63 protein-coding genes, 1 tRNA gene, 1 pseudogene and 1 other annotated feature (1 of these 66 only partly in view) are annotated in these 54,814 nt (G+C 63.5%); of the genes and pseudogenes, 40 read left to right on the top strand and 25 right to left on the bottom strand.

The features are described 5' to 3' along the window. Positions 1 to 30 precede the first annotated feature (30 nt). From V473_RS15445 to V473_RS15415, 7 genes are all read right to left on the bottom strand, one after another. On the bottom strand, positions 31 to 1,392 hold the full coding sequence (locus tag V473_RS15445; RefSeq protein WP_066606789.1) for a methyl-accepting chemotaxis protein: 1,362 nt from the start codon (positions 1,390 to 1,392) through the stop codon (positions 31 to 33). 96 nt (positions 1,393 to 1,488) lie between these two features. Next, the gene (locus tag V473_RS15440; protein ID WP_066606782.1) at positions 1,489 to 2,406 is read right to left on the bottom strand and encodes an EamA family transporter; all 918 of its coding nucleotides are present in this window, start codon (positions 2,404 to 2,406) and stop codon (positions 1,489 to 1,491) included. 30 nt (positions 2,407 to 2,436) lie between these two features. Then, positions 2,437 to 3,489: a DUF3667 domain-containing protein gene (locus tag V473_RS15435; RefSeq protein ID WP_066606781.1), complete on the bottom strand. Its 1,053-nt coding sequence runs from the start codon at positions 3,487 to 3,489 to the stop codon at positions 2,437 to 2,439. 57 nt (positions 3,490 to 3,546) lie between these two features. Then, positions 3,547 to 3,783: a hypothetical protein gene (locus V473_RS15430; protein WP_066606780.1), complete on the bottom strand. Its 237-nt coding sequence runs from the start codon at positions 3,781 to 3,783 to the stop codon at positions 3,547 to 3,549. Positions 3,784 to 3,923: 140 nt separating this feature from the next. Next, positions 3,924 to 5,444: a fumarate hydratase gene (locus V473_RS15425; RefSeq protein WP_066606777.1), complete on the bottom strand. Its 1,521-nt coding sequence runs from the start codon at positions 5,442 to 5,444 to the stop codon at positions 3,924 to 3,926. A gap of 134 nt (positions 5,445 to 5,578) precedes the next feature. Further along, positions 5,579 to 6,259, bottom strand: coding sequence for an acyltransferase (locus tag V473_RS15420; RefSeq protein WP_066606774.1), 681 nt, complete (start codon positions 6,257 to 6,259; stop codon positions 5,579 to 5,581). A 112-nt stretch (positions 6,260 to 6,371) separates the two neighbouring features. Then, a complete protein-coding gene (locus V473_RS15415; protein WP_066607493.1) occupies positions 6,372 to 7,010 on the bottom strand; it encodes a glutathione S-transferase family protein in 639 nt (212 codons plus the stop codon). A gap of 500 nt (positions 7,011 to 7,510) precedes the next feature. Between V473_RS15415 and V473_RS15410 the strand changes: the two genes are divergently transcribed. Next, positions 7,511 to 9,451 (top strand): ribonucleoside-diphosphate reductase subunit alpha, encoded by a 1,941-nt coding sequence (locus V473_RS15410; RefSeq protein ID WP_408021512.1) that lies wholly within the window; start codon positions 7,511 to 7,513, stop codon positions 9,449 to 9,451. A 46-nt stretch (positions 9,452 to 9,497) separates the two neighbouring features. Here the strand turns inward: V473_RS15410 and V473_RS15405 are convergent, their stop codons facing one another. Beyond that, complete coding sequence (locus tag V473_RS15405) at positions 9,498 to 9,743, bottom strand: DUF2171 domain-containing protein (protein ID WP_066606771.1); 246 nt, start codon at positions 9,741 to 9,743, stop codon at positions 9,498 to 9,500. A 102-nt stretch (positions 9,744 to 9,845) separates the two neighbouring features. Between V473_RS15405 and V473_RS15400 the strand changes: the two genes are divergently transcribed. The 4 genes from V473_RS15400 (at position 9,846) to V473_RS15385 (ending at position 12,438) form a co-directional block, all read left to right on the top strand. Beyond that, positions 9,846 to 10,898 carry a ribonucleotide-diphosphate reductase subunit beta gene (locus tag V473_RS15400; protein ID WP_066606765.1) on the top strand — a complete coding sequence of 351 codons (1,053 nt, stop codon included), beginning with the start codon at positions 9,846 to 9,848 and terminating at the stop codon, positions 10,896 to 10,898. Positions 10,899 to 11,035: 137 nt separating this feature from the next. Further along, a complete protein-coding gene (locus V473_RS15395; protein ID WP_066606763.1) occupies positions 11,036 to 11,302 on the top strand; it encodes a hypothetical protein in 267 nt (88 codons plus the stop codon). Continuing rightward, entirely contained in the window at positions 11,299 to 11,529 is a 231-nt protein-coding gene (locus tag V473_RS15390) for a hypothetical protein (protein ID WP_244884436.1), read from the top strand. The genes V473_RS15395 and V473_RS15390 overlap by 4 nt, the downstream gene beginning before the upstream one ends. 342 nt (positions 11,530 to 11,871) lie before the next feature. After that, a complete protein-coding gene (locus V473_RS15385; protein ID WP_082679175.1) occupies positions 11,872 to 12,438 on the top strand; it encodes a glycine zipper 2TM domain-containing protein in 567 nt (188 codons plus the stop codon). Between the two features lie 7 nt (positions 12,439 to 12,445). Here the strand turns inward: V473_RS15385 and V473_RS15380 are convergent, their stop codons facing one another. Both V473_RS15380 and V473_RS15375 read right to left on the bottom strand, forming a co-directional pair. Then, a complete protein-coding gene (locus V473_RS15380) occupies positions 12,446 to 12,967 on the bottom strand; it encodes a thermonuclease family protein (protein WP_148648420.1) in 522 nt (173 codons plus the stop codon). 176 nt (positions 12,968 to 13,143) lie between these two features. Next, on the bottom strand, positions 13,144 to 13,440 hold the full coding sequence (locus V473_RS15375) for a hypothetical protein (protein ID WP_066606756.1): 297 nt from the start codon (positions 13,438 to 13,440) through the stop codon (positions 13,144 to 13,146). Between the two features lie 140 nt (positions 13,441 to 13,580). Between V473_RS15375 and V473_RS15370 the strand changes: the two genes are divergently transcribed. The 5 genes from V473_RS15370 to V473_RS15350 all read left to right on the top strand — a co-directional run bounded on the left by V473_RS15370 (position 13,581) and on the right by V473_RS15350 (position 16,597). Beyond that, entirely contained in the window at positions 13,581 to 13,961 is a 381-nt protein-coding gene (locus V473_RS15370) for a RidA family protein (protein WP_066606754.1), read from the top strand. Between the two features lie 15 nt (positions 13,962 to 13,976). Then, positions 13,977 to 14,333, top strand: a complete 357-nt coding sequence (locus V473_RS15365; RefSeq protein ID WP_066606752.1) for an ArsC family reductase — start codon at positions 13,977 to 13,979, stop codon at positions 14,331 to 14,333. After that, positions 14,330 to 15,370, top strand: coding sequence for a glycerophosphodiester phosphodiesterase (locus V473_RS15360; protein WP_066606746.1), 1,041 nt, complete (start codon positions 14,330 to 14,332; stop codon positions 15,368 to 15,370). Before V473_RS15365 ends, V473_RS15360 begins: the two co-directional genes overlap by 4 nt. Before the next feature lie 103 nt (positions 15,371 to 15,473). After that, complete coding sequence (locus tag V473_RS15355) at positions 15,474 to 15,899, top strand: RrF2 family transcriptional regulator (RefSeq protein ID WP_066606744.1); 426 nt, start codon at positions 15,474 to 15,476, stop codon at positions 15,897 to 15,899. Between the two features lie 38 nt (positions 15,900 to 15,937). Further along, positions 15,938 to 16,597 (top strand): MBL fold metallo-hydrolase, encoded by a 660-nt coding sequence (locus V473_RS15350; protein WP_066606741.1) that lies wholly within the window; start codon positions 15,938 to 15,940, stop codon positions 16,595 to 16,597. On the opposite strand, the gene V473_RS15345 is transcribed toward V473_RS15350, so the two are convergent. After that, positions 16,598 to 17,029 carry an MAPEG family protein gene (locus V473_RS15345; RefSeq protein ID WP_066606739.1) on the bottom strand — a complete coding sequence of 144 codons (432 nt, stop codon included), beginning with the start codon at positions 17,027 to 17,029 and terminating at the stop codon, positions 16,598 to 16,600. A 218-nt stretch (positions 17,030 to 17,247) separates the two neighbouring features. On the opposite strand from V473_RS15345, the gene rpmF reads away from it, so the two are divergent. The 5 genes from rpmF (at position 17,248) to V473_RS15320 (ending at position 20,313) form a co-directional block, all read left to right on the top strand. Further along, positions 17,248 to 17,427: a 50S ribosomal protein L32 gene (gene rpmF, locus V473_RS15340; protein WP_066606737.1), complete on the top strand. Its 180-nt coding sequence runs from the start codon at positions 17,248 to 17,250 to the stop codon at positions 17,425 to 17,427. Between the two features lie 34 nt (positions 17,428 to 17,461). Beyond that, positions 17,462 to 18,520, top strand: coding sequence for a phosphate acyltransferase PlsX (gene plsX / locus V473_RS15335; RefSeq protein ID WP_082679154.1), 1,059 nt, complete (start codon positions 17,462 to 17,464; stop codon positions 18,518 to 18,520). Then, entirely contained in the window at positions 18,517 to 19,485 is a 969-nt protein-coding gene (locus V473_RS15330; protein ID WP_066606729.1) for a beta-ketoacyl-ACP synthase III, read from the top strand. The genes plsX and V473_RS15330 overlap by 4 nt, the downstream gene beginning before the upstream one ends. Before the next feature lie 107 nt (positions 19,486 to 19,592). After that, positions 19,593 to 19,889, top strand: coding sequence for an integration host factor subunit alpha (gene ihfA, locus V473_RS15325; protein ID WP_066606727.1), 297 nt, complete (start codon positions 19,593 to 19,595; stop codon positions 19,887 to 19,889). Positions 19,890 to 19,971: 82 nt separating this feature from the next. Then, entirely contained in the window at positions 19,972 to 20,313 is a 342-nt protein-coding gene (locus tag V473_RS15320; RefSeq protein WP_066606724.1) for a MerR family transcriptional regulator, read from the top strand. Positions 20,314 to 20,319: 6 nt separating this feature from the next. Here V473_RS15320 and V473_RS15315 read toward each other — a convergent pair whose 3' ends face one another. The 3 genes from V473_RS15315 to V473_RS15305 are packed head-to-tail and all read right to left on the bottom strand — an operon-like array spanning position 20,320 to position 21,944. After that, complete coding sequence (locus tag V473_RS15315) at positions 20,320 to 20,721, bottom strand: hypothetical protein (RefSeq protein WP_066606719.1); 402 nt, start codon at positions 20,719 to 20,721, stop codon at positions 20,320 to 20,322. 50 nt (positions 20,722 to 20,771) lie between these two features. Then, positions 20,772 to 21,506, bottom strand: a complete 735-nt coding sequence (gene gloB, locus V473_RS15310) for a hydroxyacylglutathione hydrolase (RefSeq protein WP_066606716.1) — start codon at positions 21,504 to 21,506, stop codon at positions 20,772 to 20,774. Between the two features lie 3 nt (positions 21,507 to 21,509). Further along, positions 21,510 to 21,944: a VOC family protein gene (locus tag V473_RS15305; protein WP_066606713.1), complete on the bottom strand. Its 435-nt coding sequence runs from the start codon at positions 21,942 to 21,944 to the stop codon at positions 21,510 to 21,512. Between the two features lie 104 nt (positions 21,945 to 22,048). Between V473_RS15305 and V473_RS15300 the strand changes: the two genes are divergently transcribed. Continuing rightward, a complete protein-coding gene (locus tag V473_RS15300; protein ID WP_066606710.1) occupies positions 22,049 to 22,756 on the top strand; it encodes an SIMPL domain-containing protein in 708 nt (235 codons plus the stop codon). A gap of 9 nt (positions 22,757 to 22,765) precedes the next feature. Here the strand turns inward: V473_RS15300 and V473_RS15295 are convergent, their stop codons facing one another. The 3 genes from V473_RS15295 to V473_RS15285 form a co-directional block, all read right to left on the bottom strand. After that, a complete protein-coding gene (locus V473_RS15295; RefSeq protein ID WP_242496129.1) occupies positions 22,766 to 23,011 on the bottom strand; it encodes a hypothetical protein in 246 nt (81 codons plus the stop codon). An 88-nt stretch (positions 23,012 to 23,099) separates the two neighbouring features. Further along, entirely contained in the window at positions 23,100 to 23,969 is an 870-nt protein-coding gene (locus V473_RS15290; protein ID WP_066606708.1) for a tetratricopeptide repeat protein, read from the bottom strand. Further along, positions 23,969 to 24,742, bottom strand: a complete 774-nt coding sequence (locus tag V473_RS15285) for an alpha/beta fold hydrolase (RefSeq protein ID WP_066606706.1) — start codon at positions 24,740 to 24,742, stop codon at positions 23,969 to 23,971. Before V473_RS15285 ends, V473_RS15290 begins: the two co-directional genes overlap by 1 nt. 122 nt (positions 24,743 to 24,864) lie before the next feature. On the opposite strand from V473_RS15285, the gene V473_RS15280 reads away from it, so the two are divergent. The 7 genes and pseudogenes from V473_RS15280 (at position 24,865) to V473_RS24160 (ending at position 30,832) form a co-directional block, all read left to right on the top strand. Then, positions 24,865 to 24,951, top strand: a tRNA-Leu gene (locus V473_RS15280). A 176-nt stretch (positions 24,952 to 25,127) separates the two neighbouring features. After that, positions 25,128 to 25,430, top strand: a complete 303-nt coding sequence (locus V473_RS24435) for a type II toxin-antitoxin system Phd/YefM family antitoxin (RefSeq protein ID WP_244884435.1) — start codon at positions 25,128 to 25,130, stop codon at positions 25,428 to 25,430. Further along, on the top strand, positions 25,427 to 27,001 hold the full coding sequence (locus V473_RS15270; RefSeq protein WP_066606702.1) for a type I restriction-modification system subunit M: 1,575 nt from the start codon (positions 25,427 to 25,429) through the stop codon (positions 26,999 to 27,001). The genes V473_RS24435 and V473_RS15270 overlap by 4 nt, the downstream gene beginning before the upstream one ends. Next, positions 26,998 to 27,801, top strand: coding sequence for a RhuM family protein (rhuM, locus tag V473_RS15265; protein WP_082679153.1), 804 nt, complete (start codon positions 26,998 to 27,000; stop codon positions 27,799 to 27,801). The genes V473_RS15270 and rhuM overlap by 4 nt, the downstream gene beginning before the upstream one ends. Positions 27,802 to 27,812: 11 nt before the next feature. Beyond that, the gene (locus V473_RS15260; RefSeq protein ID WP_201785530.1) at positions 27,813 to 29,990 is read left to right on the top strand and encodes a type I restriction endonuclease subunit R; all 2,178 of its coding nucleotides are present in this window, start codon (positions 27,813 to 27,815) and stop codon (positions 29,988 to 29,990) included. A 300-nt stretch (positions 29,991 to 30,290) separates the two neighbouring features. Beyond that, a pseudogene (locus V473_RS24630) lies at positions 30,291 to 30,518 on the top strand (DUF6538 domain-containing protein); the annotation flags it as partial. A 26-nt stretch (positions 30,519 to 30,544) separates the two neighbouring features. After that, the gene (locus V473_RS24160; protein WP_129926735.1) at positions 30,545 to 30,832 is read left to right on the top strand and encodes a hypothetical protein; all 288 of its coding nucleotides are present in this window, start codon (positions 30,545 to 30,547) and stop codon (positions 30,830 to 30,832) included. A gap of 257 nt (positions 30,833 to 31,089) precedes the next feature. Here V473_RS24160 and V473_RS15245 read toward each other — a convergent pair whose 3' ends face one another. Both V473_RS15245 and V473_RS15240 read right to left on the bottom strand, forming a co-directional pair. After that, a complete protein-coding gene (locus V473_RS15245; protein WP_066607473.1) occupies positions 31,090 to 32,667 on the bottom strand; it encodes a peptide chain release factor 3 in 1,578 nt (525 codons plus the stop codon). A gap of 456 nt (positions 32,668 to 33,123) precedes the next feature. Then, a complete protein-coding gene (locus V473_RS15240) occupies positions 33,124 to 34,014 on the bottom strand; it encodes an aldose 1-epimerase family protein (RefSeq protein WP_244884432.1) in 891 nt (296 codons plus the stop codon). 124 nt (positions 34,015 to 34,138) lie between these two features. On the opposite strand from V473_RS15240, the gene V473_RS15235 reads away from it, so the two are divergent. The 3 genes from V473_RS15235 (at position 34,139) to V473_RS15225 (ending at position 35,758) form a co-directional block, all read left to right on the top strand. Further along, positions 34,139 to 34,675 (top strand): hypothetical protein, encoded by a 537-nt coding sequence (locus tag V473_RS15235; RefSeq protein ID WP_148648419.1) that lies wholly within the window; start codon positions 34,139 to 34,141, stop codon positions 34,673 to 34,675. A gap of 104 nt (positions 34,676 to 34,779) precedes the next feature. Further along, the gene (locus V473_RS15230) at positions 34,780 to 35,205 is read left to right on the top strand and encodes a SufE family protein (protein ID WP_066606691.1); all 426 of its coding nucleotides are present in this window, start codon (positions 34,780 to 34,782) and stop codon (positions 35,203 to 35,205) included. A 58-nt stretch (positions 35,206 to 35,263) separates the two neighbouring features. Further along, complete coding sequence (locus tag V473_RS15225) at positions 35,264 to 35,758, top strand: hypothetical protein (protein ID WP_066606688.1); 495 nt, start codon at positions 35,264 to 35,266, stop codon at positions 35,756 to 35,758. Positions 35,759 to 35,879: 121 nt separating this feature from the next. Here V473_RS15225 and ggt read toward each other — a convergent pair whose 3' ends face one another. Together ggt and V473_RS15215 are read right to left on the bottom strand one after the other, a co-directional pair. Continuing rightward, positions 35,880 to 37,580, bottom strand: a complete 1,701-nt coding sequence (ggt, locus tag V473_RS15220; RefSeq protein WP_066606686.1) for a gamma-glutamyltransferase — start codon at positions 37,578 to 37,580, stop codon at positions 35,880 to 35,882. Positions 37,581 to 37,906: 326 nt separating this feature from the next. Then, positions 37,907 to 38,962: a quinone-dependent dihydroorotate dehydrogenase gene (locus V473_RS15215; protein ID WP_066606684.1), complete on the bottom strand. Its 1,056-nt coding sequence runs from the start codon at positions 38,960 to 38,962 to the stop codon at positions 37,907 to 37,909. Positions 38,963 to 39,314: 352 nt separating this feature from the next. Here V473_RS15215 and V473_RS15210 point away from each other — a divergent pair, with 352 nt between their 5' ends. The 11 genes from V473_RS15210 to V473_RS24150 all read left to right on the top strand — a co-directional run bounded on the left by V473_RS15210 (position 39,315) and on the right by V473_RS24150 (position 47,572). After that, a complete protein-coding gene (locus tag V473_RS15210) occupies positions 39,315 to 40,256 on the top strand; it encodes a helix-turn-helix domain-containing protein (protein ID WP_066606682.1) in 942 nt (313 codons plus the stop codon). Between the two features lie 212 nt (positions 40,257 to 40,468). Next, the gene (locus V473_RS15205) at positions 40,469 to 40,879 is read left to right on the top strand and encodes an RrF2 family transcriptional regulator (RefSeq protein WP_066606680.1); all 411 of its coding nucleotides are present in this window, start codon (positions 40,469 to 40,471) and stop codon (positions 40,877 to 40,879) included. Further along, entirely contained in the window at positions 40,876 to 42,375 is a 1,500-nt protein-coding gene (gene sufB, locus V473_RS15200) for a Fe-S cluster assembly protein SufB (RefSeq protein ID WP_066606678.1), read from the top strand. The genes V473_RS15205 and sufB overlap by 4 nt, the downstream gene beginning before the upstream one ends. 39 nt (positions 42,376 to 42,414) lie before the next feature. Then, a complete protein-coding gene (locus V473_RS15195; RefSeq protein ID WP_066606675.1) occupies positions 42,415 to 42,870 on the top strand; it encodes a hypothetical protein in 456 nt (151 codons plus the stop codon). Positions 42,871 to 42,873: 3 nt separating this feature from the next. Next, entirely contained in the window at positions 42,874 to 43,620 is a 747-nt protein-coding gene (sufC, locus tag V473_RS15190; RefSeq protein WP_066606672.1) for a Fe-S cluster assembly ATPase SufC, read from the top strand. After that, a complete protein-coding gene (locus tag V473_RS15185; protein ID WP_066606669.1) occupies positions 43,617 to 44,369 on the top strand; it encodes a SufD family Fe-S cluster assembly protein in 753 nt (250 codons plus the stop codon). Before sufC ends, V473_RS15185 begins: the two co-directional genes overlap by 4 nt. Then, positions 44,366 to 45,577: a cysteine desulfurase gene (locus tag V473_RS15180; RefSeq protein WP_066606667.1), complete on the top strand. Its 1,212-nt coding sequence runs from the start codon at positions 44,366 to 44,368 to the stop codon at positions 45,575 to 45,577. The genes V473_RS15185 and V473_RS15180 overlap by 4 nt, the downstream gene beginning before the upstream one ends. After that, positions 45,570 to 46,031 carry an SUF system Fe-S cluster assembly protein gene (locus V473_RS15175; RefSeq protein ID WP_066606661.1) on the top strand — a complete coding sequence of 154 codons (462 nt, stop codon included), beginning with the start codon at positions 45,570 to 45,572 and terminating at the stop codon, positions 46,029 to 46,031. Before V473_RS15180 ends, V473_RS15175 begins: the two co-directional genes overlap by 8 nt. Positions 46,032 to 46,139: 108 nt before the next feature. Beyond that, the gene (locus V473_RS15170) at positions 46,140 to 46,502 is read left to right on the top strand and encodes a HesB/IscA family protein (RefSeq protein WP_066606657.1); all 363 of its coding nucleotides are present in this window, start codon (positions 46,140 to 46,142) and stop codon (positions 46,500 to 46,502) included. Positions 46,503 to 46,548: 46 nt separating this feature from the next. Beyond that, a complete protein-coding gene (locus V473_RS15165) occupies positions 46,549 to 47,343 on the top strand; it encodes a Rossmann-fold NAD(P)-binding domain-containing protein (RefSeq protein ID WP_066606651.1) in 795 nt (264 codons plus the stop codon). Positions 47,344 to 47,419: 76 nt separating this feature from the next. Then, a complete protein-coding gene (locus V473_RS24150) occupies positions 47,420 to 47,572 on the top strand; it encodes a hypothetical protein (protein WP_165363621.1) in 153 nt (50 codons plus the stop codon). Here the strand turns inward: V473_RS24150 and V473_RS15160 are convergent. After that, the gene (locus tag V473_RS15160) at positions 47,569 to 48,465 is read right to left on the bottom strand and encodes a DMT family transporter (RefSeq protein WP_066606647.1); all 897 of its coding nucleotides are present in this window, start codon (positions 48,463 to 48,465) and stop codon (positions 47,569 to 47,571) included. The two genes, V473_RS24150 and V473_RS15160, sit on opposite strands and share 4 nt — an antisense overlap. Then, positions 48,458 to 49,477 carry a threonine aldolase family protein gene (locus V473_RS15155; RefSeq protein WP_066606644.1) on the bottom strand — a complete coding sequence of 340 codons (1,020 nt, stop codon included), beginning with the start codon at positions 49,475 to 49,477 and terminating at the stop codon, positions 48,458 to 48,460. The genes V473_RS15160 and V473_RS15155 overlap by 8 nt, the downstream gene beginning before the upstream one ends. Positions 49,478 to 49,634: 157 nt before the next feature. Between V473_RS15155 and V473_RS15150 the strand changes: the two genes are divergently transcribed. From V473_RS15150 to V473_RS15140, 3 genes are all read left to right on the top strand, one after another. Continuing rightward, the gene (locus tag V473_RS15150) at positions 49,635 to 50,726 is read left to right on the top strand and encodes a branched-chain amino acid aminotransferase (protein WP_066606641.1); all 1,092 of its coding nucleotides are present in this window, start codon (positions 49,635 to 49,637) and stop codon (positions 50,724 to 50,726) included. Positions 50,727 to 50,859: 133 nt separating this feature from the next. Further along, complete coding sequence (locus tag V473_RS15145; RefSeq protein ID WP_066606638.1) at positions 50,860 to 52,068, top strand: FAD-dependent monooxygenase; 1,209 nt, start codon at positions 50,860 to 50,862, stop codon at positions 52,066 to 52,068. Positions 52,069 to 52,150: 82 nt separating this feature from the next. After that, positions 52,151 to 52,206 (top strand) — a sequence feature (sul1 is cis-regulatory element that is thought to sense ions involved in sulfur or methionine metabolism; They are found in Alphaproteobacteria). A gap of 67 nt (positions 52,207 to 52,273) precedes the next feature. Then, positions 52,274 to 53,755 carry a SulP family inorganic anion transporter gene (locus V473_RS15140; protein ID WP_066606635.1) on the top strand — a complete coding sequence of 494 codons (1,482 nt, stop codon included), beginning with the start codon at positions 52,274 to 52,276 and terminating at the stop codon, positions 53,753 to 53,755. A 25-nt stretch (positions 53,756 to 53,780) separates the two neighbouring features. Here V473_RS15140 and V473_RS15135 read toward each other — a convergent pair whose 3' ends face one another. Beyond that, entirely contained in the window at positions 53,781 to 54,293 is a 513-nt protein-coding gene (locus V473_RS15135; protein WP_066606633.1) for a cytochrome b, read from the bottom strand. Between the two features lie 96 nt (positions 54,294 to 54,389). Beyond that, positions 54,390 to 54,814 carry the end of an acetate--CoA ligase gene (gene acs, locus V473_RS15130; protein ID WP_066607468.1) on the bottom strand. 1,519 nt of this gene lie beyond the right edge of the window, so 425 of the gene's 1,944 nt are visible here — the last part of the coding sequence; its start codon lies beyond the right edge, outside the window — the gene reads right to left on this strand; the stop codon is at positions 54,390 to 54,392.

Raw genomic sequence — 54,814 nt, 5'->3', positions numbered from 1 at the left:
GCGCCGTTGCTCGACTGACCTGTCGTTGCTTCAGCTCTGATCCTGATAGGCCATTTGCAATATGCCCCAGTGGCGACCCTTCACATGGATGGATGCGATCACCTGTTTCAGCAGGATGACGTCGCCCTGCGCGGTCAGGCGGCGATAGGCCTTGATGCAGAAGGGTTTGGTGATCTTCGCCTGCTCGCGCGTGTCGGGAAAGTCGAAGATCACGCCCTGGCGCGCATGTTCCAGATTCCAGCTGTCGTCGCCGGGGCGCTGCCGCTGCGCGCGTTCCGGCATGGCGACCGCGCCATAGGCGTTGCGGTCGGTGAAGGTCATGCCGAACAGGCCGGGGAAGGTGCGGGCCTTTTCCTGCGCGGTGCGCGCGGCGGGCAGCATCGCCTCCTGCACCGGGTGGGTGAAGAGCGGCGGATTGGTGCCGGTGATGGGCGCATAATAGTCGCTGAAGATCGCCGCCTCGCTGACCGCGCCCGCGTCGATCGCGCGCTCGATCGCGCGACCGACCTGCTGCGCGCTCTCCAGGCTGAAACGGATATAGGGCGAATCGGGAATATCGACGCCGCTTTCGGCCAGATATTGCAGCAATTCGTTGGTGTCGTCGCTGGCGGTGGAGACGCGGCCCGACAGGCGCTGCAGCCCGTCGGCATTGTCGGTAGACGTGCTGGCGAGCGCGGCCAGCCCGCCGCGAATCTCACCGGCTGATCCCACCATCGACGCGATTCGTTCGGCCACCGCCTCGCTATTGTTCGACAGCCCCTGCATCAGCGTGCCCAGCCGATCGACCAGCGCCTCGATATTCTTGGTGTCGTTGAGCGCGGTGCGCGCGGTCTGCGCGCCATGTGTGATGCTGGCCAACATGCCGCCTGCTTCACCGGTCAGCGCCGCGATCGACTGCTCGATCGTATGGGTCGCCGCCGCCGTTTCCTGCGCCAGTTTCTTCACTTCTGACGCGACCACGGCGAAGCCGCGCCCCGCGTCGCCGGCGCGCGCCGCCTCGATCGTGGCGTTGAGCGCGAGAAGATTGGTCTGGCTGGCGATGCCGCTGATGACGCTGGTGACATGCGCTACGGTCTTGAGCGCCTCGCCAAAGCCGTCCAGCCGCGCATGGATGAGGCTCACCTGGTCGATCAGGCCAACGAAATTATGATTGGCTGTTGAAAGCTGCCGCCCCGAATCGTCGATGATGCCGCGGGCGGCCACTGCCTGCACGCGGGCTTCCTGCCCGGCCATCGCGACGCTGTCGCCGTCGCGCGACAATTGCGCGGCCGCGCCGCTGATCGCCTCGATCGTGCGCGCCTGGTGCGTCACCCGATCGGCCAGTTCGCTGATGTCCGCCTGCAAATCAAGCGTGCGGATGCCCAAATCGCCAGACAATTTGGCGACCTTCATCACCGCTCTGGCGACGTTCTCGGAGTGCGCTTCTTTTCCCACATAAACAGGGCTAACAGCCCATGGTAAAGGAAAGCTTAGCGATGCGGCGCGCGTTCAAAGCGCGCCCATCAACGCCAGCGCCACGCCGACGACGACCAGCAGCAGCCCGGCCGCCTCGCTTCCCCGCATCCGCTCCTTCAGGTAGAAATGGCCGAACGCCATAGTGAAGGCGACCTCGACCTGACCCACGATCCGCACCAGCGCCACCGGCGCGGTGGCGAAGCCCGCGAACCAGCAGGCGCTGCCCAGCGCGGACAGCAATCCGACCTGTCCCGACACCCGCCAGCTTGCAAGCACCCGCCGCATCTCGCCCGGCTCGCGCGCCATCAGCCAGGCGCCCTGCATCAGCGTCTGGACCAGCACCGTGGCGACCAGCACCAGCAGCGCGGCGAGAATGCGGTCGTCCCCGCCCACCGCCTGCGTCGCCCGGCGGATGCCGATCGCGGTCAGCGCGAAGAAAAGTCCCGACGCCATGCCCGCCTTCGCTGCCGGTTGCCCCAGCGCGCGCAGGAAATCGCCCGGCCCCATGCGCTTGCCCCCGGCGGACAGCAGCATCACGCCGGTCACGCCGCAGCCGATCCCGGCCCAGGCCAGTGGATGCAGCCGTTCGCCCAGCAGCAGGAAAGACAGGATGGCCCCCTGAACCGCCTCCGTCTTGGAATAAGCGGTGCCGACCACGAAATTGCGATGCTTGAACGCGGCGATCAGCAAATTGGTGGCGACGATCTGCGCCAGCCCGCCGCCGACGCAGAAGAGCAGGAATGTCGGCGCTATAGCGGGCAGCGATGCGGGGACGAGCAGGGCATAGCCGCCGAGCAGCAACAAGGTGAAAGGGATGCCGTAGAGATAGCGGACCAGCCCCGCCGCATTGATCGACAGGCTGTGGCTGACGCGCCGCTGGATCGCTGTGCGCCAAGCCTGCACGGCCCCGGCGATCAGCGTTGCGGGCAACCAGATCGGGGATGTGATCATGCCCGCCCTATACAGGGTGGACACAGCCCGTCACCCCATCATCACGAGGAAGGTGAAGAAGAGCGACAGCGACACGCAGGCAAAGCCGTAAAGCAGAGGCAGCCGCCAGAGCGCCCCCATCCGCGAGAGCGCATAGGCGTCCTTGAACTGGCGATACATATGCCAGATGGCGAAGAGCAGCAGCGCCAGCGTCACCAGCCCGCTGGTCGCATGGACCGTCGTCAGGACCATCGACAGCGAAAAGAGCAGCGACATGAAGGCGATCGAATAGGTGATATAGATCGCATGATCGTACATTTTGTAGCGGCGGTTGAAGGGGAAGAGCAGCCAGATGAAGGGCAGCGAAATCAGGATCAGCGCCCAGGAAAATTTATAGGCGTTGGCCTTGAGCTTGTAATAAGCGAATTCGGGATTCTTGGCCGCCGCGCTGATGGCCGTGCCGACGGTCTGCGCCACGCCGCCATTTACGCCTTCGCCCCTCAGAGCGTCGGTCAGGCCGCTCGCCATGGTCAGGCCCTGCCGCTCCTCGCGCGCTTCAACCAGATTTTCGGTCAGCGCCGCCTTGCGTGCCGCCGACAGGCCTGGCGCCGCCAGCTTGGCCTCGATCTTGGCGATCTGCGCGTCGGCTTTGGCCTCTTCCTGCTTCAGTTCGGCGATCTCGCCCTTGTCCATCTGCACCATTTTCCCGGCTTCCGGGCCATGGCTGGTGAGCGAGAAGATCGCGTACATCAGGAAAGCGGAAAACAGGAACAGGGCGAAGGGCGACACGAATTTCGCACGCTCGCCGTGAATATAGCGCCGCGTCAGATGACCCGGCCGCAGCGCCAGTTCAGGCAGGGTGGTCCATATCTTGCCCTCGAAATGCAGCACGCCATGGGCCAGATCATGGCCGATCGCGCCGAAGCTGCGATGCAGATGCGCCGCCTGACCGCATTGCGCGCAATAATTGCCGTTGATCGCCGCCCCGCAATTGAGGCACCCGCCATGGCCGGCGTCATGCGCTTCGCCATGGCCCGGCTCGACCGCGCGCGCCAGCATCCCCCCAGTGATCGCGTCACCCGCCGCTTCGATTTCCCCTGTCATGGATCGGGAGACTATCAGCGGTGTATGACGGATGCCAGACGGCTTGATCGGCTGGTATCAGCTCGGCTTCGCGCCGGGCGGCAATGCGTGGGGGAAACCCTTTCGCCCCATGGTCCAGTTCGCTTCCATCCGCACCAGCGGATTGGGCGCGCACCAGATTTCGCCCGAATCGGTCAGGCCGGTCACCCAGATCAGATTATGTTCCTGCCCATAATCGATGACGGCCAGGGCATAGCCTTTTCCCTTGCCCTCGACATGGACGGGCAGGGGCGGATCGAGTTGGGTAAAGGACATGGGCGCTGCTCCGGCGGTATGAGGCTGCCGGTGACAATGCGGGATGAGGGGGCGAGTTCCGGTGTCGGCAGGGGACTTGATCGGGGTTAGCGTGATTCTTCAAACCCTCCCCATCTGGCGACGGAGAGGGTTGATGAGGGTCACGCGCCTTCGAGCAGTTTCTCGCGCTTGATCTTCTCCTGCCAGACCAGCGGGGCAAGGTGATGGACATTCTGTCCTTCGCTGTCGACCGCCACTGTCACCGGCATGTCCTGCACGTCGAACTCGTAGATCGCCTCCATGCCCAGATCTTCAAAGCCCACGACCCTGGCGCCCTTGATCGCGCGCGCGACCAGATAGGCCGCGCCGCCGACCGCCATCAGATAGGCGCTTTTATGCTTGGCGATCGCCGCGGTCGCCGCCACGCCGCGCTCGGCCTTGCCGACGCAACTGAGCAGGCCCTGTTCCAGCATCATGTCCATGAAGCTGTCCATGCGGGTCGCGGTGGTGGGACCGGCCGGGCCGACCACTTCGTCGCCGACCGGATCGACCGGGCCGACATAATAGATCACGCGGCCCTTGAAATCGACCGGCAGGCTCTCGCCCTTGGCCAGCATGTCCTTGATCCGCTTGTGCGCGGCGTCGCGCCCGGTCAGCATCTTGCCGTTGAGCAACAGCCGGTCGCCATGCTTCCAGCTTTGCACGATTTCCGGCGTCAGGGCGTTCAGATCGACGCTGATCGCTTCCTTGCTCGGTGCCCAGTTCACGTCGGGCCATTCGGAAATCTTCGGCGCTTCCAGATAGGCCGGGCCGGACCCGTCGAGCGTGAAATGCGCGTGGCGCGTCGCGGCGCAATTGGGGATCATCGCCACGGGCTTGCCCGCCGCATGGCAGGGATAGTCATGGATTTTGACGTCGAGGATGGTGGAAAGCCCGCCCAGACCCTGCGCGCCGATGCCCAGAGCATTGACCTTGTCGAAAATCTCGATCCGCATCTCTTCGATCTTGTTCTGCGGCCCGCGGAGCTTCAATTCGCCCATGTCGATGGGCTCCATCAGGCTTTCCTTGGCCAGCGCCACCGCCTTTTCCGCGGTGCCGCCGATGCCGATGCCCAACATGCCGGGCGGGCACCAGCCTGCGCCCATCTGCGGGATCATCTCCAGCACCCAATCGACGATCGAATCGCTGGGGTTCATCATCTTGAACTTGGTCTTATTCTCCGACCCGCCGCCCTTGGCCGCAACGTCGATGACGACCTTGTTGCCCGGCACCATTTCGACGTTCAGCACGCAGGGCGTGTTGTCCTTGGTGTTCTGCCGCGCAAAGGCGGGATCGCGCAGGATCGACGCGCGCAGGCGGTTTTCCGGGTTCAGATAGGCCTTGCGCACGCCGTCATCGACGATCTCCTGCATCGAACGGCTGTTATCGTCCAGCCGGCAGTCCATGCCCCATTTGATAAAGACGTTGACGATGCCGGTGTCCTGGCAGATCGGGCGATGCCCTTCCGCGCACATGCGGCTGTTGGTCAGGATCTGGGCGATGGCGTCCTTGGCCGCCGGATTGGCTTCGGCGTCATAGGCTTTGCCCAGCGCGCGGATATAATCCATCGGATGATAATAGCTGATGAACTGGAGCGCGTCGGCCACGCTCTCGATCAGGTCGGCGGTTTTGATGAGCGTCATCTACCCTGGTCCTTATCTGCGGCCCGCCTCTGCACAGCGGGTCCATGCAGGCGCGGCTATAGGCATTTGGCCGTTCAAGTCCAGAAGGCGCCGAATCTGGAGGATGCCGGAGATTCCACTACCGCGCGACCCGATCAGCCGCGCGCCGCATCCAGCAGTCGCCGGAACCATCCGGCCCGACGCGGCGCAGGATCGACCTCTTCCGTTTCGACGTCTACCGGCAGCAGCCGGAAATCCCAGCTCGTGCCGGTGCGCACGACGCGTGCGGGCACCCCGGCCGCCACGCATTGCGCCGGCACGGACTTGCTCACCAACGCACGCGCGGCGATGACGCTGCCCGCGCCGATGCTGCATCCCTTCAGGATCGCGGCGCCATCCCCCACCCAGACCCGATCGCCTATTTGGACGTTTCCACCCGGATTGATGCGCCGCCCGCTGGCGACGTCAACCACCGAATGCATGTCGCTGACCGTGATCCATGTGCCGCCCGCGAACAGGGACCCGTTGCCGATGCTGATGTCGAAGGACTCATGGCACTGCATGTTGCAGGTCCAGGTAAAGCCGGTCAGGTCGCCGATCGACACGGTGGAGTCGCGGACAGTGTGGATGGTGATCGCCCCCAGCCGGCAACCATTGCCGATGCGAACGGCGCAGCCGTCGCCTATCGTCAGGTTGATCTGCGCGGCGTAGCAGTCCGCGCCGATCTCGATCGACCCGCCCTTGCCCGTGAAGGTGACGACGCCGCCTTGGTTGGCAAGGAAATCTTCGGGAATGCGGACATCATTATCTGGCGCATTGCGGATCTGGACGGGCATGGGCGAATAGTCTCTGCGTTAACGGTTTGGACCGTCCGTCTGTGCGGCCGCCCTTGTGGGCGACGCTGTAGTCGCGATTCGGGCACCTCGTCCATCCCCGCCCTTTCTCTGCTCATGCGAAGGGGAAGAGGCGCCACCATGGCTCTTTCTCTTCCAGCACGCGGGCAAAGCTGGGTCGCGCCTCCAGCCGCGCCAGATAGGCGGCGAGCACCGGAAAATCCGTACCCAGCGGCACGATCTTGTCGGCATAAAAGATCGCCGGGGCGGCGGCGCAGTCGGCCAGGGTGAAGGCGTCGCCCACCGCCCAGCGCCGCCCGGCCATCCGCTCCTCGATCAGCGCATAGGCCTTGGACAGCAGATCGTGCGCCTGCGCCACGCCCAGCGAATCGCGCTGCGCTTCCGGCCGCAGCCGGTCGGCCACGATCGCCTGCATCGGCGCCATGACATAATTGTCGAACAACCGATCCATCAACCGCACCTCCAGCGCGGCATCGGGATCGGCGGGGATGGGGCGGAAGGTGCCGGCCTCATGCTGGGCGAGATATTCGATGATGATGCTCGCTTCACCGATTGTGGCGTCGCGCGCCGGATCACGCAGCAGCGGAAATTTGCCGATCGGCCACAGCGTCATCCATTCCTGCGCGACGTCCGCTTCCTCCAGAGTCCGGGCGGCAAAGGGTGCGCCATTTTCGTAGAACGCGATCAGAACTTTCCAGCAATAGGAGGAGAGGGGGTGATAATAGAGAATCATCGGGCGTTCTCCGTATAACAGCAATATCTGCACATTTGGCAGCAGCCGGGCATGGCGCGCCCCGTCCATGGCGGGCGGCGCTGACGATCGATCGTCACAACCGTTTAGACCTCGGTCTGAATTTGGCTGACAAGCGAAATTTATTTTTCGGCCTGCATATCCCCCTTGCCTTTTTTGGGGGCAAGGCAAGTCCATGCGTCGCCTGCGCGCCTGACAGCGAAATGGCTTCCGTTGGCGATGCGCCGAGTCTTTCAATTGTCATTTACCCTCTTGCGCCTGCAACGGGCTATGGCACTATCTGTGGTATCGGGTTAACGGGGGTCACCCAACAGATTGTGATTGCGTCGCTGGTGAAATTTCCAGCGCGGGGGGATTCCTGCCCCTGCAATCGCTCGGTTGGGCCTTTTCCGTCCCCGGCGCGGTACGGTTCATGCTAGGATGCGCGGCTTGTCGCGACCCGCTTGACCGAATCGAACGGAACAGGAACATCGGGGGCTCGCATGGATTTTCGAGATAGTGGACAAGGTGCTGGCGACGTGGCGACTGTGATGGACGATCTTTTGGACGATATGAAGGCGCAGGCCTCAGCGGCGCCGGTGGAAGCGCGGGCCGAGCCGGAGGTGCTGACCTCCTCGACCGTGCAGGCGCGGCGCTTCCCCGTCGTAACCGATTCGTCGCGCGACGCGCTGCTGACGGAGTTCGGCAAGGATACGCTGAACGACCGCTATCTGTTGCCCGGCGAATCCTATCAGGATCTCTTCGCTCGCGTGGCGGCCGCCTATTCGGACGACGCCGCCCACGCCCAGCGCGTCTATGACTATATTTCGCGCCTCTGGTTCATGCCCGCGACGCCGGTCCTGTCGAACGGCGGCACTGGCCGTGGCCTGCCGATCAGCTGCTATCTCAACAGCGTGGACGACAGCCTGGAAGGCATCGTCAACACCTGGAACGAGAATGTCTGGCTCGCCTCGCGCGGCGGCGGTATCGGCACCTATTGGGGCAATGTCCGCGGCATCGGCGAACCGGTCGGCCTCAACGGCAAGACCAGCGGCATCATTCCCTTCGTCCGGGTGATGGATTCGCTGACCCTGGCGATCAGCCAGGGGTCGCTGCGCCGTGGTTCGGCCGCCTGCTATCTCGACGTCTCCCATCCGGAGATCGAGGAGTTCCTGGAAATCCGCAAGACGTCGGGCGATTTCAACCGTAAGGCGCTCAACCTCCACCATGGCGTCCTGCTGACCGACGAGTTTATGGAAGCGGTGCGCGACGGCGCGGACTTCCATCTGCGCAGCCCCAAGGATCAGTCGATCCGCGGCACGGTCAACGCCCGCGCCCTGTTCCAGAAGCTGGTCGAAGTACGGCTGGCCACCGGCGAGCCCTATATCGTGTTCAACGACACGGTGAACCGCATGATGCCCAAACATCATCGCGATCTGGGCCTCAAAGTATCGACCTCCAACCTCTGCTCGGAAATCACGCTGCCCACCGGCCGCGACCATCTGGGCAATGATCGCACGGCGGTCTGCTGCCTGTCGTCGATGAACCTGGAAACCTGGGACGAATGGAAGGATCATCCGACCTTTGCCGAGGATATCATGCGCTTCCTCGACAATGTGTTGCAGGATTATATCGACCGCGCCCCGCCCGAAATGGCGCGCGCCAAATATAGCGCGATGCGCGAACGCTCGGTCGGCCTGGGCGTCATGGGCTTCCACAGCTTCCTCCAGGCGCGTGGGCTTCCCTTCGAAGGCGCGATGGCCAAGTCGTGGAACCTGCGCATCTTCAAGCATATCAACGCCCAGGTGAACGAAGCGTCGATGATGCTGGCGCAGGAGCGGGGTCCGTGCCCCGACGCCGCCGATCAGGGCGTGATGGAACGCTTTTCCTGCAAGATGGCGATCGCGCCGACCGCGTCGATTTCCATCATCTGCGGCGGCACGTCGGCCTGTATCGAACCGATCCCGGCGAACATCTACACCCACAAGACGCTGTCGGGCAGCTTCTCGATCAAGAATCCCTATCTGGAAAAGCTGCTGGTCGCCAAGGCGAAGGACAGCAGCGCGGTGTGGAACTCGATCCTGGAAAAGGGCGGCTCGGTCCAGCATCTCGACTTCCTGAGCCAGGAAGAAAAGGACACGTTCAAGACCAGCTTCGAGATCGACCAGCGCTGGCTGCTCGAACTGGCCGCCGACCGCACGCCCTATATCGACCAGGCGCAGTCGCTGAACCTGTTCATCCCGGCTGATGTGGAAAAATGGGATCTGCTCATGCTCCACTTCCGCGCCTGGGAACTGGGCATCAAGTCGCTCTACTATCTGCGGTCGAAATCGGTCCAGCGCGCGGGCTTCGCCGGCGGCGTGGAGGCCGACAATACGATCGACGCACCCAAGTTCGAAATCGGCGAGACCACCGACTATGATGAGTGCCTCGCCTGTCAATAAGGGTTTGACGCCGGGCGCGACGGCCTATGCCGCCGCGCCCGCGCATTCAGGCTTCTTCTTCGAACGTCACCGCGACGTCGGCATTGGCGGAAAGCCGCACCGTGCCGTCATCCTCGACTGCCGCGATCAGGCCCTGGCTGATATAATGATGATGCCCCTTATGGCTGCCTTCCCCGCTGTCCTTCTTGGTCAGCTTGATCCGGTCACCGTCCATATGGTCGACGGTGCCGACATGGACGCCATCGGCGCCGATCACTTCGGCATGTTCCTGAATGCTGCTGAGGTCGACCATGATATTTCTCCTGTGCGGGGGGTAGCGACGTCTCAACGTCCCGTCCCCGCCCGGGTTGCAACCGCCCTTCATTCGTAACGATTTCGCCCGGAGTTCCGTCCCATGCCCCTTCTTCAAGCCTCCAAGGTGTACAAGCCCTTCGAATATCCCTGGGCCTATGAATATTGGAAGCGCCAGCAACAGCTGCACTGGCTGCCCGAAGAAGTGCCCTTGGGTGAGGATTGCCGCGACTGGGCGCAGAAGCTGTCCGACCATGAGCGCAACCTGCTGACGCAGATTTTCCGCTTCTTCACCCAGGCCGACGTGGAGGTGCAGGATTGCTACCACGAAAAATATGGCCGCGTGTTCAAGCCGACCGAGGTCAAGATGATGCTGACCGCGTTTAGCAACATGGAAACCGTCCACATCGCCGCTTACTCGCATCTGCTCGACACGATCGGGATGCCCGAAAGCGAATATAGCGCTTTCATGCAGTATAAGGAGATGAAGGACAAACACGACTATCTGCAGCAGTTCGGCGTCGACACGGACGAGGATATCGCCCGCACGCTCGCCATGTTCGGCGGCTTTACCGAAGGGCTGCAGCTCTTCGCCTCCTTCGCGATGCTGATGAACTTCCCGCGCTTCAACAAGATGAAGGGCATGGGGCAGATCGTCACCTGGTCGATCCGCGACGAAACGCTCCATTGCGAAGGCATCATCAAGCTGTTCCACGCCTTCTGCGCGGAACGCAACTGCCTGACCCCGGCGGTCAAGGACGACATCATGGACATGTGCCAGAAGACGGTGCGGATCGAGGACGCCTTCGTCGATCTGGTCTTCGAAATGGGGCCGGTGCCCGGCATGACGCCCAAGGACATCAAGAAATATGTCCGCTACATCGCCGACTGGCGCCTGGGCCAGCTGGGCCTCAAGCCCATCTACATGATCGACGAGCATCCGCTGCCCTGGCTCGCCCCGCTGTTGAACGGCGTCGAGCACGCGAACTTCTTCGAAACCCGCGCGACCGAATATTCGAAGGGCGCGACGCGCGGCCAGTGGAATGACGTCTGGGACGCCTTCGACCGCCGCCAGAAGGTCAAGGGCAGCGACGCGGCCAACACCGACGAAAGCGACCCGGACATGTTCAAGGCGGCGGGCATCGCGGCGGAGTGACAATGATCGAAGGTGGCGCCGATGCGATGGCGCCACCTTTACGCTTCCAATATGCCTCTGACGGCGGGACCGGCGTTTTGCGTCCATAACGGACCCATCTTCCGCCAAAATGGCGAAATCCGCTTTATGCTCGCCCCATGACCGAGCCAGCCCCGCCCCCTCACACGTCCCGCCGCCACAGCTATATCTGCAATGTCTGCGGCAGCGACCATGTCACGCGCGATGCCTGGGCGGCGTGGGACATGGCGGCGCAGCAATGGGTGCTGGAGGTCGTCTTCGACCAGTGCTGGTGTCATCGCTGCATGAGCGCCACGCGGCTCGACCGGGTCGTGCTGACCAGCCCGATCACCTTTGCCGCCCCCGATCCGGCCCCGATCCCACAAAGGACCGCGTCGCCGGGGTGAAGCTTCCTCAACCCCGCTCGCTTATCCTGCGCGCCATGTTCTTCGGCGTCCGCCTCCGCTCGCTCTTCACCAGCCGCTGGTTCGCGCTGCTCTGGGCGCTGCTGGTGATCCTGACCGCCATCCAGTTTGTCGGCTCCGGCGACGACAGTCCCGGCGCGCAGGACGACAACGCTGCCGCCGACGGCCTCACCAACGACCAGCGCGCCGCCCTCGCCAACGCGCTCTGACGCCGTTGGCGCTCTGGGCGCATCCGGCCGATCCCGTCCGCGCTGTCCTACATGCCGCCGCTACGCTATGCTCTGCCCGTTCCTTCGCATCGTCAGGCCGCATCCCGCCGCGCGAGGGGGAAATCGTCCTGCAAAAAACTTGCCATGATCGACAGGCATGAAGTTCCGGATGCCCGCGTCGCCGCTTTTCGTCCCTGTCTCCGGACTGAACGATGCGTTTTGTTCCGTTCATGCAACATCCCCTAATCTCACGGGTTCTACCGCCACGATACCCAGAGGGAAGGAGTCCCACCCGTGAGATTTTCGTTGCACAAGGCCATCGCCGCCTTGTCGCTTGGCGCGATGGCGCTGACCGGCATCGCCGCCACCCCGGCCTTCGCCCAGCCCGGCCATAATAATCGCGAACATCGCCAGGAGCGGCGCGAAGATCGTCGTGAATTTCGCCAGGAAAAGCGCGAGGATCGCCGCGACTTCAAGCAGGATCGCCGCGCCGACCGCCGTGATTTCCGCCAGGATCGTCGGGCCGACCGCCGCGATTGGCGCCAGGATCGCCGCGCGGACAATCGTCGCGCCGACTATCGCCGTCCCGGCCGCCCGGTCTACAGCTATGACTGGAACCGTCCCGATCCGCGCTATGGTCGTTCCTATCGGCCCGACCGCTATTATCGCACCGGCTACGCCCCGATCCGGGTCGATCGCCGCACTCGCATCTACCGCGGCTATGACGACCGCTATTATTGCCGCCGGTCGGACGGCACCACCGGCCTGATCGTCGGCGCGGCGCTGGGCGGCCTGCTCGGCAGCCAGATCGACCGCGGCCAGTCCAACGTCGCGGGCATCCTGATCGGCGGCGGCGCCGGCGCGCTGCTGGGCCGCGAAATCGACCGCGGCGGCGTCAACTGCCGCTAAGTCGGCACTAGCACCAGGGGTGGCGGCTGCCATCCCAGCGTCGGGCCAGTCCTTCGGCGACCAGTTGGTCGCCGATCGACTGGCCTCCGCGCGTCACGATCCGCAGGGCGCGACCATAGCGGTCGCTGTCGCGATCGCCGCTTTCCAGCGAAAAGGCACCGTCATTCATCAGCGCCTGCAACCGCTGCGTCGCGCGCGCGCCCAATTCGCCTTCCGCTGCGCAGCGCGGCCCATGAGTTTCGGGCGTATCGATGTCGGCGATGCGATATTTGTCGCCGCGGAACCAGAATGTGTCGCCATCGACCACGCAGTTGGTCCCGCCGCCGCTATGGCAGAAGCTGAAATCGGCCCGCAGGCCGTCGGCCGCAACCCCCGGCGCCGGCGCAGCGATCGGGGGCGGGTCGATCCGCGCGATCCAGTCCGGCCCGTACCAGCCAAGCAGCAAGCCCAGGCACAGCATATAGAGGAGCGCCGGCCCGCTAAATCCCGATCGGACCTGCCGGCCGCGCGCATATTTCTGTCTCGCCATGCCCCCGCTCTATCGAGCGTCCGGCAAACAGGGCGTTAAAGCCGATCCAGCTTTTCACCGATCCGGCGGCGATCCGATTTGACGCCGGTCAACGCCATGGCCCGGCGCGCTGCCATCCCGGTCGGGATCATCCGAAACGGCGCTTAAAGGATGAACGCCGTCGCGGGCGCCCGGCGCTATTCGTCCTCCTCGGTCGGCCCCATCTCTTCCTCTTCGTCATCCATTTGCGGCTCGCCGGCATAGGCGTCCATGTCGATCCGGCCGGACCGGTCCATCTCGGTCATCTTGTCGACCAGGTCGGGCGTGTCGTCGGGGATGATCTGCGCCGGGTTGGTACGCCCGCCATGCTCGCTTTCTTCGGCAAGGTCGGTGGAGCGCGCCCGCGCATCGTCCGCGACATCCTGCGCCTGGGTGCCGGCTTCGGCCTGTTCCTTATTGTCTTCCAGTTCGCGGTCGGGGGTAGGGCGGTCCATCGCATGTCTCCTTGGGGCCTGATGCCCGATCCTTCCCCAACGGCCTTGCGCGCCCGCCGTTCCGGGGAAATGACTGGACAGTCTTTCGTCAAGGAGGCAAAGGCCGCTCTGATCCTTTCGCACTGCAGCAGGAATCTCCCATGCCCCGCCAGCTCATTTCCTCCGGCTCGCCCTTTGAGGCGCAGGTCGGCTATTCGCGCGCCGTCGTCCAGGGCGACTGGTGCTTCGTCGCCGGCACCACCGGCGCCGATCCCGAAACCAAGGCCATGCCGGACGATGTGGTGGCGCAGGGCAGGAACGCGCTCAAGGTGATCGGCAAGGCGCTGGACGAGGCCGGCTTTGCTTTTGCCGATGTGGTGCGCGTGACCTATTATATCACCGACGCGGCCTATTGGGACGTGATGGGCGAGATTGCCGGCTCCGTGTTCGGCGACATCCGCCCTGCGGCCAGCTGCGTTATCGCCGGTCTCGTCAAGCCGGACATGAAGATCGAAATCGAAGTCACCGCCTTCAAAGGGTAACAGGAGCACCGCATCATGATTACCATGTATGGCATCAAAAATTGCGACACGATCAAGAAGGCCCGCAACTGGCTGGACAATGAACGGGTCAGCTACAGCTTCCACGATTATAAGGTCGCGGGCGTCGACAAGGCGAAGCTGGAAGAGTGGGTGATGGAACATGGCTGGGAAACCATCCTCAACCGGTCCGGCACCACCTTCAAGGCGCTGGATGCGGGCGACAAGGCGCATATCGACGCGGACAAGGCGATCCTGCTGATGATCACCAACCCCTCGATGATCAAGCGCCCGATCCTCGACACCGGCCGCGAAATACTCGTCGGGTTCAAGGCGACAATCTATGAAAATGCGGTTCAGGGCGTGAAGGCATGATCGGGCGGGGGCTGGCGCGCATCGGACTGTATCTGTTGATGAGCCTCATTCCCCTCTCTGCGGTTCAGGCCGAACCAATCCTGATCGCCCATCGTGGCGCCAGCGGCGAACGGCCCGAACATACGCTCGCCGCCTATGAGCGCGCGATCGACCAGGGGGCCGACTTTATCGAACCCGACCTGGTGTTGACCAAGGACGGCGTCCTGGTCGCCCGGCATGAAAATGAAATTGGCGGCACGACCGATGTCGCGGATCATCCCGAATTCGCCGATCGCAAGACAAGCAAGACGATCGACGGCGTCGCCATGACAGGCTGGTTCACCGAGGACTTCACCCTGGCCGAACTGCGCACCCTGCGCGCCCGCGAACGGCTGCCCGATGTGCGTCCCGCGAACAGGCGCTTTGACGATCTCTATCCGATCGCGACCTTCGAAGAGATATTGAAGCTGGTCCGCGCGAAGGAGGCCGAGGCCGGCCGTCGCATCGGCCTCTATCCCGAAACCAAGCATCCCAGCTATTTCGCGAGCCTCGGCCTGCCACATCAGGCGGCGCTGCTCGACCTGCTCGGCCGCTACGGCTATCAGAGCGAGGCCGACCCGGTGTTCATCCAGTCGTTCGAGGTCGGCAATTTGAAGGCCCTGCGCGCCGCATCGCGCCTGCGCCTCATCCAACTGGTCGATGCGGAGGGTGGCCCGACCGATCTGCCCGGCACGACCTATGCCGACATGCTGACGGTCCAGGGCCTCACCGACATCGCCACCTATGCCGACGGGCTCGGTCCGTCGGCGGCGCTGATCATCGCGCCCGAAGGCCCCACCGCGCTGGTTGGCCGCGCCCATGATGCGGGCCTGCAGGTGCATGTCTGGACGCTGCGGATGGAAAACATCTTCCTGCCCGCCCAATATCAGCGTGCCGACGACCCGCAGGGCCGTGGCGACTTCGCCTCCTGGGTCCGCGCCATTGCGGCCACCGGCGTCGATGGCGTCTTCAGCGATTTTCCGGGGCAGGCGAAGGCTGCGCTGGAGTCGGTGCGCTAATCAGTCATTCGTTCTTCACTCTGCCGGCTGCCGCACCGAAAACTTCTTTCTCTCTCGCCACGCTTGACTTGCCAAAGCGGGTGGGCGGGCGAATAACAGCCGCATGTTGTCCCAGAAGACCCGTTACGCCATCCGTGCGCTTCAGCATCTCGCCGATCGCTACCGCCAGGGTCCAGTGCCCCTCAACGATATTGCGACGCGCCAGAATATCCCGTCCAAATTCCTGACCGTGATCCTATCGGAACTGTCGCGGGAAGGACTGGTCGCGACCCAGCGGGGGCGGGACGGGGGCTATTGGCTGGCGCTGGCGCCGGTGGATGTCAGCTATGGCGACATCGTCCGGCTGACCCGCGGCTCGCTCGCGCTGACGCCCTGCGCCAGCCGCTTTGCGCATGAAAGCTGCACCAACTGCCTGCCCGAATCGGAATGTCGCCTGCACCGTGTGATGCTGCGCGTGCGCGACGAGACGGCCAAGGTGCTGGACAGCATCAGCCTGGCCGAACCGTTCGCGACGATGGATGAGGCCTGAGCCTTGCGCTCGCGCGTCACCTTCGCCACATCATTCCCATGACCATGCCGCCGCTCAAAGCCGTCCTGATCCCCGTCACTCCGTTGCAGCAGAATTGCACCCTCTTCTGGTGCACCGAAACGATGCGCGGCGCCTTTGTCGATCCGGGCGGCGATCTGCCGGTGCTCAAGAAGGCGGCCGCCGATAAGGGGGTAACGATCGAGAAGATCCTCGTCACCCATGGTCATATCGACCATTGCGGCCAAGCTGGCGTTCTGGCGCGCGACCTCAATGTCCCGATCGAGGGGCCGCATGAGGATGACCGTTTCTGGATCGACCGGTTGCCGCAGGATGGCGAGCGCTGGGGCGTGCCAGGCGAGAGTTTCGAGCCGGATCGCTGGCTGAGCGACGGCGATCGGGTGACGGTCGGCCATCTGACCTTCGATGTCTATCATTGTCCCGGCCACACGCCCGGCCATGTCGTCTTCCACCATGCGCCCAGCAAGCTGGCTATCGTCGGCGACGTGTTGTTCCAAGGCTCGATCGGCCGCACCGATTTCCCGCGCGGCAATCATCAGGATCTGATCGACGCGATCACCGGCAAGCTGTGGCCGCTGGGCGGCGAGACGGCGTTCGTGCCTGGCCATGGCCAGATGAGCAATTTCGCCCATGAACGCCGCACCAACCCCTTCGTCGCCGATTCGGTGCTGGCGGGTTGATTATCCCCGCGCCGCCATCGCCGGCGGCACTGGCATTTCCCGCGTCGCCATATAGGCGATCATCAGCGCCGCGATCGCCATCGCGACCATCACGCCCCAGGTCAGCAGCGCGCCGCCCGCGCGCCAGACCGTGGGCTTGTCCGCGTCCATGCCGAACGCATGAGCGACCCGCGCCACCACATAGACCAGGGCGCCGATCCACAGCCATAGGGACGCGCCCACGGCCATTTCGACCAGCGCGAAGAGGATCAGCACGATCGGCGTATATTCCACGAAATTGGCGTGCGCGCGCATCCGCCGCGCCAGCAGGTCGTTGCCCGCATCGCCATGCATCACCTTGTCGGCGATGCGAATCCGCGCGCAGCGAGTCGCGATCCACAGGTTAAGCAACGCGCAGGCGGCGGCAAAGGTCAGCGTGATCGGCAGCAGCATGGAATATCCCCTCGTTTCTAGCGCCATATCCTAGACCGCATGGGCAAGGGGGCAAGGCCAAAGGGAAAGGAAACCCTTGCGCCGCGGACAAAAAGCGCTATAGGCGCAGGGCTTCGCGATCACCGGGCCGCATGGGTCTGCGGCGCCGTTGGCGTCCGCTTTTCTGTTCGGAACTGGCCGGTCGCACAACTTGATATTATACGGAACAAGGTGCCGACATGGCTGTCCCCAAAAGGAAAACGTCCCCCTCCAAGCGCGGCATGCGCCGTAGCCACGATTCGCTGCGCGTCGAAGCATTTCAGGAATGCTCCAACTGCGGCGAATTGAAGCGTCCCCACAATCTGTGCGACGCCTGTGGGCATTATAACGGCCGCGAAATCGTCGCCGTCGGGGCGTAAGCCCATCCCCATCTCCGCAAAGGGGTGATCTTAAGTGTCCAGTCAGCCGCGAATCGCAGTCGACGCGATGGGCGGGGACGAAGGCGTGCGCGTGATGATGGCGGGCGTGGCTTTGGCCCGCCACCGTCATGATGGGCTCCGCTTCACCCTGTTTGGCGACGAGACGCAGATCAAGGCTGCGCTCGATCATCACCCGAATCTGCGGGCGGCGTCGGAAATCGTCCACGCCGACGCCGTGGTTGCGGGCTCCGACAAGCCGAGCGTGGCGATTCGCAAGAAAAGCAGCTCGATGAGCATGGCGATCGCGGCCGTGAAATCGGGCCAGGCGGGCGCCGCCGTGTCCGCCGGCAATACCGGTGCGCTGATGGCGATGGCGAAGCTGGCGCTGCGCACCATGCCGGGCGTCGATCGTCCTGCGCTGGCGGCCTTGCTGCCAACGCTGGGCGACAATGACGTCGTGATGCTGGACCTGGGCGCCAACACCGAATGCGACGCCCGCAACCTCGTCCAGTTCGCCGTGATGGGCGCGGCCTATTCGCGTATCGCCTTCGATCTTGAACGGCCGCGTGTGCGCTTGCTCAACATCGGCACCGAAGATCTCAAGGGCACCGACGAGATTCGCGAAGCCGCCGCCGTGCTGCGCAGCGCGACCAGCCTGCCGCTGCAATTTGACGGCTTCACCGAAGGCGACAAGATATCCCGTGGCGACGCCGACGTGATCGTGTGCGACGGATTTTCCGGCAATGTCGCCCTGAAAACGGCGGAGGGGACCGCCCGCTTCGTCACCGACGTGCTGCGCAAGGCGTTCACCAGTTCGATCCGCTCGAAGATCGGCTTCCTGATCTCGAAGCCCGCGATGCACCTGCTTAAACATCATCTCGATCCCAACAACCATAATGGCGCGGTCTTCCTGGGCCTCAACGGCGTGGTCGTGAAAAGCCATGGCAGCGCGGACGAAAAGGGCGTGGCCAACGCCGTCCATGTCGCCGCCCGGTTGCTGGAGGAAGACATCACCCGTCGGATCGCCGCCGACATGGCCGGCATCCAGTCGCTGTCGGCCGCCGCGTCCAAGCTGGAGCAGCCCGTCAAGTGATCCGCCGCTCCATCCTGCTGGGCACCGGCTCGGCCTTGCCCGTCCGTGCGGTCAGCAACGCCGAACTGGCGCAGACCGTCGACACCAGCGACGAATGGATTGTCGAGCGCACCGGCATCCGCAACCGCTATATCGCGGGTGAGGGCGAAACCACCGCCAGCCTGGGCGCGGACGCCGCTCGTCAGGCGATCGCGGCGGCGGGCGTCGCCGCGCAGGATATCGACCTCATCATCCTGGCGACGGCGACCCCCGACCAGACCTTCCCGGCCGCCGCGACCAAGGTCCAGGCTGCGCTCGGCATCGACGATTGCGTCGCCTTCGACGTGGCGGCGGTCTGTTCGGGCTTTCTGTACGCCGTCACCGTGGCGGACAGCATGATCCGGTCTGGCGCGGCCAACCGCGCCCTGGTGATCGGCTCGGAAACCTTCAGTCGCATCCTGGACTGGGAAGACCGCACCACTTGCGTATTGTTCGGCGACGGCGCGGGAGCGATCGTGCTGGGCGCGGAAGAAAGCGTGGACGGCAAGCGCGGCATCCTGGCCGCCAAGCTCCATGCCGACGGGCGCCACAACCAGCTCCTCTATGTCGATGGTGGTCCGTCCACGACCCAGACCGTAGGCAAGCTGCGGATGCGGGGGCAGGAAGTGTTCCGCCACGCCGTGGTCAACCTCGCCTCGGTGCTCAGGGAAGTGATGGACGTAGCGGGCCTGTCGACGGACGAGATCGACTGGCTGGTCCCGCATCAAGCCAATGCCCGCATCCTGGACGCGACCGCGCGCAAGCTTAAATTGTCACCCGATCGCGTGGTGGTGACGGTCGATCGCCACGCCAACACGTCCGCCGCGTCCGTGCCGCTGGCGCTCGACGTCGCGATGCGCGACGGCCGGATCAAGATGGGCGACCTGGTCGTGCTGGAAGCGATGGGCGGCGGCTTCACCTGGGGCGCATGCGTCCTGCGTCTCTAGGGCTGGATGCAGGATAGGCGGCGCTTGCCAAAGCGCTGCGAATCGATCACATTTCAGGCAGATCGTCCGCGAAGATGGTCGCTGGGGCGAAGAAGTGGGGATGGTCTATGAGCGGCAATGCAACCTTGACGCGGGCCGATCTGGCTGAGAGCGTGAACCGCCATGTCGGCCTGTCGCGGGCGGAAGCCGCTGCGCTGGTCGAATCGATCCTTGAACATATGTCCTGCGCGCTCGAACGCGGGGAAAATGTGAAGATTTCCAGCTTCGGCACCTTCGTCCTGCGCGACAAGACGCAGCGTATGGGGCGCAATCCCAAGACCGGCGTGGAAGTACCGATCGAACCGCGCCGGGTGCTGACTTTCCGCGCCAGCCAGACGATGCGCGACCGGGTCGCCTCGGTTTAAATGGCGGCTGGCCGCTTTTCCAGCATTACCATTGCTTTACCATAGTTGACGTCTGTACAATTATGGGTGCAACATCGCTGTCATGGAAAAGGCAGAGGGTGCATTTCTGACCATCAGCGAGCTGGCGGGCGAACTTGGTCTTCCCCAGCATATATTGCGCTATTGGGAAACGCGCTTTCCCCAACTGCGTCCGCTCCAGCGATCGGGCAACCGCCGCTATTATCGGCCCACCGACGTCGCGCTGGCGCGCCGCATCCACCAGTTGCTCAATGTCGAGGGCTTCACCGTCAAAGGCGCGCAAAAGGCGCTAGTGGACGGCAATGGCCACGCCCCCGTCGCCAAGGCTGAGCCGTCCGACCTGCCTGATCTTCTGGCCCGGCTCATGGCTATCCGTACGGCCCTTGCCAGGGCGATCGGAGATTGATCCGTCTTACGGTTTGGGTTCGCGATAGGGGATGAAGTCGCCCAGCGCGCAGGCGCCGGTCGTAATGCCGGTCTGCAAATTGGCGGTCGTGGTGAAGTCGCCCCGACACATTTGCGATCCATAGCTGCGCACGATCATCGTGTCGCCATAGGTCAGGCCGCTGCAACTGCCGATCAGTTCATTCTTGTACACCAGCCTGCGACTGACCCTGTAGAGCAGCACATTATTGCTGATGACGGTCAGGTTGCTCTGCGGCTCGCGATTGATGCAACTGACCTTCTCGCCGGCGACCTTGCCCGCCAACGCCTTGTCGAGTTTCGCCGTCTGCTTTTCGGTCAGCGGTGCCGGCTCATAGCTGCCGGCGCAGGCCGCCAGCAGCAGCGGCGCCATCCCCATCCACGCGCGCATCGTGATTCTCCCTACATCGACCATAGGACGGCACTATAGCGCAAAAACCGTCAGGCCGCGTCCTTAGCCGCGCGCCGTTCCGCCAGCTGCGCCACATCGCGCGCGCGCATGAAGATATTCGTCTCCCGCTCGATCCCGATGCTGGTCGGCACCGTCGCCTCGCCTCGCGCCCGCGCCGCCTCTACTGCTGCCACACGCTGCGCCAGCGCCGCATTGTCCGGCTCCACGCCCAGCGCGAAGCGGCCGTTGGAGAGCGTATATTCATGCGCGCAATAGACGATCGTCTCGTCCGGCAGCTTGGCCAAGCGCGCCATATTGGCAAACATCTGCGCCGCCGTTCCTTCGAACAGCCGGCCGCAGCCCATGGCGAACAGCGTGTCGCCGACGAAGATCACGCGATCGTTGGCCAGATGATAGGCGATATGCCCGGCCGTATGCGCCGGCACGGCCATCACCGTGGCGATATGGTCGCCGATCCGCACGGTGTCGCCTTCATCCACCGTCCGGTCCAGCGTGCCGATCTTCTCGGCTTCCGCGGCCGGGCCGGTGATCATACAGCCGCCCCATGCCTTTGCCGCCGCCTTGATCGCCGCATTGCCGCCGACATGGTCGCCATGCCAATGGGTGTTCCAGATCTGGCTGATGGTCCAGCCGCGCGCGGCCGCCGCCTCAAGCACCGGTTCCGCCACTGCGGGGTCGATCGCGACCGTCTCGCCGCCGGCGGCATCATGCAACAGCCAGACATAATTATCGGTCAGGACGGGGATGCGGACGACCTCCAGCATGGCTTACCAAATCCCGATATTGGGCATCGACGCCCAGGGTTCGGCCGGCGCCAGCCGTCCATCCTGCAACAATTCGATCGAGATATCGTCCGGCGTGCGGACGAAGGCCATATACCCGTCGCGCGGCGGCCGGTTGATCGTCACGCCCGCGTCCATCAGCCGCTGGCAGGTGTCGTAGATATTCTCGACCTGATACGCGATATGGCCGAAATTGCGCCCGCCATCATAGGTTTCGGCTGCACTGCCATCGGCCGGCGGCCAGTTATAGGTCAGTTCGACCTGCGCATCCTCGTCGCCCGGTGCGGCGACATATACCAGCGTGAAGCGGCCCTGTTCGCTGTCGAAGCGCTTGACCTCCTTCAGGCCCAGCAACTCGAAAAAGGCGATGGTCTTATCGACGTCACTGACGCGGATCATGCTATGCAGGAATTTGGGCAAGATATTCTCCGTTCGTCGCTGTCAAGCAACGGTTCACCTCAGGAGTATTAGATACAGCCCCAAGATAAGGTCGCGCATCACCAGACGGAAGAGGAAAGCGGATAATGGCGTTGGAAATGCGGGACAAGATTGTGCTGGGCGGCGCGGCGCTGCTGGCGTTCGGGACGATTGCGGGCGGTTATCTGCTGGGCGACGGGTTGAAACGGGCCAAGGCGGCGGACCGCTCGGTCACGGTGCGCGGTCTGGCGGAAAAGGATGTGACGGCGGACCTCGCCACCTGGTCGATCAGCTATTCGGCCACTGGTTTCGACCTGCCGACGGTCCGCGCCGAAATCGACAATAATACGCGCGAATTGCAGAGCTATTTCAAAGACCTGGGCTTCAAGCCGGGCGAGTTGACCCCGACCGGCGCAGGGGTGAACCAATATCTCAACAATGGCGTCAACAATATCACCATTACCCAGCGGATGCTGCTACGCACGACCGACATCGCCCGCGCGCAAAAGGCGGTCGCGCAGCAATTCGACCTGGTCCGCCGGGGCGTGACGCTGCAGGAAGGGTCGGGCATGAAATACAGCTTCACCAAGCTGAATGACGTCAAGCCCGACATGGTCGCCGCCGCCACCCGCGACGCGCGCGCCGCGGCCGAACAATTCGCCAAGGATTCGGGGTCCGGGGTAGGGGGCATCAAGAGCGCCACCCAGGGCTATTTTTCGATCGACGCCCGCGATGGCGAGGGCGGCGACGGATCGAGCGACACGCCCTACAAGAAGGTGCGCGTCGTCACGACCGTCGACTTCTACCTCAAATAATCGGCCTTATCAGCACCGGCCCCGGCGACGATCCCGACGCGAACAGCGATCGTCCTTGTCGCCGATGACCGCGCCGACGGCGCCACCGATCGCCGCACCTTCGACCGTGCCAAGACCGGTGGCGCTACCCACGACCGCGCCGCCCGCGCCGCCGATCAGGCCGCCGCGCGTCGCGCCGCGCGAACAGGCGGTGGTCGCCATCGCACCGATCAGCAGCAGGCCGATCGCCGCGCCTTTCTTCCAATAACTGTCCAACTCGCTGTCTCCTTCGTGCAATCCCGCTGCGGTCGAGCGAACGGAGCAAAGGCGAAAGCGGTTCCGTTACAAAGTCTTGCTGGTGATCTTAACGGGCAGGCTTGGCGACGGGAAGCCGCGACAGATTGTCCGCCGCCGCCTTGCCGGACGGGCTGTCCGGGGCCAGCTTCACCGCCCGCGCCCAGGCCGCGCGCGCAATATCCTCATGATCGGTCAGGACGGCGATATTGCCCTCCTCCAGCGCGACCGAAGCATCGTCGGGCGACAATTGCACCGCCCGCGCAATATGCGCCTGCGCCAGGCGCATCTCGCCTGACCGGCGCGCCAGCGTTGCCGACAACAGCCAGCCCAGCGGGTCTTTGGGCGCCTGCGCCAGCGCAACGTCCAGCGAATCGCGCGCGGCATCCGGCTCGTTCAGCGCGACAAGCGCCCGCGCCCGGTCCAGATGAACCTCGCCTTTTTCCAGCCCGTCGGGCAATCCGCGCGCCAGCGCCGCGTCGAAATCGCCGCGCGCCTTGGGCAGGTCGCCGCTGGCCATGGCGGCATTGCCGGCCTGCGCCCAGAGCCGCGCCGCCTCCACCATTTCACCGCTGCGCTCGGCCTCCTCGGCCGCCTGCTCGAACGCCACGATCGCCGGCGTCCAGCGCTCGGCGCGCGCATAGGCAAAGCCCATGCAATGGCGCGCATAGAAGCTGCCCCCGTCGATCCGCCATTTCTGGGCGAAGGCGATCCCGGCATCGGGCGATTCGATCGCCTGGTCCAGGCACGCCTGAAACGGTTCGGCGAATTTGGCGGGGACAGGGATTTTTCCGTCCGCCCGCGCGGGAGCCGTCGCCGCAGGATTCACGGCCGCTGCCGCAGCGGCGCGCTCTTCCTGCTTCTCCCTGCGGCTGCGATTCATCACCGCCTCGGTTTCGGGGGAATAGGCCTGGAGCAGGAGCGGCAGGAGAAAGGGCATCAGAGGATATCCACCTTTTGGGCCAGATCGGCGACGGTGCGGATCAACAGCGCGATGTCGCCGTCGCGCGACAGGCGATGGTCGCCGTCCTTAATCAGCAGCGTCTGCACATCGGATGAACGCACCAGCCCCGCCGTTTTGACCGCCACATACCAGGGCACGTCGCGGTCCTGCTGCCCGTGGAGCAGTCGCACCGGGCAATCGATCGCGATTGCGCCCTCCAGCAGCCGCAACGCCTGCCCCGACTGCCAGAAGGTCAGCGTCGTGACATAGGGATCTTCGCCATAGGGAGATGGTTCCTCGATCCGTCCCTCCGTCGCCAGCAGCGCCTTGTCGGCGTCGGTAAAGCCCCATTCGGTAAAGTCGGGTGCCGCGGCGATGCCGACCAGCCCCACAACGCGATCGGGCAGCGCCAACGCCACCAGCAATGCCAGCCAGCCGCCCATGGACGATCCGACCAGCACCACCGGCCCCTCGACCAGCGCATCCAGCAACAGCAGCACATCGTCGCGCCAACTCGCCAGCGTCCCGTCCGCAAACCGCCCCTCGCTGGCCCCGCAACCCGCATAATCCATCCGCAGCATCGCGCGGCCCTGCTCTACGGCCCACCGCTCCAGCGCGACCGCCTTGCCGCCCTCCATGTCGGACATGTAGCCGGGCAGGAAGACGATCGTCGGTCCGCTGCCGACCTGCCGCCGATAGGCCAGGCGCAGCCCATCGGGCCGGGCGAACAGCGCGGGCGGGGTGGCGGGAATATCATTCACGTTCAGCATCCTTCATGATCTTGCGATGACGATCCCGCCTTAGACGGGCTTTTTGCGATGGCGAGAAAAATATTGGAGACAATGCGTTGACAGCTTTGGGGGACCCGGTTAGAGGCGCCCTCCTACCCCGTGCCCAGATGGCGGAATTGGTAGACGCACCAGCTTCAGGTGCTGGCGATCGCAAGGTCGTGGAGGTTCGAGTCCTCTTCTGGGCACCATTGCTTCCTCCGGACATGTCCATAAATGTCCGGAGAAGTCCCCAAAATCAAAGGTTTTTGACGGTAGGCGAGTCCACCCGCATCCGGTCAAAGTATGGCTTGCGTCGCTCGGTGCCATACGAAATTACTCAACGGAACCAACCACATAAAGGCCAAGTGCTGGCACTCCTTTTATCTTGCCCTCCACATCTTACGCCAACCTACTCGCCGAAAACACGCCAGACCTCGCCGCGAGCAGATATTCAGTCATTGCTCAAAAGAGCCATTTCAGCTTTATTGGCGCAATGGGGCAACGCGAAAGTGCAGCTATGAAAACCATGTCGGCGCGTGAGGCGAAGAACGGCTTTGGCCTGATGATCGACACCGCGCGCGCAAGTCCGGTGCTGATCGAAAAGCATGGACGCGGTGTGGTGGTGGTGCTCGCGGTTGAGGAATATGAACGGTTGAAAGCCAAAGAAGCGGGAACACCAGCGCAGTGAGCAACCTCAGAGAAGCCGAGCGGGCCGAACTGCACAAGACCATCTGGCGCATCGCCAACGACCTGCGCGGTAGCGTCGATGGGTGGGATTTCAAAACCTATGTTCTGGGGATGCTGTTCTACCGCTTCATCTCCGAGAATCTGGTCGCCTATCTGAATGAGCAGGAACGCCGCGCCGGTTCGCCCGATTTTGACTATGCCACGCTGAGCGATGCCGATGCCGAATTTGGTCGGGCCGAAACAGTGAAGGAAAAGGGGTTCTACATCCTGCCCTCCAGCCTGTTTGCCAATGTCCGGACGCGGGCGCGCAACGATGCGAACCTCAACGAAACGCTCTCCCGCATCTTTGCCGAGATAGAAGGGTCAGCCAACGGCGCGGACAGCGAGGATGACCTGAAAGGACTGTTTGACGATCTGGATGTCAACAGCAGCAAACTTGGCCCGACCGTGGCGAAGCGCAACGAAAAGCTGGTCAAGCTGCTCGACGCCATTGGCGATCTGCCTCTGACGCGCGGCGGGTTTTCGGACAAGAGCATCGATCTGTTCGGCGATGCCTATGAATATCTGATGCAGATGTATGCCTCCACCGCCGGCAAGTCGGGCGGGGAATATTACACCCCGCAGGAGGTATCGGAGCTGCTGGCCCGCATCACGGTGGCGGGCAAGGATGAGGTGAACAAGGTTTATGATCCGGCCTGCGGGTCGGGATCCTTGCTGCTCAATTTCAGCAAGGTGCTGGGGCCAGACAAGGTGCGGCAGGGCTTTTTCGGTCAGGAAATCAACCTCACCACCTACAATCTGTGCCGGATCAACATGTTCCTGCACGATGTGAACTATGAAAAGTTTGACATCGCGCACGGTGACACGCTGACCGACCCCGCGCATTGGGATGACGAACCGTTTGAGGCGATTGTCTCCAACCCGCCTTATTCGATCAAATGGGATGGTGATGCCAATCCGCTGATGATTAACGATCCGCGCTTTGCCCCGGCGGGTGTGCTCGCACCCAAGAGCAAGGCCGATCTCGCCTTCACCCTGCACATTCTGCACTGGCTGGCGGTGAACGGCACGGCGGCCATCGTCGAGTTTCCCGGCGTGCTCTATCGCGGCGGCGCGGAACAGAAGATCAGGCAATATCTGATCGACAATAATTATGTCGATGCGGTGATCCAGCTTCCGCCCGATCTGTTTTTCGGAACTACCATCGCCACCTGCATCGTCGTGCTGAAAAAATCCAAGGCGGACAATGCGACCCTGTTCATCGATGCCAGTGCCGAATTTGCGCGGCATGGCAACAAGAATAAGCTGGCGGGCGAGCATCGCCAAAAGATTCTGGACGCCTTTGCCGCGCGGGAGAGCGTGGAGCATTTTGCGCGGCTGGTGGAAAACAGCGCGATTGCCGAAAACGGCTATAACATCGCCGTGTCATCCTATGTGGAGCAGGAGGATACTCGGGCCACGGTGGATATCTCCGCACTCAACGCCGAAATCGCCGCCATCGTTGCGCGGCAGGCCGTGTTGCGGGAGCAGATAGACGCGATTGTTGCCGATCTGGAAGGGGTTGCGGCATGAGCGCGGAAACGCCGGGCGGCGAAATCATACTCTACCAACGCGGCGATGCGCCCGCCATCGACGTGCGGCTTGATGGTAATACGGTCTGGCTGAGCCAGCAGCAGTTGGCGGATTTGTTCCAGACATCGCGCACCAACGTCGTGGAGCACATCGCCAACATCTACGCCGAAGGCGAACTGGACGAGGCCGCAACCTGTCGGGAATTCCGACAGGTTCGCACCGAAGGCACACGCGAAGTCGCGCGGACACTTCCATTCTACAACCTCGACCTCATCATTTCCCTTGGTTATCGGGTGCGTTCTCGCATCGCCACGGCCTTTCGCATCTGGGCTACCGAGCGGCTGCGTGAATATCTGGTCAAGGGCTTCACCATGGACGATGCCCGCCTGAAAAATCTGGGCGGCGGCAGCTATTGGAAAGAGCTGCTGGACCGCATCCGCGACATCCGCAGCAGCGAGAAGGTCTTATACCGGCAGGTGCTCGATCTTTATGCCACCAGCATCGATTACGATCCGCGTGCCGAAGCCAGCGCCGAGTTTTTCAAAACCGTGCAAAACAAGCTGCACCACGCAGCGCATGGACAGACTGCGGCAGAAGTCATCAAACAGCGTGCCGATGCCAGCAAACCGTTCATGGGCTTGCTGTCCTTCAGTGGCGCGCAGCCGACCAAGGCCGAAGCGGGCATCGCCAAAAACTATCTGGATGCCGATGAACTGAAACGCCTGAACACGCTGGTATCTGCCTATTTCGATGCCGCCGAGTTTCGTGCTCTGAACCATGAACCCACCTATATATCCTGACCCGCTATTGCGTGTTCGATGTCGATCGCAAATTGCTGGTGATGCGGCCCTATCAGATTGTGGCGGCCGAGGCGATTTTGATGCGTATCGCCGGATCCACCAATTTGCGGCAATTGGGCACGCCTGCCGCCGGCGGCTATATCTGGCACACCACCGGCAGCGGCAAGACGCTGACCAGTTTCAAGGCCGCGCAATTGGCGCGCAGCCTGCCCGGTATCGACAAGGTGCTGTTCGTGGTGGACCGCAAGGATCTGGATTACCAGACCATGCGTGAATACGAACGGTTCGAGAAAGGCGCGGCCAATTCCAACACGTCCACCGCCGTGCTGCAACGGCAGTTGGAAGACCCGAACGCCCGGATCATCATCACCACGATCCAGAAGCTGTCGCGCTTTGTTGCCACAAACCGCAAGCATGCCGTCTATGACGGCCATGTGGTGGTGATCTTCGACGAATGCCATCGCAGCCAGTTTGGTGACATGCACGCCGAAATCACCCGGTCTTTCCGCCGCTATCACCTGTTCGGGTTTACCGGCACGCCGATCTTTGCCGAAAATTCCGGCACCGGCGGCGATCCAAGGCGCAGGACGACGCAGCAGGCTTTCGGCGACAAGCTGCATACCTACACCATCGTCGATGCCATCAATGACAAGAACGTGCTGCCGTTCCGGATCGACTATATCAACACGATCAAGGCCGGAGGGTGGATCAAGGACAAGCAGGTATCGGCCATCGATACCGAGCGGGCATTGCTGGCACCGGAACGGATTGCCCAAATCGTCGGCTATATCCGCGAACACTTTGATCAGAAGACCAAGCGCAGCAGTTCCTACCGGCATGATGACAAACGCATGGCGGGCTTCAATTCGCTGCTGGCCACGGCTTCGATTGATGCGGCCAAGCTCTATTATGCGGAATTTGCCAGGCAGCAGCAGTCCTTGCCAGAGGCGCAGCGACTGAAGGTCGGCCTGATCTACAGCTTCGCCGCCAATGAGGATGAGGAAGGCGGCCTGCTGGGCGAGGAGGAATTTGAAACCGACCGGCTGGATCAGGGTTCACGCGGTTTTCTGGAAGGTGCGATCCTGGATTACAATACCCTGTTTGGCACCAGCTTCGACACCTCGGCTGACAAGTTCCAGAATTATTACAAGGATTTGTCGCAGCGCCTGAAAAAGCGCGAACTGGACATGGTGATCGTGGTCAACATGTTCCTGACCGGGTTCGATGCCACGACGCTCAACACCCTGTGGGCAGACAAGAACCTGAAGGCGCATGGCTTGATCCAGGCCTATTCGCGCACGAACCGCATCCTCAATTCGGTCAAGACCTATGGCAACATCGTGTCTTTCCGCAATCTGGAGAAGGAAACCAACGACGCGCTGGCTTTGTTTGGCAACAAGGACGCCAAGGGCATCGTGTTGCTCAAGCCCTATGCGGAATATTATGGGGAGTATGAAAAGCGGGTCGCCGAACTGCTTGGCACATATCCGCTCGGCGAGCCGATCATTGGGGAAGCTGCGCAAAAGGCCTTCATCAAACTGTTCGGTTCGATCCTGCGTTTGCGCAATATCCTGACTGCGTTCGATGATTTTGCAGGCAACGAAATCCTCAGTCAGCGCGAGTTTCAGGACTACCAAAGCCTGTATCTCAACCTTTATGCCGAATTTCGCAGCGTGTCCGACGCGGACAAAGAGGCGATCAACAACGACGTTGTGTTCGAAATCGAACTGATCAAGCAGGTCGAGATCAACGTCGATTATATCCTGCTGCTGGTCGAGCGTTACCTTTCATCGAAGGGAACCGGTGACGACAAGGAAATTCTGGCGACCATCGAGCGCGCCATCAATTCCAGCCCATCGCTCAGGAACAAGAAGGAGCTGATAGAGCGGTTCGTCAATTCCGTTTCATCATCAGCCAAGGTCGATGCGCAGTGGCAAGAGTTTGTCGCAGCCAGGAAAGCGGAAGAACTCGAACGGATAATTGCGGACGAAGGCCTCAACGCAGAAGCGACGCATGGCTTCATCGACAATGCGTTCCGCGATGGCGCGATCCCTTCAACAGGAATCGCGATCACAAAAATCATGCCGCCAGTGTCCCGATTTTCGAAGGGCAACGGCCATGCGGCGAAGAAGCAGGCCGTCTTGGATAAACTGGCCGCCTTCTTCGATCGATATTTCGGGCTGTCATGAAATGGCGGCTTGATTCGTCTTTAGTACCTGTCCAAGCGCAGATTTGGGCAGGGAGCCGAAAATGATTTTACGGTCATGATTTGCATCGAAGCAAATCGTCCGCAGCGATTTGAGTCCTGATTGAAGACCAACGCCAGTGCCATGACGGTATTTTCGACGGTATCGAAAATCGAAAAATTGCAATAAAGCATTGTGATATAACGCTTTGTCGACACATCACGGTCCCTCTTCTGGGCACCAGTTCCCCAATATCGTTCGAAATGCGAGGAGATCGTAGGTCAGACGACCTCCGACGCGCGTTTGCTACACACTTTTGCTAAACAATCTGCGCGGCAATCGTCCCGAAACCCTCGGAAAACCGCCAGTGATCGTCGAAGTGGCTGTTACACAAATCTGCCACACAATACGCCTGTCGGGCTGTGTCTGCGCGGCACACAATTCTACTATCGTCGCCGCGTTCCGCGTGATGCTCGCGATCTGATCGGTCGCACGCAGATATGGCGTTCGCTTCGGACGGATAGTCTCAAAGTCGCCTGCGCCGGTCGCCCGTGGCGATGGCGCGGATCGACGCTGAGATCGAGCACAGTCGTTGGATGGCGGGCCTCCCTCATGATCAGACGCTTTTCGAACCGTCACTTAACGATGCGGTGGCAAGGCGACCGACGATCCGTGAAGCAGCCCCTATCGAACAGGAGGTGACGACACCTCCCGTCCAGCCTTCCAGCCTGACCTTTGGCGATGCCTATGAGCGTTATCTCGCCGATCCGACACAGGCACGGTCGGCGCGAACGCGCGAATCATATGAGACAAGCCGTAAGCTCGCTATGTCGGTGATTGTATAGGATGCTCCGATGCACACGCGCGCGCTCACTGTCGCGACTATATCGATATGCTACGGTTCATGCCGCGCAATGCCGTCAAGCGCTTCCCGAAACTCACCGCACGCCAAGCCGCCGACCGGGCTCGCAAGCGCGGCGAAATCCACGCCACGGGACATGCTGCGCTCATGGGAATTTTGGATGCCGTTTTAAGGCCCGCCTCGAAGGCCCTCGCCTGTTACGACAAAGGCGGCCTCCAGTTCGCGGGAGCACGCTGCTGATTACCGTTCCTTGGTCGCGCTGAATTTCACCTTGGGGTGGCGTTCCTGCTGGTAGCCGATGTCCCAGGCGCTGCGGGCCATGAAGACGAGGGCGCCGTCGCGGTCCTTGGCCATGTTGCTGACATTATGGCCGACCAGTTCCTTGATCGCCGCATCGTCGCCGCTGATCCAGCGGGCGGTGTCGAAGGGCGACTGTTCAAGGCCTGCGGCGACCTTATATTCGGCCTCCAGGCGTGAGATCAGCACTTCGAGCTGAAGCTGGCCGACGACGCCGACGATCCAGTTGCTGCCGATTTCGGGGTAGAAGACCTGGATCACGCCCTCTTCGGACAGATCGTCCAGCGCCTTGCGCAACTGCTTGGTCTTGGTCGGGTCCTTGAGTTGCACGCGGCGCAGGATTTCCGGCGCGAAATTGGGCAGGCCGGTGAAGCGCAGGCCGGGCTTTTCGGACAGGGTATCGCCCACGCGCAGCGCGCCATGATTGGGGATGCCGATGATGTCTCCGGGGAACGCCTCGTCGGCCAGTTCGCGGTCCTGCGCGAAGAAGAGGATCGGCGAGTGGACCGCGAGAGGCTTGCCCGATCCGCTGGGCGTCAGCTTCATGCCGCGTTTGAACTTGCCGGAAACGAGACGCATGAAGGCGATGCGGTCGCGGTGCATCGGATCCATATTGGCCTGCACCTTGAAGATGAAGCCGGTGACTTCGCTGTTTTCCGGCTCGATCGCGGCCGGTTCGGCGGGCTGGGCGCGGGGCGGCGGGGCGTGCTGGCCGAGCGCGTCGATCAGTTCGGTGACGCCGAACAATTTGAGCGCCGACCCGAAATAGACCGGGGTCAGGTCGCCTGCGCGATAGCGGTCGAGATCGAAATGGGCATAGCCGCCCTGCGCCAGTTCGGCTTCCTCGCGCAGTTTTTCCAGCGCATGGGGGGTGAGGAAATCGGCCAGTTTCGGGTCGTCCAGGCCGGTGAACTGGTGGCGGGTGCCGTCAAATTCTTTGGACGGGCCGGTGGGCTGCATCAGGCGGTTGGTGGCGAAGTCGTAGATACCTTCGAACTCGCCGCCCATGCCGGCGGGCCAGCTCATCGGGCACACGTCGAGCTGCAACTGGTCGGCGACCTCGTCCAGCAGGCCGAAGGTTTCGCGGCCTTCGCGATCGACCTTGTTGACGAAGGTGATGATGGGGACGTTGCGCAGGCGGCAGACTTCGAACAGCTTGCGGGTTTGCGGCTCGATCCCCTTGGCCGCGTCGATCACCATGACGGCGGAATCGACGGCGGTCAGGGTGCGATAGGTGTCTTCGCTGAAATCTTCATGGCCCGGCGTGTCGAGCAGGTTGAAGGTGATCGTCTCCCCATCGCGGGTCCGTTCGAACGTCATGACCGAGGAGGTGACGGAGATGCCGCGCTGCTGCTCGATCTTCATCCAGTCGGAGCGGGCGCGGCGGTTCGCGCCGCGGGCTTTCACTTCGCCGGCGAGGTGGATCGCGCCGCCTTCCAGCAGCAGCTTTTCGGTCAGCGTGGTCTTGCCCGCGTCGGGGTGGGAAATGATCGCGAAGGTGCGGCGGGATGGGATGGTCATGGCGCGCCCATATACCGAATCTTGGGCGAGTGCCCAGCCCGATCTATTTTTGTCCATTCGGAAGGCCGATGCAGAGTCTTACAGCGTTGATTTCTTGTTCCCGCAAGGGACGGGCATCTCGCGTAAAAATGTCTATTCGATACCGATCGCCCATATCGACCATATCCACACTGAGATGCCGCGCTGCGTTATCTCTGTGCCAGGTCGAGCCTGATGGCTTCACCAGCCTCCAGTTCCGCCCTGTTAGAGGCAATTTTCGGGTCAAGCAATCAGCTACGGCCGAACGGTCCCAGCCCCCTTCAATCTGATAAACCAGAGCCGCCCGTCGATTGTCCTCACGCTCTGAAAAGCGGTTCACCCAATAGAGAAAGGCAATAAGGGAGAATATTAGCATAGCCCAAATGACGATCACAATCGGCGGGGGCGATTGCCTCACCAGATTCCGAAACGAAATAGTCATGGCGAAACCAGCGTCACGTCCATGCGGAAGGATCGGTGGTCGCCCGGCAGCAGCGCCATGATGCCCTGCTTGTCCCAGACGTCGCCGGTAAAGCCCACCAGATCGGCCATGCCGGCCCAGGGCTCGACGCACAGATAATGCGCGCCGGGCTTTTGCCAGAGGCCGAGCCAGGGGGTGTCGGGGAAATCGATCTTCAGATGCGGTTGGCCCGGCACACCCCAGGTCAGCGAGCGGCTGGCGAGATCGTCCCAGATCAGGGCGTCGCCGTCGAACAGGGCGTAGGTGGGGACGAGCGTGTCGCCGTTCACTGGCGAGGGGCATGGTTCGTGGGCGATCAGGCCGGGTTCGCTGCCGACCTTGCGGATCGGGGCGGGTTCGGGCGCCTCGAAGAGGATGCGATGATCCTCGACTGTGCCGCCATAGGGAAGCGGCCAGGCGAAGGCGGGATGATAGCCGAAGCTGAAGGGCATGGCCGTTTCGCCCCGGTTGGTGACGGTGGCGGTCATGCGCAGGGTTGCGCCTTCGCACGCGAAGGCCATGTCGAGGCGGAAGTCGAAGGGATAGACGGCGCGCGTCTCATGGTCCGCCTCCAGCCGCAGCAGCAGGTGATTATCGTCCTGTTCGATGGGCAGGAAGACGCTGCGGCGGGCGAAGCCGTGCTGGGGCATGGGATAGTCCTGGCCGTCCAGTCGATAGACGTCTCCGCGCGACCGGCCGACGAAGGGGAAGAGCAGCGGCGCATGGCCGGTCCACCAGCGAGGATCGGCGTTTGTCATCATCTCGCGCCCGGCAGCGTCCTGCAAAGACCAGAGTTCCGCGCCGATCGGATCGATGGCGGCGGACAGGGTGGACGAGGCGATGGTGAGGCGCGCGTCGGATCGGGACAAGACATATCTCCTGCGGGATGGAGCGTGCCGCATAGCGCGGGGGGTGCGCCTTGTCTTGCGCCACAATCGTTTCGGCCCGGAACCGACCTGTCCGTCGCTGGTTTGATGGGCCGGGAGGACTATCATGCAATTTACGACGACCGCCATTGCCCTGATGTTGATGCTGCCGGGTGCGGCGCTGGCTCAGGAGGCACCCAAGCCGGATCAGACCAAGCCGGATCAGACCAAGCAGGAGCCGGAAAAGCGCCGTGACGGGACGCTGGACAAGGCCGGTACCATCGCGACGCAACCGGCGCGCGACATTGGGTTGGACAAGGACGAGATTCCGCCCGTTTTGCTCAAGGCGGTGGACAATCCCTATGTTGCGCCGCCTTCGCGGACCTGCAAGGGGCTGAAAGCCTCTCTGGCCGAACTCAACGCCGTGCTGGGCGAGGATTTTACCATCGGCGCGAAGGCGAACGAGAATCGCACCGGCAAGATCGCCGAGGCGGTCGGCAAGACGATCGTCAATTCGCTCATCCCCTTCCGCGGGCTGGTCCGCGAGATCAGCGGCGCCGCCCCGGCCGAGCGGCGGTTGCAGGCCGCGGTGACGGCGGGCGTCGCGCGGCGCGGCTATCTGCGCGGCTATGCGGCGGCCAAGGGATGCAAGGTCACGAACTGACGGGTGCGGTGGACAGATAAGATAGAGGATGCCTGTCCCCGCCTGCGCGGGAACAGGTTGCGCCATGATGCAAAGCGGGTTCCGCTTTTACCATTTGCCCCTATATGGCGGGCATGACCGACCAGCCCAATCTCGCCGATCTTCAGGAAGAATATGAATTTCTCGATGTGGACGACCGTTATCGGTTGCTGATCGACCTGGGGCGCGGGCTGGAGGACATGCCCGATGCGCTCAAGACCGGCGCGACGTTGGTGCGGGGCTGTTCGGCGGCGGTGTGGGTCTATCCTACGGTCCTGGATGATGGTCGGCTACATTTCCTGGCGGACAGCAATGCCGCGATTACCAAGGGGATTATTGCGCTGGTGCTGCTGACCGTTCAGGATCGCGCGCCCGGCGACATCAGCGCGTCCGATATCGAGGGCGCACTGGCGCCGTTCGACCTCAAGAACCAGCTCAGTTCCAACCGGACCCAGGGTATTCCCAACATGATCGCCCTGATCCGCGACACGGCGGCGCGTTACGCCGCATAGGAAACTCCCGGCGGGTTGAAACATTGTCCTTCCGTAACTGTATGGAAGGAAAACGGCGATGCGCGCCATTGTGATGATTGCAGCTGTGGCCACGCTGGCGGCCTGCAGCGACAACACGCCCAAGGAGCCGACCCAGCGCGAGCAGATCGGCCAGGTATGGAAATATGAGGGCGGTGAGAGTGGCAAGCCCAAGGTCGCCTATATCGGCAGCGCCAACAGTGTGCAGACGATGACCGCACCCGACACATTTTCGGTCCTGCTGGTCCAGCCGCTCAAGGAGGGCGGCGCGGACGTGACGGTCAAGCTGGTCGGTGCGCCCTTTACCTGCGACCTGTCGGACTGCCGGATCACGGCCACCACTGACGACGGCAAGCGCCACGAATGGAAAGGGCGGATGGCGACCAATGACGACGGCATCGCGATCGCGCCGTCGCAGGGGGCTTATGATGCGATCAAGGACGCCAAGAGCATGAAGGTCGACCTGGTGGTGGACGGGAAGGCACAGACCGCGCCGTTCGACTTCAATCTGGCGGGGCTGGATTTGAACGGGTGATCTTCATGCTCCGTTCGTGCTGAGTAGCCATTGGGCGAAATCGAAATGGCGTATCGAAGGATGCTTCGATACCGGACTTCGACAAGCTCAGCCCTACTCAGCACGAACGGGTTTGTCGGGATTACTCCTGCAACGACACGCCTGGACTGCGCGGGTCGGCGGCGCCCTGCCAGTGGCCGTCAGGCAGACGCTCGGCGGCATTGGCCTTGAGGCCCATGCGGTTGACGCTGACGCGGTGGCCCAGTTTCTCCAGTGGTGCCTTCATGGCTTCGAGCGACGTGCCCTGTTCCAGAACCAGTCCGTCGCCGTTGAAGAAGAGCAGGCCATGGGCGATCGAGTCCTGCGCCGAGAGGCCCCAGTCGAAATGGGCGATCAGCGCCTTGGCGACCTGCATAATGATGGTCTTGCCGCCCGCCGCGCCGACGGTGAAGATGGGCGTGCCACCGGCGTCATAGACGATGGTGGGCGACATAGAGGAGAGAGGGCGCTTGCCTGGTTCCACCCGGTTGGCGACAGGCTTGCCATCCTTTTCAGGGGTGAAGCTGAAATCGGTCAATTCATTGTTGAGGATGACGCCGTTTGCGATCAGTTGGCTGCCGAAGAAACTTTCGATGGTGGAGGTCCAGGCGGCGATGTCGCCATTGCGGTCGATCGCGACGAAATGGCTGGTGCCGCTTTCGGGCTGGGGCAACGAGGCGGTGCGCGGCTGCGCGCCGGGCGGGGTGCCGGGCTTGTAGGCGCCCAGCGCCTTGTTGAGGCGGATCAGAGAGGAGCGCCGCCTGAGATAGGCGGGGTCGATCATGCCGCTGACCGGGACGGATACGAAGTCGGGGTCGCCCAGCCAGGTTTCCCGATCGGCATAGGCGAGTTGCATCGCTTCGCCGATGACGTGCCAGCTACGCGGGTCATCCTTGCCCCATTGCGCCAGCGGGAAGCGTTCCACCATGCCGAGAATTTCCAGCACGGTGACGCCGCCGGCCGAGGCCGGTCCCATGCCGCAGACGGTATAGGCGCGGTAGGGGCCGCAGACGGGCTTGCGGGGTTTCGCCTTGTAGGTCGCGAGGTCGGCCTCCGTGAGCGGCGCCGGATTCTTGGGGGCGTTGGTGACGGCGGCGCTGATGAGGCGGGCGTTTTGGCCGGTATAGAAGGCGTCCGGGCCTTCCGCAGCGATCCGCTTGAACAGGGCGGCCAGCGGCGGGTTTTTGAGGCGGGTGCCGGCCGGGGGCGGGGCGCCGTTCACCCAGAAGAGCTTCTGGATTTCGGGGAAGTCGGCCCAGATGCCTTGTGTCGCGCGCAACGCGGTGGCGGTGCGTTCGCCCAGGTCGAAGCCATCTTCGGCATAGCGGATCGCGGGGGCGAACAGGTCGGCCCAGGGCAGCTTGCCCCATTTTTTATGCGCGTCCCACGCCATGCGCAGATTGCCCGGCACGCCGGCGGAATAGCCGCCCGGCCAAGCCTGCATGAAGGGGAGGGGCTTGCCGTCTGCGCCCATGAAGCGGTCCGGCCGCGCGGCGGCGGGGGCGGTTTCGCGGCCGTCGATCGATTCGAGCAGGCCGGTCGCGCCGTCATGATGCATCAGGAAACCGCCGCCGCCGATGCCGCTATTGTGCGGTTCCACGACGTTCAGCGTGAGCATCATCGCGATCGCGGCGTCGGTGGCGCTTCCGCCCTGGCGCAATATCTCCTGTCCGGCCTGCGCCGCGCGGGGATCGGCGGCGGACACGGTGGCGTTGGTCGACACCGGCGCGCGCGCGGCGGCAGATGCGGGGATGAGGGCAAGGAGGGCGAGCGGGGCCAGCAGGCCGGGAAGGCGGGGAAGCATGGCCGTAACCCTAGCCATTGCGTTGTGCGCTGCAACCCTTTGTGGCGGTTTTTGGGCATGGCAGGGCGTTCGGTTGGGCAGAAGCGGGCGCTCAGCAGACCAGTCGCATAACCGGCAAGCGGATGACCCACACCGTCACCCCAGCGAAGGCTGGGGTCTCAGGCGACGATGCGATACGGTCGGGTAAGCGCCAAGCCGAAGCGCCGCGTCCGCCCCCTCACAAGACCCCAGCCTTCGCTGGGGTGACGGGATTTTTACGTCGCCTTCCGCTGAAGCCTCGCGCAAAGCGGAATGGCGGTAAGCCTACCCATTGATGCCGCACTATATCAGGCGTCCACGCCCACCAGTTCGGCGATCGTTTTTACCCCGTCGCGGGCCATCAGCGTCTTCAGGCTCTTGTTGATCCGCTTGGCCAGATATGGTCCTTCATAGACCAGCGCGCTGTAGAGTTGGACCAGCGACGCGCCAGCGCGGATGCGGGCATAGGCTTGGGCCGCATTGGCGATGCCGCCGACGCCGATCAGCGGCAGCCGGTTGCCGGCCAGGCGCCGGAAATCCCGAAGCCGCGCCAGCGACAGGTCGGTCAACGGCGCGCCGGACAGGCCGCCCGTTTCGCCCGCATGGGGCGAGCGCAGCGCCGGGCGCGACAGAGTGGTGTTGGACACGATCAGCGCGTCGACGCAATGGTCGATGCAGGCCGCGGCGATATCCTCCACGTCGGCCGGTTCCAGATCGGGCGCGACCTTCAGGAAAATAGGCGTCGTTCCCGCGCCGCGCGCCGCCATCACCGCAGAGAGCAGATCGTCCAGCGCGGCGCGGCCCTGCAGTGCGCGCAGGCCGGGCGTGTTGGGGGAGGAGATGTTGACGGTGAGATAGTCGGCCAGCGGGGCCATGCAGGTGACGCCGGTCACATAGTCCGCGATGCCGCGCCCGGCCGCCGTCGCATCCTTGTTTGCGCCGATATTGATGCCGATCACCGGGCCGCCGCTATTTACGGGCTGGCGGTAGCGGGCGATCCGGTCCGCGGCCGCGCCCTGACCGCCATTGTTGAAGCCGAAGCGGTTGATGACGGCGCGGTCCTCGACCAAGCGGAACAGGCGCGGCTGGGGATTGCCCGGCTGGGCCAGCGGGGTCAGCGTGCCCAGTTCGGCGAAGCCGAAGCCCAGGCCATGCATTTTATGCGCGATCCGGCCGTCCTTGTCATAGCCCGCGGCGAGGCCGATGGGGTTGGGGAAGCGGATTCCCGCCACCACCGATTCCAGCATTGGATCGACGCCAAGCGGCGCGGTGGTCGGCATTAGGCGCAAGGCGGCGATCGAGAGATGGTGGGCGCGCTCGGCATCCAGGGCGAAGAGCAGCGGGCGGATCAGGCGATAGGACATCGCCAAGCCTATGCCAGCGGACCATCGGCCCGTCGAGTCACTGTGGCCATGCGGCAACAGCGCGGCGACAAGGTTATTTCATGACAAGAAACGTCATGAATGGAACCGTTTGCGCGCCAAAAATGTCCGTTTCATCCAATAAAGTTGCTTCGATTCGGGCGTAAAGCCGCCTTGCGACCCGAAGGCTCTCTGGCCTATGGCCAATGAGACCTTTTACTGACCCGGCGGTGCAAACCGCCGGGTCATTTTTTTGGCGCATTTCAAAGCTAGGTGCCGAAAAACTTTACCATATTTCAAGCGGCCGCTTGCGCTGCGCCTGCGTTGGCGCATAGTGATCGGCAGGGGTGAAAACATGGGGTCGCATCACAGCGATAATGTGGCGCGCGCAGTCGCGTTGCCGGATGACCGCGGGCCGCTGTCCTACACGGTCGATGCCGCACAGGGGCCTGTCCGGCTGCGCTATTTCGCGCCGCCCGCGCATCTGCGCGCCTATTTCGGATCGCTTTATTATTTCACCGTGTCGGCTGATCGCTATGCCGACGTCACCCGCGCCGATGTGCCGCAGTTGCGGCTGATGCTGGAGGGTGGCGGCGACTATCATTTCCAGGACGGGACGGTGATGGCGACGCCCGACGTCTGCCTGCTGGGGCCGACCATGGGGGCGACCCGGTTCGAACTGGACCGGCCGGCGCGGGTGATGGGCATTTCGCTGCTGCCCGCCGGCTGGCTGGCGCTATATGGCGGCGACGCCAGCGAGTTGGCGGACCGGTTGTGCGACTTGGCCGCCGAACGGGGCGACGCCTATGCCCGGTTGCTGGACGGGTTGCGCGGGCTGGGCGAGGATGCCGACGCCATGGCGGCGCTGTGCTGGGCAGAACTGGGGCGGCTGACGCGGCCATTGCGCCCGGCGACCTGGGAATTACTGGCGGCGATCGACGCCTGGCTGATGGACGAAGGGTCGCCGCGGATTGAAATACTGGCGGAGACGACCGGCCTGTCGCCGCGCCAACTCGCCCGCCTGGCCAATAAATATTATGGCGCGCCGCCCAAATTGCTGGCGCGCAAATATCGGGCGCTGCGCTGTTCGGCGCGGATCGCGCTGGACGGGGAAAGCTGGCAGCAATTGTGCGAGGAGGGCGGCTTTTACGACCAGTCGCACTTCATCCGGGAAATCAAGCATTTCATCGGCCTGACCCCGCACCAGTTGCAGACCGAGCCGTCTGCGGTGGCGCAACTGACGCTACTGCGGCGATCGCTGGGCGGCGACGTGGCGGTGCTGAATCGGTTGAGTTGAGCGATCAGAACGGCTCCCATATCCATTCGCCCTCAGCCTGTCGAAGGGCCGCAACCAGCAGGATGCCTCGACAGGTTCAACCCGAACGGATTATGTGAAGCGCGTTGTTCTAAGCCTTTCCAGGCAAAAATGCCTTGATTAACCGCGCCCGCGGGGCCACATGCGGCCAATCGGATGGATTCGATCCGATTTGAGAATGGTTCGCAATTGATATGAAATTATCGAGCTTCGCTGACTATGCGGTCGTATTGATGTCCGCTGCGGCGCGCCATTGTGGCGCGGCGAAGATGAACGCGACCACGCTTTCGGCCGAAACCGGCATCCCGCTGCCCACCGCGCAAAAGCTGGTGAGCCGGCTGTCGGCGGCCGGGCTGCTCGAATCGAGCCGGGGCACCGGCGGCGGCGTGCGCCTGTCGCGCCCGCCCGCGACGATCACGCTGGCCGATGTGGTGGAGGCGGTCGAAGGACCGATCGCCATGACCGCCTGCAACGAATTGGGGGCGCATGACTGCAATCTGGAAACCGACTGCCGCATCCGCCCGCACATGAATGTGGCCAATGAAGCGATCCGATCCGCCCTGGCCGGCGTGACGATCGCCAGCCTTAGCAGAGAAATGGCATGACCGAACAAGCAACCACCGTTCAAGGCTATTCTGGCCGCAACCAGGAAGCGCAGGAGGCCGCGGATCGCGCCTCCACCTACGAACATGGCTGGTCTTCGGCCATCGAGCAGGATTTCGCGCCCAAGGGACTGAACGAGGATACGGTCCGCTTCATTTCCGCCAAGAAGAAGGAGCCGCAATGGCTGCTCGACTGGCGGTTGAAGGCGTTCGCCATGTGGAAGACGATGACGCCGCCGGACTGGGCGAAGCTGAACGTCCCGCCGATCGACTATCAGGACGCCTATTATTACGCCGAGCCGAAGAAGAAGGTGGAGCTGGACAGCCTGGACGAGGTCGATCCGGAGATATTGGCGACCTACAAGAAGCTGGGCATTCCCATCGCCGAACAGGAAGTGCTGGCAGGCGTGAAGGGTTCGCGTCGGGTCGCGGTGGACGCGGTGTTCGACAGCGTCAGCGTCGCGACGACCTTCCGCAAGGAGTTGGAGGAAGCGGGGGTCATCTTCCGCTCAATCAGCGAGGCGGTGCGCGAATATCCCGATCTGGTGAAGAAGTGGCTGGGCAAGATCGTGCCGATGCACGACAATTATTTCGCGACGCTCAACTGCGCGGTGTTTTCCGACGGCACCTTCGTCTACATTCCCAAGGGCGTGCGCTGTCCGATGGAACTCAGCACCTATTTCCGCATCAATGCGGAGAATACCGGGCAGTTCGAACGGACTTTGATCGTCGCGGACGAGGGGTCTTATGTCTCTTACCTCGAAGGCTGCACCGCGCCGATGCGCGACGAGAACCAGTTGCACGCCGCCGTGGTGGAACTGGTCGCGCTGGACGATGCGGAGATCAAATATTCGACCGTCCAGAACTGGTATCCCGGCGACGCGGACGGCAAGGGCGGCATCTATAATTTCGTGACCAAGCGCGCTTTGTGTCAGGGCAAGAACAGCAAGGTAAGCTGGACGCAGGTGGAAACCGGGTCCGCGATCACCTGGAAATATCCGTCCTGCGTGCTGAACGGCGAGAATAGCGTCGGGGAGTTTTATTCGGTCGCGCTGACCAACAATCTGCAACAGGCCGATACCGGCACCAAGATGATCCACAATGGCAAGGGGTCGCGATCGACCATCGTGTCGAAGGGGATTTCGGCCGGGCGCAGCAACAATACTTATCGCGGGCTGGTGCGCGTGGCGCCGGGGGCGGAGGGCGTGCGCAACTTCACCCAGTGCGATTCGCTGCTGCTGGGAGACCAGTGCGGCGCGCACACCGTGCCCTATATCGAGGTGCGCAACCCCAGCGCGCAGATCGAGCATGAGGCGACGACGTCGAAGATTAGCGACGACCAATTGTTCTACGCGATGCAGCGCGGGCTGGATGCGGAAAGCGCGGTGAGTTTGATCGTGAACGGGTTCGCGCGGGAAGTGTTGCAGCAATTGCCGATGGAATTTGCGGTCGAGGCGCAGAAGCTGCTGGGGATTTCGCTGGAAGGATCGGTGGGTTGACGCCAGGCGCGGCCCCATAACAGGACCAAGGAAGAAAAATTGAGCGACGAAGACGATATTCAGGATGCCCTGGCGGATTTTGCGGAGGATGTTGGCAATGGCCAGGCGTGGACCGCCGCGATCCGTATCCTGACCGAGGATTATGAGCTGGAAGAAGGCGAGCTGGAGACGCGCGCCCGCGCCGATTTCGGCGATTTGGACGCCTATGAGGCGACCAGCCGCGATACCCTGCAAAAAGCCGACGCGGCGATGACCGAGAAGCTGCGCAAGGACAAGGCGTTCCACAAGGCGAAGGCGCCCAACCTGGCCCGCATGGGGCCGGTGAGCGAGTTCGTCGTCGCGCTGCTGGAAAAGGGACCGCCGGAGGGCGAGGCCGACTGGTGGCCCTATATGCCGATCAAGCGCCATATCGACACGCTGTTCCCCGCGCCGGGCGACGTGCGGGACATGGCGTTCTGGACCGCGCGGACGCTTCAGCGGGCGCATGAGGGATAATTTATGCTGACGATCGACAATCTCACCAACGCAATCGACGGCAAGGCGATCCTGAAGGGATTGTCGCTGACCATCAATGCGGGCGAAATCCATGCGATCATGGGGCCGAACGGCGCGGGCAAATCGACGCTGGCCTATACGCTGGGTGGACGGCCGGGTTACGACGTGACGGGCGGGACCGCGACGTTTGACGATGCGGACCTGTTCGAACTGGAACCACATGAGCGCGCGGCGGCCGGGCTGTTCCTGGGCTTTCAATATCCGGTCGAGATTCCCGGCGTGTCCAACCTGCAATTTCTGCGCGAGAGCCTGAATGCGCAAAAGCGGGCGCGCGGCGAGAACGAATTGAATGGCGGCGAGTTCATCCGTCTGGCCAAGGAAAAGGCCGCGCTGCTGGGCCTCGACATGGAGATGCTCAAGCGGCCGGTGAATGTCGGCTTTTCCGGCGGCGAGAAGAAGCGGGCCGAAATGGTGCAGATGGGCATCCTTGATCCCAAGCTGGCGATCCTCGACGAGACGGACAGCGGCCTCGACATTGATGCGCTCAAGATCGTGGGCGCGGGGATCAACGCGATCATGCGCAAGTCCGACAAGGCGGTGCTGCTGATTACCCATTATCAGCGGCTGCTCGATTATGTGAAACCGGACTATGTGCACGTGCTGGCGGGTGGCCGGATCGTGAAGTCCGGCGGGCCGAACTTGGCGCTGGAGCTGGAGCGTGAGGGTTATGCCGAGGTGGTGGCGGCGTGAACGCTCTCGCTCTGCCAACCCGCCGCCAGGAAGACTGGCGCTATAGCGATGTGGAGGCTGTCGCCGCCATCTGGCCGACGCCTGCCCCGACGCGGATCGATGTGGCGGCAGGGGACGTCGCGCGCCATCATCTGTTGCAGGACGCGGCGGATGGGACGGCGGCGGTGCATGACTATGTCATCACCATCGCCGACGGGGCGCGGTGCGATTTTCATGTGCTCAATATCGGCGGCAAGCTGGGGCGGGTGACCTTTCATGTGACGATCGGAAGCCAGGCGCATTTCGAGCTGAACGGCGCGATATTGGGCGGCGGTGACCAGACGTTGGAGATCATCACCAGCGTCACGCACGCCAAGCCCGATTCGACCAGCGGTCAGACGATCCGGTCGATCCTGGGCGGTCGCGCCACCGGCAGTTACCTGGGCAGCATCAATGTCGCGCGCGATGCGCAGCGGACCGATGCATTTCAGTCGGTCAAGGCGATGCTGCTGGACCGGACGGCTACGGCCAACGCCAAGCCGGAGTTGGAGATCTTCGCCGACGACGTGAAATGCGCGCATGGCGCGACCGTGGGCGAACTGGACAAGGCGGCGCTGTTCTATATGGCGAGCCGCGGGATGGACCCGGCGACGGCCAAGACGTTGCTGCTGCGATCCTTCGTCGCGGGTGTGTTTGATGATGTGGCGGACGAGGCGGTCAGGCAAGCGCTGGAAGCGGCCGCGATCGTCAAGCTGGAGGCGTTGGTATGAACGATCTCGCCCAGACTTTGCGGTTGCGGGATGATTTCCCCGGTGTGGGCGACTGGCACTATCTGGACAGCGCCGCGACCGCGCAGAAGCCCCATGCCGTGATCGACGCTATCGCGCGCGCCTATGGCCCGGATTATGCGACGGTGCATCGCGGCGTCTATGAGCGGTCGGCCAACATGACGCTCGCCTATGAAGCGGCGCGGCGCAAGGTTGCCGGCTTCATCGGCGCGGCGAGCGACGGTGAGATCGTCTATGTCCGAGGCGCGACCGAAGGGATCAACCTGGTCGCGCAATGCTGGGCCGGGACGCAACTCAAGGCGGGCGACCGCATCCTGTTGTCGACGCTGGAGCATCACAGCAATATCGTGCCGTGGCAGATCGTCGCGGAGAAAGTCGGCGCGGCGATCGACGTCGTGCCGCTGACGCAGGATGGCAAGATCGACCTGGACGCGATGCGCGCGATGATTACGCCGCAGCACCGGATGGTCGCGCTGGCCCATGTGTCCAACGTGCTGGGCAGCGTGCTGGACGTGCGCCGCGCCGCCGATATCGCGCATATGGTGAGTGCCAAAATCTTGATCGACGGGTGCCAGGCGGTGCCGCGGCTGGCCGTCGATGTGGCGGCGATGGATTGCGACTTCTACGTCTTTTCCGCGCATAAACTCTATGGCCCGACCGGCATCGGCGTGTTGTGGGGACGGGCCGAATTGCTGGACGCGATGCCGCCCTATCAGGGTGGCGGGTCGATGATCGACAAGGTGACGTTCGAGAAGACGACCTATGCCCCCCCGCCCAACCGGTTCGAGGCGGGCACGCCGCATATCACCGGGGTCGTTGGGCTTTCCGCTGCGATCGATTATGTGCAGGGCATCGGGCTGGACAGGGTCCATGCGCATGAGTGCTCGCTGGTGGCCAAGGCGCGGGCGGCGCTGGGCGGGATGAACAGCATCCGCCTGTTCGGGCCGGACGACAGCGCGGGCATTCTGTCTTTCGCGGTCGAGGGGGTGCATCCGCACGATGTCGGCACCATATTGGATGAAACGGGCGTTGCGATCCGGGCCGGCCATCATTGCGCACAGCCGTTGATGCGCCATCTGGGCGTCGAGGCGACCGCGCGGGCCAGTTTCGGCATTTATAGCGACGAGAGCGATGTCGAGGCGCTGGTCGCGGGATTAGAAAGAGTAAGGAAGATCTTCGCCAATGACTGACAATAATCGCGAAGAAAGTAAGATCGTGATCGAGGAAGTCGAGGCGGTGGAAACCCCGCCCAAGGCGCGGGTCGACGAGGCGCGTCAGCGCGACTATCTGGACGGCTTCCTGTCCGCCAAGCCCAGCGCCGCGCCGGCCGGTGAACCGGGCGGCAACCTCTATGACGGGATCATCGAGGCGCTGAAGGAGATTTTCGACCCGGAGATCCCGGTCAATATCTATGATCTGGGCCTGATCTACGGCGTCGATGTGACGGACGATGGCCACGCCGTCGTCACCATGACGCTGACCACGCCGCATTGCCCGGTCGCTGAATCCATGCCGGGCGAAGTCGAACTGCGCGTGGGCGCGGTGCCAGGCGTGGGCGATGCGCAGGTCAACCTGGTCTGGGATCCGCCATGGGACCCACAAAAGATGAGCGATGAAGCCAAGCTGGAACTGGGGATGCTCTGAAAGTTTCCCCTCCCTTCAGGGAGGGGTCAGGGGAGTGGCTGTACGGTTCGGCTGCTCCAACATGCCCTCCCCCAATCCCTCCCTAAATGGAGGGGAGGAGACAAGAGAATGACCGACGTACAGACCAAGATCCGCGCCCGTCCCGCCGCCGTCATCCTGACGCCGACGTCGCAGGCGCGTATCGCTGACCTGATGGCGCAGGCGCCCGATGGCGCGATCGGCGTCAAGCTGTCCACGCCCAAGCGCGGCTGTTCCGGGCTGGCCTATTCGGTCGATTATGTGAACGAAGAGGCGAAGTTCGATGAGAAGATCGAGACGCCCGGCGGCGTGCTGTATATCGACGGCGCGTCGGTGCTGTACCTGATCGGATCGACGATGGATTGGGTGGAGGATGACTTCACCGCCGGCTTCGTGTTCAACAATCCCAACGCCAAGGGCAGTTGCGGCTGTGGCGAGAGCTTCACGGTTTAAGGCGGCCGTGTTCCCGCATAGGCGGAATATGATTGAAGGGGAATCTATGCCCCATATGCTCATCCTTGGGCTAGGCTACACCGCCGCTCGCCTGGAGGCTTGCTTGCGTGGCGAGGGGTGGCGGGTTACGGGCGTTCGGCGGAGCGCCGACGCGGATATCCTGGCCTTCGATGACGCCAGCGCCGTCCGCGCCGCCATCGCCAGCGCAACTCATATCCTGTCTTCCGTGCCGCCCGAAGGGGACGCAGACCCCGTCCTTGCCCGCTATGGCGCCGCGCTCGCCGCCGCACCGGCGCTCTGGACCGGCTATCTGTCGTCCACCGGCGTCTATGGCGATGCGGCAGGCGCCTGGGTGGATGAGGCAAGCCTGGTGGGGCAGGGGCGGCGCACCGCCCGCGCCGCCGCCGATGCCGACTGGGGGGCGTTGCGTGCCGACATGCGCCGTTTTCGCCTGCCAGGCATTTATGGGCCGGGGCGATCGGCACTGGAACGGGTGCGCGTGGGCAGGGCGCACCGCATCGCTTTGGCCGGTCAGGTTTTCAGCCGGGTGCATGTGGACGATATCGTCGGCGGAGTGATCGCCAGCTTCGATGGTCCACCCGGCGTCTATAATCTGGCGGATGACCTGCCCTGCGCGCAGAATGACGTGATAGAGGCGGCCTGCGACTTGCTGGCCCAACCCTGGCCGCCGCTCCAGACGATGGAGGAGGCTGCACTGTCGCCGATGGCGCGGGGTTTCTATGCCGAAAATCGCCGGGTCGCCAGTGGCCGGGCGAAGCGGTTGCTGAGCTGGACGCCGCGCTATCCGACTTATCGGGAGGGCTTGGCCGCCTGCTTGTGAGACGGCCTGGCGTATGGTTTACGGCTTGTTAACCGGCGAGGACGAAGGCGGGATCATCATAGTGCAAGGATGATCCATGACCCGTATCGACAAGGCCTTTTCCGCGCTCAGCGACCAGATGCAGCATTTGTCTGCGCCACGACCTGTCTTGGCTCCGTCCGAATCGATTCCCAGCCTGCTCGCCAAAGTCGACGCCGCCAAGCGGCGTTATCAGCCGGGCGCGCGTTAAGTCGCTTTCGAGCGCAGCGCGATGGCCATGCCTGCGATGGCGAGCAGCGCGCCTGCAATGGCCAGCGCGCTCCAGCGATAGCCTTCCGCCAGGGTCGAGATCAGCATCGCGATCACCGGGATCAGCACGCTGCTATAGGCCGCGCGGCCAGCGCCCATGCGCTGGATCAAGGTGAAATAGAGCGGGAAGGTCACGACCGATCCGGCGATGCCAAGCCAGCCTATGCCCAATATATAGCCCAGCCGCGACTCGAACTGCGGCGGGCCGATGGTGGCCCAGGCGAAGGCGGCGTCCACCGCGGCACCGATCAGCATGGCCCAGGCCAGCACCGCCAGCATCGGCAGGCGGCGGGCGATATCCATCCCTTGCATGACATTAGCGGCCGACGCGCTCATCAGCCCGGCGAGCGAGAAGGCCGCACCCAGCAGCACCATATCCGGCCGGACGGTCGCGGCATGATATTCATGGACCAGCATCAATATGATGCCCGTCACCGCCACCAGCGACCCGCCGATGAAGGCGCGGCTGACGGGCTGGCGGAAGATTAGCCAGGCGAGGATCGAGTTGGGAATAAGCAGCATCGCATAGACGACCGCGACCAGGCCGGAGGTCAGATAATGTTCCGCCCGATAGACGAAGTTGAAGTTCAGGACGAACTGGGCCACGCCGAGCAGGGCGGCGTAGACGAGGCCGCTGCGTCCGATGTTAAGCGGGACGCCGCGCCATTTGGCGAAGGCGGCCATGGCGATGCCGGCGAGCAGGAAACGGTAGCAGACCGACCAACTGGCCGGCACTGACCCGATCTGGTCGCGGATCACGATCCAGGTCGAACTCCAGATCAGGGTGACCAGGATGAAGGGCAGGATAACGCCGCCCTGCTTTCCCTCAGCCATCGGTCAAGGCCCGCAGCGCCTGCGCCAGCGGCGCGATGCTGGCCGCGTCTTGCGACCAGTTGGTGACCAGCCGGGCCGCGCCATCGCCCCAATCGTAGAAATCGAAGCCCTGCGCGCGCAGGCGCACGGCTTCGGCGGCGGACAGGCGGATGAACAGCTCGTTCGCCTGCACCGGGTGGAGCAGGCGGCCGATGGCGCTGTCGCCAAGCGCCTGCGCCGCTGCGTTGGCCGCGCGGGCGTTGCGGAGCCACAGGTCGCCTTCGACCATCGCCAGTATCTGCGCGGCGAGATAGCGGCCCTTGGAGAAGAGATGGCCCGACCGCTTGCGCCAGCGCTTTGCTTCGGCCGTGCGGGCTGGTGCGGAGTCGCTGAAGAAGAGCAGCGCTTCGCCGATCATGCCGCCATTTTTGACGCAGCCAAAGGACAGCGCATCCACCCCGGCGCGCCAGGTGATGTCGGCGGGTGCGCAGCCCAAGTGCGCAACGGCATTGGCGAAACGTGCGCCATCCATGTGAAAGCCCAAGCCATGCGCCGTCGCCAGTTCGCCGAGCGCGGCGACCTCGTCCGGGCTATAGACCAGGCCATATTCGGTGGCGTTGGTGATGCTGATCGCGCAGGCCGGCACCTGATGCACGTCGGGGCGGATCGCCTTCAAGCGATCGGCGACGACGTCCGGCGTCAGCTTCGCGCCTTCGCCCGGCAGCGGCATCAGCGTCGCGCCATGGGTGAAGAAGCCGGGCGCGCCACATTCGTCGACGACGATATGCGCCTCCTCATGGCAGATCACGCCGCCATAGGGCGGGCAGAGCGTGGCCAGCGCGATGCTGTTGGCCGCCGTGCCGGTCGCGATCCACAGCGCGCTGACCGGGGTGTCGAACAGGGCGCTGAGCGCGCCATCCAGCTGCGCGCTCCAGGCGTCGCCGTCATAGCCATGATCGGCCCGGTCGGCGGCGGCGATGGCCGCCATGACGGCGGGGCTGACGGGCGTGGCGTTGTCGGAAAAATAATGCATGGCCGCAGCGATACCCTTGGCGTCCGGCGGCGGGAAGAGGCCAGCGCGGCATCGCTGGCCCTTTTCGGCAAAATGGGTCAGTATATATGACCCATTGTTTCATGCGCCGCTCTGTGACATAGGCGGGCACCTTGCACGCCAGAACAGGAGACTCACCATGGCCGCCGAGCAGACATCGCGTTTCACCGTTACCCCCAGCACCAAGGCTGTGGCGGCTGACGCGCGCGGGGTCCTGCTGGAAGATCCGGGCTTCGGCCGGCTCTTCACCGACCATATGGTGACGATTCGCTATACCGAGGGGCAGGGCTGGCACAGCCACGCCATTGGTCCGCGCGAACCCTTCCAGCTCGATCCCGCCTGCGCGGTGCTGCATTATGCGCAGGAAATCTTCGAAGGGATGAAGGCGTATCGGCTGGAAGATGGCAGCATCGCCATGTTCCGCCCGGAGGAAAATGCCCGCCGCTTCGCCGCGTCGGCCGAACGGCTGGCGATGCCGGCCCTGCCCGAAGACCTGTTCCTGGAAGCGGTCGAGGAACTGGTGAAGATCGACGCCGACTGGATTCCGACTGGCGAGGGCAGCCTGTATCTGCGCCCCTTCCTGTTCGCGAGCGAGACGTTCCTGGGCGTCCGCCCGTCCAACGAATATATTTTCTGCGTCATCGCGTCCCCTGCTGGCGCCTATTTCAAAGGCGGCAAGAAGGCCGTGACGCTGTGGGTGTCGGAACATTATACCCGCGCGGCGCGCGGCGGCACGGGCGCGGCCAAATGCGGCGGCAACTATGCTGCGAGCCTGGTCGCGCAGAAGGAGGCGATCGGCCATGGCTGCGATCAGGTCGTCTTCCTCGACGCCGCCGAGAATAAGTGGGTCGAGGAACTGGGCGGCATGAACGTCTTCTTCGTGATGGACGACGGGTCGATCGTCACCCCGCCGCTGGGCGGCACGATCCTGCCCGGCATCACCCGCAATTCCATCATCGACCTGGCCCGCGCCAAGGGCCATGATGTGCGCGAGGAGCCGTACAGCTTCGCCCAGTGGCGCGCGGATGCAGCCAGCGGCGCGCTGCGCGAAGCCTTTGCCTGCGGTACCGCGGCGGTCGTCACCGCGATCGGCACGGTCAAAAGCAAGGACGGCGACTTCACCATCGGCAATGGCGATGGCGGATTGGTGACGGAGACGCTGCGGGCGGAGCTGACGGGTATCCAGCGCGGGATCGTGGCCGATCCGGCGGGCTGGGTGCGTACCGTCTGAGATTATAGGGCTGCGTGCTCCCGCGAAGACGCTGAGACGAGGCACGTTACTCGTTTCAGCGCCTTCGCGGGAGTACATGCTATTTGGTCCAGATCGCTTTTCAATTCTTGGCCAAGCGCCTAGATAGCGTCGCATGGAACGCTTCGATGTCGTCATATTGGGGGGCGGGCTGGTCGGCCTGACCTTGGGTATCGCTCTTTCCGGCCATGGCGTGCGCTGCGCCGTGATCGATCCGGCTGACCCGGTTTCGACCACCGCCGCGGGTTTCGATGGCCGCGTGTCGGCGATTAGCTCGACCAGCTATGCCATGATGAACGCCATTGGCGTTGGCAAGCATCTGGCGGGCAAGGGTTGTCCGATCGACCGGATATGGGTGAGCGACGGGCTGGAGCCGGGGGCGCTCGATTTCGCGCCGGATGCCGACGATGGCGTGATGGGAACGATGGTGCCCAATCGCGACCTGCGCGTCGCGCTGGCGCAGACGGCGGCCGAGGCGGTCAATCTGACTCGCCATCAGCCCGACCGCGCGGTTCATGTGGATCGCAATGAGGATGGCGTCACGCTGACGCTGGCGAGCGGCGTCACCATCCATGGCGCGCTGCTGGTAGCGGCGGAGGGACGCAATAGTCCCACGCGCGAGGCGGCGGGGATCAACACGACGCGCTGGCAATATAAGCATACCGCCATGGTCACGGCGATCGACCATCAACTGCCGCACGCCAATACGGCCTATGAGATTTTCTATGTCGGTGGCCCCTTCGCGCTGTTGCCGATGCTGCCGGGCACCCGGTCCGCCGTGGTGTGGACCGTGCCGACCGAGCAGGCCCCCGCGATGATGAAACTGGGCGAGCGCGCCTGGCTGGCCGAGGCGCAGAAGCGGATCGGCGGCTTTCTGGGCGAGATCAGGCTCGCGGGTCCGCGATCCTCCTATCCGCTGGGCTTCCACCATGCCGCGCGCGTCACCGATACGCGGCTGGCGCTGGTGGGCGACAGCGCGCACGCCATCCACCCGATCGCCGGGCAGGGGGTCAATCTGGGCTTTCGCGATGTCGCGGCGCTCGTCGAGGTGCTGGTGGACGGCATGCGGCTTGGCCTCGATCCGGGCGATGCGCAGTTGCTGGCGCGCTACCAGCGCTGGCGCGGCCTGGATGCGATGATGACGAGCGTGGCGATGGACGGGCTGGTGCGGCTGTTCGATGTGCCGGGCAAGCTGCCCTCGCTGGTGCGGCGCGCGGGGCTGGCGGCGGTGCAACGCAGCGGGGCGCTGAAAGGACGTTTCATGGCGGAAGCGCGGGGGCAATCGGGGGCGTTGCCCAAGCTGCTGTCCGGCGAGATGGTGTGAGGCGGCAGACCAGCAGCGGCTGACGCGAGGGGCGCAAGTGGATTGCGCTGGCGCGTCCACCACGATACAGGGCTGCCATTCGCATGGACCCGGTGCAATTCCGGGTGGCTATTTCGGCCGCCGATCCGCCGAACAACGCGCGTCACAGACTCATTCCCGCGATTGCGTTCGCGCCATTGCTGTGACCTCGTCGGTTTTCCAAAATATGAACAATATAGCTTTTGCGCGCTATCGCGCCGAATGGTTTCAGGGTGCGGATAGCGCCCGACGCGACATATTGGCCGGCATGGTGGGCACCTTCGCCTTGATCCCGGAGGTCATCGCCTTTTCCTTCGTGGCGGGCATCGATCCGCAGGTCGGCCTGTTCGCATCCTTCATGATTGGCATCGTGATCGCCTTTGCGGGTGGGCGACCGGCGATGATTTCCGGCGCGGCAGGATCGGTGGCGCTGGTGGCCGCCGCGCTCGTCCATAGCCATGGGCTGCAATATCTGCTCGCCGCTACGCTGCTGGCGGGGGTGTTCCAGATCGTCTTTGGCCTGCTGAAGCTCGACATATTGATGCGCTTCGTTTCGCGGTCCGTCCGTACCGGCTTCGTCAACGCGCTCGCCATTCTCATTTTCTTGGCGCAGGTGCCGCAGATGCTGGATGTCAGTTGGCACACCTATGCGATGATCGGCGGCGGGCTGGCGATCATCTATCTGGCGCCGCGCATCACAACGGCGATCCCTTCGCCGCTCATCTGCATCCTGATCCTGACCGCGGTCAGCATGGCCTTTCCCATGCCGATTCACACCGTGGCGGACCTGGGCCGCCTGCCGTCGTCACTGCCGTCCTTCGCTTTCCCGGTGATTCCCCTCGCCTGGCAGACGCTGACGATCATCACGCCCTATGCGCTCGCCATGGCGGCGGTCGGTCTGCTGGAATCGATGATGACCGCCAGCGTCGTCGACGACCTGACCGAAACCAGCAGTTCGAAGGCGCGGGAATGCACGGGCCTTGGCCTCGCCAATGTCGTAGCGGGGATGTTCGGGGGCATCGCCGGGTGCGGCATGATTGGCCAGACGGTCGGCAATGTCCGCTACGGCGGGCGTGGACGCCTCTCCACGCTGGTCGCGGGCGTATTCCTGCTGCTGGTGATGGTGCCGCTGCGGCCATGGGTGGCGCAGGTGCCGGTGGCGGCGCTGGTCGCCATCATGATCATGGTGTCGATCAGCACCTTTTCCTGGGGGTCGATCCGCGACCTGGCGCGCCATCCCAAGGTTTCGGGCGTCGTCATGCTCGCCACGGTGCTGGTCACCGTCGCGACCCACGACCTGTCGATGGGTGTGGCCGTGGGCGTCCTGCTGAGCGGCGTTTTCTTCGCCTTCAAGGTGACAAGGCTGATGGATGTCACCTCGACCTACGACGCGACGACGGATACCCGAACCTACACCGTCCTTGGCCAGGTCTTCTTCGCCAGCGCGGATATCTTCGCCGATCGGTTCGACCTGCGCGACACGGCGAGCCGGGTGCGCATCGACCTGGCCGCCAGTCATTTATGGGACATTACGGCGGTCGGCGCGCTGGAGGAGGTCGTCACCAAAATGCGCCATCATGGCGCCACGGTCGACGTGATCGGTCTCAACCGGGCCAGCGCCATCCTGGTCGATCGGCTCGCACCGGCGGTGGGCGGCGGGAAAGACTAGTCCAGCCTCCCTGCGCCTCCCTGCGTCACAGCATCCGGCGCAGCACGTCGTCCTTCAGCACAAGATGGTGGCGCAGCGCCGCGCCGACGTGGATCGCGATCAGGGCGGCCCAGAGCCAGGGCAACAGTTCATGCGCGCCGCGCGACAGCCCGACGATCGCATCTTCCTTGCCCACGCCGAATTTCGGAACGTCGAACAGGAGGAACCAGTTGAGCGGACGGGTGCCCGCCGAAGTCATGATCCAACCCGAAAGCGGCAGGATCAGCATCAGCGCGTAGAAGAGGAAGTGCGTCGCATGGGCGGCGCCCTTTTCCCAGAGTGGCATGGCGGCGGGCAGGCGCGGGGCGGGGTGGACGAGGCGCCAGACGATCCGTAGCAGCGTCAGCGCCAATATGGTGAGGCCGATCGACTTGTGGACCGGCATCACCGCCCAGTCCTTCGGAAAGGCGTCATGGGCGAAACCCAGCGCCAGGTTGAGGAGAATCAGGACGGCGATGGCCCAGTGCAGGGCGCGGGCGACGGCGGTGTAACGGGCCATGGGCGGCTCCTTCTTGCGAATGTCTGCCGGAAGCCAGGGCCATCCTGTCCGATGGCCCTGGCTTCACTCTGAACGTGCCGCCGCGCGGGCGACCCGTCAGGACTGACGATTGGCGATCAGATTGTCCACCACCGACGGGTCGGCCAAGGTGCTGGTGTCGCCCAGCGCCTGGGCCGACACGTCGCCCTCCGCGATCTTGCGCAGGATGCGGCGCATGATCTTGCCCGACCGGGTCTTGGGCAGGCCGGGGGCGAACTGGATTGCGTCGGGCGTGGCGATCGGGCCGATTTCGGTGCGCACCCATTTGACCAGCGTCTTGCGCAGATCGTCGGTCGCTTCCTCGCCGCTGTTGAGCGTGACATAGGCGTAGATGCCTTGGCCCTTGATATCGTGGGGGAAGCCGACGACGGCGGCTTCGGCGACGCTTTCATGCAGCACCAGCGCGCTTTCGACCTCCGCCGTGCCCATGCGGTGGCCCGATACGTTGATGACGTCGTCCACGCGGCCGGTGATCCAGTAAT

It is taken from the genome of Sphingobium cupriresistens LL01 (assembly GCF_001046645.1).
In the GTDB taxonomy this organism is placed as follows: domain Bacteria; phylum Pseudomonadota; class Alphaproteobacteria; order Sphingomonadales; family Sphingomonadaceae; genus Sphingobium; species Sphingobium cupriresistens.
Note: the sequence above shows the minus strand (reverse complement) of the source record. Positions and strands in the feature narration are given on the sequence as shown.

Bases quoted from the DNA above. Each gene is read 5' to 3' on its own strand.
- V473_RS15445 (WP_066606789.1), bottom strand. From the start codon at position 1,392: ATGAAGGTCGCCAAATTGTCTGGCGATTTGGGCATCCGCACGCTTGAT.
- V473_RS15440 (WP_066606782.1), bottom strand. From the start codon at position 2,406: ATGATCACATCCCCGATCTGGTTGCCCGCAACGCTGATCGCCGGGGCC.
- V473_RS15435 (WP_066606781.1), bottom strand. From the start codon at position 3,489: ATGACAGGGGAAATCGAAGCGGCGGGTGACGCGATCACTGGGGGGATG.
- V473_RS15430 (WP_066606780.1), bottom strand. From the start codon at position 3,783: ATGTCCTTTACCCAACTCGATCCGCCCCTGCCCGTCCATGTCGAGGGC.
- V473_RS15425 (WP_066606777.1), bottom strand. From the start codon at position 5,444: ATGACGCTCATCAAAACCGCCGACCTGATCGAGAGCGTGGCCGACGCG.
- V473_RS15420 (WP_066606774.1), bottom strand. From the start codon at position 6,259: ATGCCCGTCCAGATCCGCAATGCGCCAGATAATGATGTCCGCATTCCC.
- V473_RS15415 (WP_066607493.1), bottom strand. From the start codon at position 7,010: ATGATTCTCTATTATCACCCCCTCTCCTCCTATTGCTGGAAAGTTCTG.
- V473_RS15410 (WP_408021512.1), top strand. From the start codon at position 7,511: ATGGATTTTCGAGATAGTGGACAAGGTGCTGGCGACGTGGCGACTGTG.
- V473_RS15405 (WP_066606771.1), bottom strand. From the start codon at position 9,743: ATGGTCGACCTCAGCAGCATTCAGGAACATGCCGAAGTGATCGGCGCC.
- V473_RS15400 (WP_066606765.1), top strand. From the start codon at position 9,846: ATGCCCCTTCTTCAAGCCTCCAAGGTGTACAAGCCCTTCGAATATCCC.
- V473_RS15395 (WP_066606763.1), top strand. From the start codon at position 11,036: ATGACCGAGCCAGCCCCGCCCCCTCACACGTCCCGCCGCCACAGCTAT.
- V473_RS15385 (WP_082679175.1), top strand. From the start codon at position 11,872: ATGGCGCTGACCGGCATCGCCGCCACCCCGGCCTTCGCCCAGCCCGGC.
- V473_RS15380 (WP_148648420.1), bottom strand. From the start codon at position 12,967: ATGGCGAGACAGAAATATGCGCGCGGCCGGCAGGTCCGATCGGGATTT.
- V473_RS15375 (WP_066606756.1), bottom strand. From the start codon at position 13,440: ATGGACCGCCCTACCCCCGACCGCGAACTGGAAGACAATAAGGAACAG.
- V473_RS15370 (WP_066606754.1), top strand. From the start codon at position 13,581: ATGCCCCGCCAGCTCATTTCCTCCGGCTCGCCCTTTGAGGCGCAGGTC.
- V473_RS15365 (WP_066606752.1), top strand. From the start codon at position 13,977: ATGATTACCATGTATGGCATCAAAAATTGCGACACGATCAAGAAGGCC.
- V473_RS15360 (WP_066606746.1), top strand. From the start codon at position 14,330: ATGATCGGGCGGGGGCTGGCGCGCATCGGACTGTATCTGTTGATGAGC.
- V473_RS15355 (WP_066606744.1), top strand. From the start codon at position 15,474: ATGTTGTCCCAGAAGACCCGTTACGCCATCCGTGCGCTTCAGCATCTC.
- V473_RS15350 (WP_066606741.1), top strand. From the start codon at position 15,938: ATGACCATGCCGCCGCTCAAAGCCGTCCTGATCCCCGTCACTCCGTTG.
- V473_RS15345 (WP_066606739.1), bottom strand. From the start codon at position 17,029: ATGCTGCTGCCGATCACGCTGACCTTTGCCGCCGCCTGCGCGTTGCTT.
- rpmF (WP_066606737.1), top strand. From the start codon at position 17,248: ATGGCTGTCCCCAAAAGGAAAACGTCCCCCTCCAAGCGCGGCATGCGC.
- ihfA (WP_066606727.1), top strand. From the start codon at position 19,593: ATGAGCGGCAATGCAACCTTGACGCGGGCCGATCTGGCTGAGAGCGTG.
- V473_RS15320 (WP_066606724.1), top strand. From the start codon at position 19,972: ATGGAAAAGGCAGAGGGTGCATTTCTGACCATCAGCGAGCTGGCGGGC.
- V473_RS15315 (WP_066606719.1), bottom strand. From the start codon at position 20,721: ATGCGCGCGTGGATGGGGATGGCGCCGCTGCTGCTGGCGGCCTGCGCC.
- gloB (WP_066606716.1), bottom strand. From the start codon at position 21,506: ATGCTGGAGGTCGTCCGCATCCCCGTCCTGACCGATAATTATGTCTGG.
- V473_RS15300 (WP_066606710.1), top strand. From the start codon at position 22,049: ATGGCGTTGGAAATGCGGGACAAGATTGTGCTGGGCGGCGCGGCGCTG.
- V473_RS15290 (WP_066606708.1), bottom strand. From the start codon at position 23,969: ATGCCCTTTCTCCTGCCGCTCCTGCTCCAGGCCTATTCCCCCGAAACC.
- V473_RS15285 (WP_066606706.1), bottom strand. From the start codon at position 24,742: ATGCTGAACGTGAATGATATTCCCGCCACCCCGCCCGCGCTGTTCGCC.
- rhuM (WP_082679153.1), top strand. From the start codon at position 26,998: ATGAGCGCGGAAACGCCGGGCGGCGAAATCATACTCTACCAACGCGGC.
- V473_RS24160 (WP_129926735.1), top strand. From the start codon at position 30,545: ATGGCGCGGATCGACGCTGAGATCGAGCACAGTCGTTGGATGGCGGGC.
- V473_RS15245 (WP_066607473.1), bottom strand. From the start codon at position 32,667: ATGACCATCCCATCCCGCCGCACCTTCGCGATCATTTCCCACCCCGAC.
- V473_RS15235 (WP_148648419.1), top strand. From the start codon at position 34,139: ATGCAATTTACGACGACCGCCATTGCCCTGATGTTGATGCTGCCGGGT.
- V473_RS15230 (WP_066606691.1), top strand. From the start codon at position 34,780: ATGGCGGGCATGACCGACCAGCCCAATCTCGCCGATCTTCAGGAAGAA.
- V473_RS15225 (WP_066606688.1), top strand. From the start codon at position 35,264: ATGCGCGCCATTGTGATGATTGCAGCTGTGGCCACGCTGGCGGCCTGC.
- ggt (WP_066606686.1), bottom strand. From the start codon at position 37,580: ATGCTTCCCCGCCTTCCCGGCCTGCTGGCCCCGCTCGCCCTCCTTGCC.
- V473_RS15215 (WP_066606684.1), bottom strand. From the start codon at position 38,962: ATGTCCTATCGCCTGATCCGCCCGCTGCTCTTCGCCCTGGATGCCGAG.
- V473_RS15210 (WP_066606682.1), top strand. From the start codon at position 39,315: ATGGGGTCGCATCACAGCGATAATGTGGCGCGCGCAGTCGCGTTGCCG.
- V473_RS15205 (WP_066606680.1), top strand. From the start codon at position 40,469: ATGAAATTATCGAGCTTCGCTGACTATGCGGTCGTATTGATGTCCGCT.
- sufB (WP_066606678.1), top strand. From the start codon at position 40,876: ATGACCGAACAAGCAACCACCGTTCAAGGCTATTCTGGCCGCAACCAG.
- sufC (WP_066606672.1), top strand. From the start codon at position 42,874: ATGCTGACGATCGACAATCTCACCAACGCAATCGACGGCAAGGCGATC.
- V473_RS15180 (WP_066606667.1), top strand. From the start codon at position 44,366: ATGAACGATCTCGCCCAGACTTTGCGGTTGCGGGATGATTTCCCCGGT.
- V473_RS15175 (WP_066606661.1), top strand. From the start codon at position 45,570: ATGACTGACAATAATCGCGAAGAAAGTAAGATCGTGATCGAGGAAGTC.
- V473_RS15170 (WP_066606657.1), top strand. From the start codon at position 46,140: ATGACCGACGTACAGACCAAGATCCGCGCCCGTCCCGCCGCCGTCATC.
- V473_RS15165 (WP_066606651.1), top strand. From the start codon at position 46,549: ATGCCCCATATGCTCATCCTTGGGCTAGGCTACACCGCCGCTCGCCTG.
- V473_RS24150 (WP_165363621.1), top strand. From the start codon at position 47,420: ATGACCCGTATCGACAAGGCCTTTTCCGCGCTCAGCGACCAGATGCAG.
- V473_RS15160 (WP_066606647.1), bottom strand. From the start codon at position 48,465: ATGGCTGAGGGAAAGCAGGGCGGCGTTATCCTGCCCTTCATCCTGGTC.
- V473_RS15155 (WP_066606644.1), bottom strand. From the start codon at position 49,477: ATGCATTATTTTTCCGACAACGCCACGCCCGTCAGCCCCGCCGTCATG.
- V473_RS15150 (WP_066606641.1), top strand. From the start codon at position 49,635: ATGGCCGCCGAGCAGACATCGCGTTTCACCGTTACCCCCAGCACCAAG.
- V473_RS15145 (WP_066606638.1), top strand. From the start codon at position 50,860: ATGGAACGCTTCGATGTCGTCATATTGGGGGGCGGGCTGGTCGGCCTG.
- V473_RS15140 (WP_066606635.1), top strand. From the start codon at position 52,274: ATGAACAATATAGCTTTTGCGCGCTATCGCGCCGAATGGTTTCAGGGT.
- V473_RS15135 (WP_066606633.1), bottom strand. From the start codon at position 54,293: ATGGCCCGTTACACCGCCGTCGCCCGCGCCCTGCACTGGGCCATCGCC.